We start from the raw sequence: 46981 nt of genomic DNA, 5'->3' as shown, positions 1-46981 counted from the left end.
CGTGCCCGCCCCATATACTCCGCCGTCCCTTGGCAGCCTGGGATTTCGCTGTGTCACGCCAGCTCATCCGAACGGCTTAGCCTCTTATGGGGTTCTTGTTCATCGGGCCGTGGTTTTGCCTCCGGCTTCCTTCGGATTCCACCTCGCGATGGACACCCTTGCCTTTGGCTAGCAGACTCGTGCTGCCTCGCCTGCAGTGGACTTTCACCACCAAGTTAACGCCCATGCCGGGCGCACACGAAAAAGCGCGGGAGAAGCACTCCCCGCTTTTTTTCTGCCTGGATATTGAGTTATCCCCACTTTCTAACCCACCCTGTTTTGGTTCTCGAACGCTGCATAAAGCAATTGACAATATTATAATAATCTAATATACTTAACTTGGGCGGGTTCACAGGAGGTGAGGGCGTTTCAATTAGTCCGGGATGAAAAGCATGTAATGAGCTATGTAACTTTGTTGTAATTTGAAAAGATGAAAGGGGTGCTGGCAATGAAAGAACGCGACAAATTCCTTTTAATGGTTGCTATTTTCCTGGCGGCTTTTTACATTCCGCTGCACAACCCGCGGGTGCAGTCGGCCATCCTGGAGGCATTTTTCATGCTCCAGGATTACGCCCAGAAGCACGTTTTGACCTGCCTGGTGCCGGCCTTTTTTATCGCCGGGGCCATTGCGGTGTTTGTTTCCCAGGCTTCGGTCTTAAAATACTTCGGGGCAGGGGCAAATAAAATTTTATCCTACGGTGTTGCCTCGGTGTCGGGTACCGTACTGGCGGTATGTTCCTGCACGGTGTTGCCGCTTTTTGCGGGGATCTACACCCGTGGTGCCGGCATCGGTCCGGCTACGGCATTTCTTTATTCCGGCCCGGCCATAAACGTTCTGGCCATTATTCTCACTGCCCGCGTGCTGGGCTTCGATCTGGGAGTGGCCCGGGCGGTGGGTGCGGTGGCCTTTTCCATCATCATCGGCCTGCTCATGCACGTGATCTTTATCAAGGAGGAAAAGGCCAGGGAAGAAGCCGCCCTTACTTTACCGCCCCCTCCGGAAGACAGGAGGTCTTTGTGGCAGTACGGAGTTTACTTCCTGACCATGGTACTGATCCTGATCTTTGCCGCCTGGGGCAAGCCGGCCCAGCCGGTGGGTTTCTTCAGTGCCGTCTACCAGGTGCACTGGTACCTCACCGTTTTCTTCCTGGTCGTGCTGGCGGTAATATTGAAGCTCTGGTTTACTAAAGACGAGCTGGGGGGTTGGGTGGAGTCCACCTGGGGCTTTGCCAAGCAGATCTTCCCGCTCCTACTGGGCGGCGTGCTGGTGGCCGGCTTTCTCATGGGCAGGCCCGGGGCCGATACGGGGATCATCCCGGCCAAATATATTTCGGCACTGGTGGGAGGAAACTCCCTTGGCGCCAACTTCCTTGCTTCCATAGTCGGGGCCCTGATGTACTTTGCTACCTTGACGGAAGTTCCCATCCTGCAGGGATTGCTCGGCAGCGGGATGGGCAAGGGCCCGGCGCTGGCGCTGCTTCTGGCCGGGCCGGCCTTAAGTCTGCCGAACATGATTGTGATCAGGCAGATAATGGGAACCAAAAAGGCCGCCGTCTATATTTCACTGGTTGTGATTATGTCCACCATTGCTGGGATGATTTACGGAGCCATCTGGGGGTAGGAACCCAGCCGGGGCTGATTCTGGTATAGCTGGAGGGAAGTCGCGTGCGAGTGGCACAATTCATTAATAAACACATGATCCAGCTTTTGATGGCGGTAATTGCCCTGGGACTGCTGCTGGGCTACCTGCTGCCCGATACCGGCAAGCGGCTGCAGGTTTTCTACCCGGTAGCGCTGTTCATTATGCTGTACCCCATGATGGTGGGAATTAAAATCGGCGAAGTGGTTGGAGCGGCCAGGCGGGTGGGGTTCATGACGGTGGTGATGGTCTTTAATTACCTCATATCCCCCCTGCTGGCGGCGCTCCTGGCCAGGATGTTTTTATCCGGTTACCCGGACTTTGCAGTAGGGCTTATCCTCACCGGAGTGGTTCCCTGTGCGGGCATGATCGTGGCGTGGACGGCAATGGCCAAAGGAAATGCACCCATGACGCTGGTGATCACGGTAACCAGTTTGCTGGCCGGCATTGTGTTAATACCGCTGTGGATGAGTGCCCTGGCCGGCAAATACGTTCCCGTAGATGCCTGGAAAATGCTGCAAACGATTTTTTATACTATTGTTGTTCCCCTGGTCCTGGGTAACCTGACCAGGGTGTGGCTGGTGAAAAAATGGGGACAGAAGAAATTTGCCGATTATAAGCCCGTTTTCCCTGCCGTCTCGGCCCTGGGCATGTACCTGGTATTCTTTATCTCCATGATGTCCGAATCCGTAACTCTGGTACGCAATCCGCAATACCTGGGTGTAATCGCCCTGCCGCTGGTGATATTTTATACGCTTTTATTCGGCATTTCCATCCTGTACGCCCGGTTGACCCGTACCGGTTACCCGGATATGGTGGCCCTGGCCTACGGGGTCAGCGGTAAAAACATTTCCATCGCCCTGGCCCTGGCCGTGGTGTTTTTCTCGCCATTGACGGTCATGATCATCGCCGTCAAGCCGCTCATCCAGGTGCTCTTCATGGCGGGATTTTTCAGGCTGTCCCCTTACCTGCAGAAATACTGGGTCAAAGTGGTACCCGAGCCGGGGGCGGTCATGAAGTAGCAGCCTACTTAGACAGGATAACCTGCGTCTTGAAGCAGCCGGGTGAGCTTTTCCCGCGCTGCGTCCTGCGCGGGTTCTTGAAGCGGGGTGCAATCGGCCAGGGTGAATTCCTGTTTGATCAGCCCCGCTGCAAATGCCATGCAGTTTTTTTCTCCGCAATTCCCGCAGTTGGTGCGGGGCAGCAGCTTGTATACGTCAAGTACCTTCAATTCAGTGCCGCGGCGAAAACTGGGGACAATTTCCCTGCGCCTTGCCCATGTGTCTTCCAGCAGCTTCCGGATGAACTCCACCATGCGGTGGGCTTGCTCTTCATCCTCCAGACCGTTTATGGTAAAGTGGGAGGGGTGGAGAGTGAAGACTTTCCCCCCCTGGGCAAAACGCAAGAATGGTGCTTCCGGGTGGTAAAAGCAGTTGCCCAGTTCCGCGTTGAGATACGGAAATATTTCCCGGATATCTACATCCAGTTCCACAATTGCATTTACCCGCAGCCGGGAGGGGTGGCACTGGGGCCGCACCAATTTTAAGCTGTATTTTTTAAACATACCTCCTCAACCTCCTTTTTTAAATAGGCTTCAGAATTGAGTGAACATTTAATGGGTCTAAATGCCCGGGTCCTTTTTACCTGAATGGAGCCCGGGCATTTTCTTCCGCTAAACCGGCTTAACGATAATGTTTCTTGTACTCGGCAACCAGGGCGGCGGCGTATTTTTTCTCCGCGGAGGGCGGCACGTAATTTCTTGCCTTGAAACGGGACAGCAACTCGGCCGCCAGTTCTTCCTCATCTGTCAACAAAAGCTGGGAAACCTCTTCCAGGATCTCATCCAGACCGAGTACGCCTACCTCGCCGTCGTCCACCAGTAGCTTTTGCGGCCTGGGAGCCCTGGGGTCGCAACACCCTCTGCCCATGGAAAACCTCCCCAAGATATATAGCAATAAAATAAGCTAATGTTATTCATAACTATATAGTAATAGACTAATAAAACATTGTCAATATATCCTCAAAACTCATTTTCAAGGGTGCTTGCTTTAAACTATGTTTACCTTCAAGTATTGTTGGTAGCGTACTGTCTGTGGTATTATATATCAGTAAATTCATATATTATTATTTTGGGGAAATGCGAAGACTAACCTCCATATAAAAGTGTTCGGTTCGGGCTGGCATTTATCTTAAAAGAAGTTATATCCCAGGGACAAAGCATACACCTAGGGGTGGATTCCGGACGCCCTGTGGGGGGGTGCGATACTGCCAGTTGTTTTACTGGCAAGCAAATTGCACAAAGTTTTGATGAAAATTTTATCGTGGAAGCGCGGGCTGGGGTATGTGCCTAAATGCAACAAATGTTCTGTTTTAACACGTAAAACTATATAAAATTAGGACAGGAGGTTGTTATATGTCCCCCCAGAGACCCATTTCTGTCAATAACTTTAAAATGGGAAAACCCATTGTCATTACCCGGGACGGGAAGACCGCATTGCCTTTTGAATTCACCCAGTATGCGGGGGAAACGGGTTTTGTGGATGCCCTCTGTGTTAGAACGGAAGATGGTTTTTTAATCCTTCCCCGGGTTCCGGATGTTAAAAAATTATATGTTGAGCCAACTACAGTGTGTAATTTTGCCTGCACCACCTGCATCAGAAATTCCTGGAAAGATCCCCTTGCCCATATGGAGTGGCCCGTCTTTGAGCGCATTCTGGACAGCCTCCCCCGTCTACCCAGACTAAAGTGCGTGCATTTTGGCGGCTTCGGCGAGCCCTTCAGCCACCCCCGCCTGCTGGACATGCTTGAGCTGGTCAAGTCGCGGGGGTACAGGGTTGAGGTTATAACCAATGGTTCATTATTAAATGCAGATGTAATTAATAAGTTGATCGATATCAAACTGGACATGCTCTTCGTCTCGCTGGACGGCCCGGATGAGGAAGAATACTGCCGGATCAGGCAAGGAGCCGACTTTCAAGGTGTTATGGGGAATATCCGTTTGCTGCAGGAGATAAAAAGACAAAGGGGTGTGGGGTTTCCGGAACTCGGTATAGAGTTTGTGGCTACAAAAGACAACTATCATAAATTACCCCGGTTGGGTGAGCTTGTTGTAAAACTCAAGGCGCGCCGGATGATCGTGACCAATGTTTTGCCCTATAATGAAGCGATGAAGGAACAAATTCTTTACGACATGGAAGATACGGAGATTCCTTTTGACTACCAGTCGTTATTGCTGATGATCCAGGCCCAGCTTCCTTACATGAAGTTGCGTACCGACCGGTATTGCAAATTTATCGAGGACAAGTCCATGGTGATCAACCACAGGGGACTTGTATCCCCTTGCTATGCTTTAATGCATTCGTACCGCTGCTTTATCTACGGCCGGGCCAAAGAAATTCGTCCTTTCTACCTGGGCGATGTAAAGGAACAATACCTGGATGAAATCTGGACCGATCCAGCATATATCAACTTCAGGGTGGCTGTAAAAAACTTCAGGTTCCCCTCCTGCACGGACTGCAAGTTTCTGGAGGGTTGTACCATGGCCGACGACAATGAGATGGATTGCTGGGGCAACAGCCCGTCCTGTGCCGAATGCCTGTGGTCCAGACAAATAGTGGCCTGTCCCTGAAATGCGGTGCTCTTTCTTTTTTTGAAAAGCACCTCCCTGGTTGTGTCAATCAAAAAGTTACACGCCACAGTAATCAGGAATGGGATCACCACCCAGGCGCCCCGGTCAAATCACAGACCGGGCGTTTTTTGTTTATGCCCCATTCCCATAGAGTGCGGATAAAACAATAGGGATACCATATTAGCACAATTATAAGCAAACTTTTTTACATAAAATTGATGTATTTAAAAATTAAATGCGAGTGATAAAGGAGTTTTTTGAGACAATCGAAAATAAAAGAATGTAATATTTTCGGGAGGTGGTAATGTTTGAACAGCAAAAGGGTGCTGGTTGTTGCGGCCGGGGGTACACTGGGTCTACTGGCGGTAGTGCTGGTGGCCATGGGCAACCCGGCCAACATGGGCTACTGTGTGGCCTGTTTCCTCCGCGATATCACCGGTGGATTGGGTTTACACCGGGCTGCCCCGGTACAGTACATAAGGCCTGAAATTATTGGTCTGGTGCTGGGGGCCTTCATTTCTGCTCAGGCTGCGAGAGAATTCCGATCTATCGGCGGTTCCTCTTCTTTTACCCGCTTTGTACTGGGTTTTCTGGCCATGATCGGCATGCTGGTTTTCCTGGGCTGTCCCGTGCGTGCCGTTCTGCGGTTGGCCGGCGGTGATCTCAACGCCGGGGTGGGGTTGCTGGGTCTGGCCGCAGGGGTGGCCGTTGGAGTCCAGTTTCTTAAGTCAGGTTTCAGTCTAGGGCGGGCTGTTCCCCAGCAGAAAGGCAACGGCTATTTGTTTACGGGACTTATGGTACTGCTCCTCATTCTATTACTTGCACGTCCTTCCTTTATATTTTTCAGCGAGAAGGGCCCCGGTTCCATGCATGCTCCCGTATGGGTCGCCCTGGGAGCGGGCCTGGTGATTGGTGTGCTGGCCCAGCGTTCCAGGCTGTGCATGGTCGGCGGAATCAGGGACTTTATTATGTTCCGGGATGCCCACCTCTTGTACGGTTTTGTGGCCATATTTGTGGTCGCCCTGGTAGGAAACCTGGCGGTGGGGGCCTTCAAGATTGGGTTTGCGGGGCAGCCGGTGGCTCATTCCGACGGGCTGTGGAACTTTCTGGGGTTGGCCCTCGCCGGCTGGGCGGCAGTGCTTCTGGGTGGGTGCCCGCTGCGTCAGCTGGTTGCTGCCGCTGAAGGAAATACCGACAGCGCCTTAACCATAATGGGGATCATGTTTGGAGCTGCAGTTTCGCATAACTTCGGCCTGGCCGGCAGCCCCACCGGAGTGCCGGTAGGCGGCCAGATAGCCGTTATTTTGGGGTTAATAGCGGTGTTTATTATAGGTTATGTAAACCGTCCAGTGGCAGTAAAGCGAGGTGTGAGCATTGGTAAGGGAAGTTGACGCCAGGGGTTTGCTGTGTCCCGAGCCGGTTTTACTGACCAAACAGGCTCTGGATGCTCTCGGGGCCGGAACCGTTAAGGTGCTGGTCAGCAGCGCCGCGGCCAGGGAGAATGTGTCCCGGCTGGCTGAAAACAGGGGCTGGCAGGTTGAGGTCCTGGAACAGGGTGAGGATATATTACTGGTCTTAACAAAAAGGTAATTCAGTGGTAATTTCAAGGATTATTTAAGCTCCGCTTCCTGTTTTATGGAAACGGGGCTTTTTAATGTTAGTGGAAACTTAAAAGGCTTTGGTTTTAAGGTAAAGGCCAAGAAATTTTGAAAAGGTGTTTACAAAACGCACCGGTGGTGGTATTATTTCCATAGAGGCATTATGCATATAAGGGGGTGATTCATATGTGTTGCGGTGCCGGTCATGGCGGCAGGATGCATGCTCATGGCCATCAACACGGCTCTGGTTCCGGCCACGGCAGGGGTTGCTGCTGCCACGGGAGCGCTTTTCACCGGCGCGTCCTGACCAGGCAGGAGGAGCTGGCGCAGTTGGAGGCCTATCTCAAGGACCTGCAGGAAGAAATTAAGACAGTCGAGGAAAGGATTAAAGGGCTAAAAGGTTAGAAGATTATTTGAAGAAGGGGCCTGGTGCCCCTTCAGTATATATTGATCGCGGACACTTTGCCCGCTTGATCAAGGCCAGATGGCATGGGAGTGGTTCTGTGTTATTCAACGTCACCCTCTTTGTTTTTGCGGCAGCAGCTTTATGTATTTCTTTCCGGCGGGACCGGCAGAAGACAAAAAAGGCCCTGGCCATTGCCTGGAACTCCTTTCGCAACCTGATCCCCAGCATGCTGGGGATCATCGGGCTGATTGGCCTTATGCTGGCGCTGGTGCCCCGGGAGGTTATTGCGGGGCTCTTTGGAAATAACAGTCCTGCGGGCATTCTCCTCATTTCCCTGGCCGGCGCCGTTACCCTGATGCCCGCCTTTATCGCTTTTCCCCTGGCGGCTTCCCTTTTGCAATCCGGGGCCAGCTTGATGGCGGTGGCCTGTTTTATTACGACCCTGTTAATGGTGGGGATTATCACGGCTCCCATGGAAGTTAACTTTTTCGGTAAAAAATTTACTTTCTGGCGCAATGCCATCGGGTTTGTGCTAGCCCTGGTAATCGGGGGCGTAATGGGGGTGATTTTGCAGTGAAAGCCCAGCTCAGGAGATATGCCCTGTTTGCTTTAGTGGTGGTTGCCGATCTGCTTCTTTACTTGCAACATCCGGCCAGGGGAGAGCAAGCAATTAGAAGTGCCCTGGATTATCTGGTGGAAATGCTTTTGTTCATACCGCCGATTTTCGTCCTGGTAGGCCTGCTGGACGTATGGGTTCCCCGTCAGATTGTGGAGAAGAACGTAGGACCGGACTCTGGTGTGCGCGGTGTGATTATCTCCATTCTGGTGGCCACTGCGGCGGCCGGTCCCCTTTATGCCGGTTTTCCGGTGGCCGACGCGCTGCTCAGAAAGGGCTGTCGCCTGGCGAATGCGGTAATTTTCCTGGGCACGTGGGCGACCATTAAAATTCCCATGTTAATGATGGAAGTCAAGTTTGTCGGGTTACCCTTTGCTCTTTTGCGCCTGGCTTTAACCCTGCCGGCCATAATTGCTACGGGGTACCTCATGGAGATGATATTAAAGGTGGGGGAAACGGGAAGGTTTGCACAAGATGCCGGCGAAAATAAATGTTCAGTTAAACCGTTATGACGAGGACCCAGCACTCACTGGGATACTAGTTCTTCCTGAAACCAGATGTATTAATTAAACCTGAAACACCAGGAGCGAAAGCCATATTTTTGTGAGTGCTGGGCCGCATCCAACCGGGTTCGCTGAATATTTGCCCGCGAGAAAAATTAATAAGACGTTTGGAGGTATTGTCGCATCACCGCCCGGGGTGGGGGTTGTCCCACATAGGTTTCATCTGGTAAGCGAGGGGTGCCTGATGTGCAGAAATCACGGTCCCGGTCACCGGCACGGCGACTGCCGGTGTACCGGGGCTCCTATGGAGCGGTTTATGCAGCCGTGCCTTTTGCTTTTACTTCACCGCCGTTCAACCCACGGCTACGAGTTGATACAAAGCTTGAGGGAGTTTGGCTTCCATGACAGTGAGGCCGACCCGGGTACGGTTTACCGTAACCTGCGTCGCCTGGAAGAGGAGGGCCTGGTTTCATCCCAATGGGATACCAGCGGTGGCGGTCCGGCCAGGCGCCTGTATCGTTTAACTCCGGAAGGGGAGGAATTGCTCCATGCCTGGGCGGAAGCAATAACACACAACAAAAGGCGGCTGGAATATTTTCTGGCCAGGTACCGGGAGGAGTTTGGGCAAAGATGACACGTTCGCAGCCGGGATGCGGTTCTTCAGGTGAAGGATGGGCATCCCGGAACCGTCATGGTAACATAAAGGCCCCGGCCGGTGTCCATAAACCGGCGGGACCTTTATCCATGGCCTTATCACTGCAGCAGCAAGTAGTCTTAACGAGCCGGATGCGATTATTGACCCAGGATTTCCTTCAAGTCCTGATCGGGAGTGGTGATCAGCTTCAGGTTGTAGTTGTCCTGCAGCACCTTGAGCACGTTGGGTGTGATGAATGCCGGTGCGGACGGGCCGATGCGGATGTTCTTGATCCCCAGGTGGAACAGGGTGAGCAGGATGGCCACGGCTTTTTGTTCGAACCAGGACAGCACCAGGCTCAGGGGCAGGTCGTTCACGCTGCAGTTAAAGGCCCTGGCCAGAGCTGCGGCCACCTGGATGGCCGAGTAGGCGTTGTTGCACTGACCCATATCGATCAACCGCGGGATTCCTTCAATTTCGCCCAGATCCAGGTAGTTGAACTTGTACTTGCCGCAACCCAGGGTCAGCACCACGCAGTCTCTGGGCACTTTCTGGACAAACTCGGTGTAGTAGTTCCGGGACTTCTTCACCCCGTCGCAGCCGCCCACCAGGAAGAAGTGGCGGATCTTGCCGGCCTTGACGGCGTCGATGATTTTATCGGCCAGGGCTAAAACGGCGTTGTGGTGGAAGCCCGTCAGCAGTGTCCCGCCTTCTTTTTCCGGCAGGGGTGGCAGTGATTTGGCTTTTTCGATAACTGGCGTAAAGTCCCGGTTTTTAATATGGGTTACATCCGGCAGCCCGGCTATGCCGCAGGTAAACATGCGGTCTTTGTAGGATTCTCTGGGAATAAGCACGCAGTTGGTGGTGCCAAGAATGGCGCCGGGGAACTGTTCGAATTCAGTTTTCTGGTTTTGCCAGGCACTGCCGTAGTGACCGGCCAGGTGGGGGAATTTTTTCAGCTCCGGGTAAGCGTGGGCCGGGAGCATTTCCCCGTGGGTGTAAACGTTGATTCCAGTGCCTTCCGTTTGTTTCAGCAATTCATACAGGTCTAAAAGGTCGTGTCCGGTGATCAGGATGGCCGGGCCGGCCTTGGTGCCCGTGGAGACTCTGGTGGGTTCGGGCGAACCGAAGCGCTCCACGTGGGCCTTATCCAAAAGTTCCATGACCCGCAGGTTCATTTCGCCGCACTTGAGTACCAGTTCAATGTGCCGGTTTAAATCGAAGTCCACGTTGGTCAGGGTGGTAAACAGCGCTTCATGCATGAAGGCGTCCACCTGTTCATCCCTGGCACCCAGTTCCCGGGCGTGGTAGGCGTAAGCGGCAATCCCTTTCAAAGCGATGATTATGGTATCCTGCAAACTGGCGATGTCCTCGTTTTTGCCGCATACACCTGCTTTAGTACAACCGGTGCCGTTGGCCGTCTGTTCACACTGGTAACAAAACATGTGCTTTTCAACCCCCTTGAGAATTTTTTTGCTTGACCATCTGCTTACATTATAGGTCTGGCAAAGAAACGGGGCAGTGATTTGGCTCACAGCAAAGATGTGCTTTTAGTAATCCTCACCGGTCCGTCGATGATCCGGCCTTTCATTGAGCGGCTGCCTGTTTCATACCCGGGCAGGGAACGGCTAATAAATGTCGAAACATTCCTTTAGGGTGAATGTTGATGCTGGTTTTGCACGGAACCTGGCTTCCCGCCGGTGTGGTGGGTAAGGACAGCGGTTATTTTTTTGTGTGGGGAGAACTGGCCCCCGGGACGGAGTTCAGTGATACGGTGCTGCCCCGCCGGCGGGGGCGCCGGCCCCGGGGCTGGCACCCCGGACAGGCTGAAGTGGCCGATTTATACCACGGGATGGATTTAAAGCGGGTGCCGGATACCGTAGAGCTCTGGGTCCTGCTGCCCTCCTCCGGGGGGCGGCCGCTGCCTTCACCCCTTCTACCGGTGGCCGGCGCTGCCGATGAACCTGTTTTTCCGGATGAAGAGGTCGTCTTAAGGCCCTGGCTGGTGGGGGGGTTTTTGTTTCCTGCCGGACAGGCCGCAGAGATGTTTTTAAAGGGCCGCTTTTCTCAGGATGTGGTTATGCCGTCTGCCGGCTGGTACTACTGGCGCCGGGTAACGCTCTGGGCCATGGAGCTGATGGTCAGGCAGCGGTTTATTCCCCTGCTGGATGAAAAAAGCTATCAGGCCGTCTGGAGGCCCGCGTTCAACGCCCGGGAAGACCTCTCCCGGCTGGAGTTGCTGGCCCGGTCCATGCCCCCCGTATGCCGTGCCGTGGCCGCTTTGAAAAATGGCCCCGGCCCGCCGGAAGGGACCGCAACCATTCTGCCGGCACCCGATGCCCTGGTGATGGATTTTGTCCGCCGGGTGGTGCAGGAAAAAATATCCGGATGGCTGGCCTCATCGCCCGGAGCACGTATCAAGGGCCGTCAAAACGATCCGGCTGTTCTCTGGGTGCAGGCGCTGGGCCGTGGGGGAGGGCCGGTGGAACTGCCGGAGGACATGCTCAAGGAAATGACCGGGCAGTTAATAGCCTGGCGCTTGCCCTTGTCCCGGCGCCGGCAGGTGCCTTTTCGCACCTGTTTCCGCCTGGAACCGCCGCCCGATGGCGAAAAAACCTGGACTTTAAGTTTCTTTTTACAGGCCGTGGATGATCCCAGCCTGCTGGTGCCGGTGGAAATGGTGTGGAAGGAAAGCGGCGCCGCCCTGACCTTCCTGCACCGGCGCTTTGAAAACCCCCAGGAGCGCCTCCTGGCCGACCTGGGGCAGGCCTGCCGGCTGTTTCCGCCGCTGGAAAGGTCCCTGCAGGACCCCTGCCCCACCCGTTGTGAACTCAGCACCGCCGAGGCGTATACTTTTCTGAAACAGGCCGTGCCGTTGTTTCAAGAAAGGGGTTTGGGCGTGCTGGTGCCTTCCTGGTGGGGTGAGGGAGCTGCCGGCCCTGTCCCTGGTATGCGTTTAAGGTTAAGAAGGTACAAGGAGGGGCAGAGCGAGGGAGTTGGCCGGGGGATCCTCGGACTGGATACCCTGGTGGAGTTCAACTGGGAACTGGCCCTGGGCGGGGAAACCATCAGCAGGGAAGAATTTGAGAAACTGGTGGCCTTGAAGCTTCCTCTGGTGCAAGTGAGGGGGCAGTGGGTGGAACTGGAGTCCCGGCAGGTGGAAAAGATTCTGGAATTGCTGGCCGGCAACAGGAAAAATAACGTCATGACCCTGGGAGAAGCCATGCGCCTGGCGGCGGGGATGCCGGCCCGGGCCGGCCTGGAGCTGGATGACCTGCCGGTGCTGGACGTGACGGGAGAGGGAGAACTTTCCCCGTTGCTGGAGAAATTGAAGAATGAGGATAGACTGGACCTGCAGCCGGTACCGGTGGGATTCCGGGGGCAGTTGCGCCCGTACCAGAAAAGGGGTTTTTCCTGGCTGGCCTTTTTAGCCCGCATGGGTATGGGCGGCTGCCTGGCCGACGATATGGGACTGGGCAAGACCGTGCAGTTTATTGCTTTTTTGCTGCACCGCCTGGAAGAGGGGCAACCCCGGGGGCCGGCGCTGCTGGTCTGCCCCACTTCAGTGGTGGGCAACTGGCAGCGGGAAGTGGCCCGTTTCGCCCCGGACTTGAAGGTTCTGGTTCATCACGGGCCGCAGCGGTTGCGGGGGAAGAAGTTTGTCCGGGAGGCCGGGGCCTGCCACCTGGTTCTGACCACCTATTCCCTGGCCCAGCGGGATGAACGCCTGCTGGCGGAAGTGGAATGGGACGGGGTGGTGCTTGACGAGGCCCAGAACATCAAAAACCCGGCTGCCAAGCAGACCCGCAGCGTGAAGAAATTGAAGGCCGGCTACCGTTTTGCCCTTACCGGCACACCGGTGGAAAACCGCCTTTCGGAATTATGGTCCATCATGGACTTTTTAAACCCCGGTTTTTTAGGCCCGGCGGCCGATTTCAACCGCCGATTTGCCCTGCCCATAGAGCGGTACGGGAACCAGGAAAAGACCCGGCGGCTGCAGCAGCTGGTGAAGCCATTCATCCTGCGCCGGGTGAAAACCGACCCCCGCATTATCCAGGACCTGCCGGAAAAACAGGAAAGCCGGGTCTACTGTAATCTCACCAGGGAGCAGGCCACCCTGTATGAAGCGGTGGTCCAGGAGATGATGGAACGCATAGAAGAGGCGGAAGGCATGGAGCGCCGGGGCCTGATTCTGTCCGCCCTCACCAGGTTAAAGCAGATCTGCAACCACCCGGCGCAGTTTCTTGGTGACGGCATACTGGCGGCCCGGCGGTCCGGTAAAATGAAGCGTCTTCTGGAAATGCTGGAAGAAGTGCTGGCCAGCGGGGAGAAGGCGTTGATCTTTACCCAGTTCGCACGCATGGGGGAAATATTGAAGAACCACCTGCAGGCCCATTTTGGCCGGGAGGTGCTTTTCCTGCACGGTGGTGTGGGCCAGCGCCAGCGGGATCGCATGGTGGAGCGCTTCCAGCAGCAGTCCGGGCCGCCGTTTTTTGTGATTTCCCTGAAGGCCGGCGGGGTGGGCCTGAACCTGACGCGGGCCAACCACGTTTTCCACTTCGACCGCTGGTGGAACCCGGCAGTGGAAGACCAGGCCACCGACCGGGCCTTCCGTATAGGACAGAAGCTCAATGTTTTCGTCTACAAGTTTGTTACCAGTGGCACCCTGGAAGAGCGCATAGACCAGCTGATTGAGGAAAAAAAGACCCTGGCCGCCAGTATTGTAACCGGCGCCGAGGAGTGGCTGACGGAAATGACCACTGCAGAATTGCGGGAGTTGTTGACCCTGCGCGCTCAGGCCCTGGGTGAAGAATAGCAAGGGGGGTAAAGGCTTTTGGCTCCCAAGAGAGGTTTTGGTGCCACATGGTGGGGCAGGCGCTGGCTCGAGGTACTGGAATCCTTCGGCTGGGATACGCGGCTGCGGCGGGGGCGGGCTTACGCCCGGGCAGGCAATGTTCTGGAAATCGATATAAAACCGGGGGTGGTTTCAGCCCGGGTGCAGGGCAGCCGCCCGCGCCCCTACCGGGTAAGCATAGAGGTTAAGACCCTTTCGGACCGGGAATGGGAAAGGGTAATAGGTGTAATGGCCGGCCGGGCCGTTTTTGCCGCCCTGCTGCTGGCGGGGGAAATGCCCCGGGACATTGAAGAGGCCTTCCGCCAGGCGCGCCTGTCCCTGTTCCCCCGCTCGGCAGGGGATATCAGGACCGACTGCTCGTGTCCCGACTGGGCCAATCCCTGCAAGCATATTGCCGCCGTCTATTACCTGCTGGGGGAGAAATTTGATGAAGACCCCTTTTTCCTCTTCCTGCTCCGGGGGCGCACCCGGGAGCAGTTGATTTCCGCCCTGAGGGAAAAAAGGGCGGCCCGGGTAGAACAGGAGCAGGGGGAGGAGATTGCCCCGGCTTCCCCGGAACCAGCCGGCCCGTCCCTGGAAGGGCAGCTGGACCGCTTCTGGGATGAGGGTGAAGAGCTGGCCGGCCTGCGCTTTTTGCCGGTACCGCCGGAAGTGGAGGCCGGGCTGTTGAAAACCCTTGGACCGCCTCCATTCTGGAAGGGGAAGGAGCCGCCGGAGGTGGTCCTGGCCGGCATCTACCGGCTCATAAGCCGCCGGGCGCAGGAAGAATGGCCCGGCGATAGTGACCGGGGTGCCAGTTGATCCCCTCCGGCGGGAAAATCTGCTCTTAATTCCAGAAGGAAGCCGGTGGCAAAGAGTTAAAAAGAGCTGGTGATAATGCTGGGGAGGATAAGTATGGAAAAGCTGATCGAAGAAATTATTGCCCGGGTGGTAAATAACCACCGGGGCAAAACCGGCTACCGCACTCCCCTGGTGGGTTTTGCCCGGGCCGATGATCCCGGATTTGCTAAATTAAAGGAAGTGGTCGGTCCCGGCCATTTGCTGCCGCAGGACTTGCTGCCGGGCGCCCGCTCCGTGGTGGCCTTTTTCCTTCCTTTTACTCCGGAACTGGTTAAAATCCACCGCCGGGATCCTTACGTAAGCCGCCGGTGGGCGGAGGCCTATATTGAAACAAACCAGTTGATCGGCGAAACATGCCGTGTGCTGGCCCGGGAACTGGAAGACCGCGGGGTAAAGGCCGCCTGGTGTGAGCCCACTCATAATTTTGACCCGGTGGCCCTGGTGTCTTTCTGGTCCCACAAACATGTAGCCTGCCTTTGCGGGCTGGGTACCTTCGGGCTGCACCACATGCTCATCACCCCGTCCGGGTGTGCCGGCCGCCTGGGGAGCCTGGTGGTGGACGTGGACCTCTCCTCTAACCCGCCGGTTGCCGGGGAGAACTGCCTGTACCGGCGGGAGGGATCCTGCACGGCCTGTGTAAAGCTCTGCCCCACCGGGGCGTTGAGTGTGGAGGGACTGGACAAAAAGAAATGTTACCAGCGCCTTCTGGAGGTGGACGCTTACTACACCGACCTTGGCCTTTGCGACGTTTGCGGCAAATGCGCCACCGGCCCCTGCGCCCTAGGGGTGCCGTGACATGGGCGGTGGTTCGTTTGCAAGGGAAGCTCTTTCCTGATGGCCGGTTTATCGGTGCAGGTCACGGGCATGACCTCGTTATTTTTCATTCTTATCAAAACTCGCCGGGCTATAGAATAATTAAATAACCCATATAGAAGGATTTTATGGGCCTGTGGAGAAAAATAAAAAACGGGGAGAGCGGGGCTGGTGCCTCCCGCGGGCTGCAAACCCGTCGGCCTGCCTGCAACCCAGGTGGGAGTCCGGTTCGATTCCGACCTCTCCCCTCCAGAACAATTTTTACCGGGGTCAACGTATGGTGGGTGGCTTTCGGTCAGTCCTCTAAGGTGGCGAGCAGTTCGGCCACCCGTTTTTTTATTTCATCCCGGACGGCCCGGAATTTGGCCATGATTTCCTCTTCCGTGCCCGTGGCCCGGGCCGGGTCCTCCAGGGGCCAGTGGATGCGCTTGACCGTGGGCGGGGTGAGGGGGCAGCTTTCATAGGCGTCGCTGCACAGGGTAACCACCACATCGGCGGAATTAAGGATTTCCGGGTCGATGGCTTTGGATTTCTGTCCGGAAATGTCAACACCGGCTTCGGCCATGACTTGAACGGCCCGGGGGTTTACCCCGACGGGAGCCGTTCCGGCGCTGTAAACATCCCATTTATCCTGAGCCATGGTCCGGGCAAACCCTTCGGCCATCTGGCTGCGGCAGGAGTTGCCGGTGCAGAGGAATAGCACTTTCTTCTTCCTGGACAAAAATTTATTCCCCCCATTTTGTAACATTTTATTTATATTATAAATTACTCATAAGCCCACTACAAATTAACTTTTCGTTAAAGGTCACTGAAGTATTGCCGTTTTGTTAAAGCAACTGTGCAAACGCTGTAAATGTTCAGTAAACCCGGTTGGATGCGGCCCAGCACTCACCCAAATATGACTCTCCTCCCGGTGTTCCACGTTTATTGACACATCAGGTTTTGGGAAAAGCTGCTATCCCAGTGAGTGCTGGGTCCTCGCTCACTCCAATGCTTCGCGTAAGATGCGCACCGCAGCTCGCTTGCTGAACATTCACCTAACGCTATTACGTAACACCAGAAACTATCCGAGCTTGAAACGATGATGATGTCTTCCCTTTTTTGGCCGGCGGGATCCGGCTCATGCCCGCCTTTGCAGGAAGACGCCCGCCAGGACGGCCGCCCCTCCGATCATCTGCCAGGCCGTCAGGCTTTCGCCCAGCACCAGAAAACCCAGCACAGCCGTAGCCACCGGTTCAAAGGTACTGATAATGGCCGCCCGGGAGGCGCCGATTTCCTTTATCCCTCGCAGAAGGGCCGCCATGGCCAGGACGGTGGAAACAATGCCCAGCACCCCGATGGCCACCAGCGCTTCAGAGCTGAAGGACAGGTTCAACTGCCCCCGCATGAGAGCAAGCCCCCCCACGGCCAGGGCCAGAATGGTGGAAACATAGGCATTGTATACCGGAGTTTGTATGGTGGCCAGCAGGCGGGTGGAACCCACCAGGAAAACCGCGTAGGTTAAGGCGGCGGTCAGGGATAGCACTACTCCCCGCATATCCAGGGAATTTACCGGTTGCCCCAGAATAACGGCACAGCCGGCAAGCGTAAGCAGAAGGGCCAGACCCTTTCGCCAGGTAAAAGGTTCTTTTAAAAAGAAAAAGGCCAGGATTGTGACCACCGTGGGGTAGAAATACAGAAATAAAATGGCCATTCCGGCCGGTATGTAGCGGAAAGCCTCGAAAAGGGCCATTACGGTGAGCGTTTGAGTTCCCAGGGAAAGAGCCGTTACCGCCAGCAGCTGCCGGCGGGGTAGCCTGAAAGCATAACCTCCCGCCAGGATGAGCAGCCAGAAGATTGCGGCGGCCAGAATGTAACGCAGGGTGAGGGTGGTCATTACGGTGGCGCCGCCCCGGTAGGCGATTTTGGCCGCTACGGGCTCCACGCTAAGGCAAATGGTGGAAAATAGAACCAGTGCCACGCCCAGGCCCTGTCGCCCGGGCTTTTGTTTCTGCTTATGCATTTTTTGTTTTATCCTCCCATTATATCATAGCATGACAAGATCCCTTTCCATTTACAACAAAACGGGAATCTCCTTTTCCAGGGTAACCGCCTCCCGGGTCACCCGGCAGCGGTAGGCCAGCACCCGTACCCCGCTTGCTGCAGCCCGCTGCAGTGCCATGGCAAAAGCCGGGTCCTGCCCGTGATGGGGGGAAAAGCAGCGGGCGTCTTCCCGCTGGGCCACAAAGAGAACCGCTCCCTGCAGTCCCTCCCTGCGGGCGGCCGCCAGCTCCTCCAGGTGCTTTGTTCCTCTTGTTGATGGGGCATCGGGAAAAAGGGCCACTCCCTTTTCCACCAGGGTGACGGATTTCACTTCCAGCAAGCACCCGCCCGGCGGGCCGCTCAAATAAAAATCGAAACGGCTGTGGCCCCGGGAATATTCAGCCCGTACCGTTTCGTAAGTCGAAAAGGCCTCAAGCGCCCGTGCCTGCAGTGCCCGGCCCACCAGCCGGTTGGGCAGGGTGGCGTCCACCGATACCAGTATGCCCTCGTACTCCACCAGCAGCAGGCGGCAGGTGGTTTTATGGCCTTCGTTCCGGTGGCGGTTCACCCACACCCGGCGGCCGGTGACGAGCAATTCCGCCATGCGCCCGGAACTGGGCACGTGGGCCAGCTCTTGATTTCCCCTCACCAGCACCTCGGCGACAAAGCGGTTCAAGCGGCGGATGAAAGTGGCTTCTTCCAGTTGTGGAGGTAAGAATATACTGCAAAGCATTGAAACCATGTTCCCCGATTTCTTGTATACATTATGTGAAATTGTTCAGTAAAACCGCTACCACCGGCACCATAGCGGGATCACTGAACATTTACCATATATGTTGTTTCTGCGGATGGACCCGGTTCCCTTTCTGCTAAAGTCCGGAAAGGTTGTCCACCGCTAAGGGCCACAACGGATCATGGGGAAAATTGATGGATATGGTTGTATTTCCCCCTGAAAAATTAGTACAATTAAGAGGAAATTTACTGGCGATGCCGAACCACATCCAGTTAAAAAATTTCCCCGGGAGGGTTTAGAAGTGAACCTTTTTGCCGTCATCCCGGAGCGGTTTTTTTCGGTCCTGGCTAGCCCCTTAAAGCAAGACTACGCGGCCATCCTGTTCCGCATTTACGACCAGTACCAGCTGACCACCTTCGGGATGGAACGGGATGTGGTCATCGACCTGATTGTTGACTATATAGAGCAAAAGGACGGCTTTTTTGAACAGGCCCTGGCCGATGAGATCTGGGAGGAATCCCTGGATACGCCGGCCGGGCCCCGGGAAAGGGCTGCCTTTATCCTGCGCAAGCTGGAAGCCACAGGCTGGGTGGTCAGCGAGGTGTACAGCAATTACGTGCAGTACATCAGCCTGCCCGATTATGCCATAAAAATCCTGGATGTGCTGGACAAGATCCGCCGCCACCGGCAGGTGGAATACCAGGGATATGTTTATGCCACCTACACTTTGCTCCATTCCGAGGAGGCCGACCGCCAGGGCAACCTGGCCCTGGAAAAGGCCTATGAGCAGACCGAGCAGCTGATCAACGGTTTGAAATCCTTAAATCACAACATTAAGCGTTACATTGAGCGGGTCCTGGCGGAAAAGGAGCCCCGGGAGATTTTAAAGATTCATTTTAAAGACTACATGGAGGAAATTATCGACCGCAGCTACCACCGCCTGAAAACTTCGGACAACGTTTCCCGCTACCGTCCGAAGATTATTGCCCGTTTGAACCAGTGGTACAACGATACGGCCTGGGTGGACCGGACGGCCGGTCTGGAAGTGCAGCGGGAGCGTTTTCCGGATCTGCCCACGGCGCGGCAGGAGATTTACCGTCGTATTGACTACATCCGCCAGGCCTACATCGGCCTGGACGACCTGCTGGATGAAATCGACCGGCGCAATGCCCGCTATGCCAATGCTTCCTTCCAGCAGTTGAAGTATATCCTCAACAGCAGTAAAGACGTGGAAGGCCAGCTGATGGAAATTTTAAAGTTCCTGGCCGGGCTGCGCGCGCAGGAGGGCATGCGCCCAGACGACCTCCTTCCGGAAGAGCTGGGTCGCTTGTTCAGCCTCTTCACCCAGGGATTTCTGGACCGGGAGTCCCTTTATACCGGGAGGGAGGCGGCCAGGCAGCACCAGCCCCGGGAAGTGCAGGAGCTGGAGGAAATTGACCCGGAGCGCCGTAGAGAGCGGCTGCGCTCCTTCCGGCAGCAGCTGGAAAGGCGCATGACCCGGGAGAAAATCAACGCCTGGGTGATGGAAAAGCTGGCCGGGCGAAAGGAGATTTGCGCCCGGGAGCTAGGCATCGAGGATGTGGAGGAATTTATCAAACTGATCTATGCTACGGCTTACGGGCGTTCGCGCCAGGTAGGTTACCGGGTGCACCGGGAAGGGAGGCCCCGGGTGTCCTGTGCCGGCGGCCGCTTTGAATTTAGAGATTTGCGTTTTGAAAGAAAATAAGGAAGGGCGAGCCGGATGGAACTGCTGGAACAGTGGAATCGCCTGCTTCCGGCGGAGCGGGAAGAATTTACACGGGTGGTGAACAGGCTTCTCTCCTGCACATTCATCACCCGCAAGAACGAAGAAAACCGCCGGGATTACTACTTTATTGAACGGCACGAAGACCTCCTGCGGGCCTATTTGAAGCTGGGAGGCTGGAGCCTGGAAGGAGATCGGGCCTATGGGGTCTACCGTGTTTTCAGCGATTTCGCTTATAACCGGCTGCGCCTGAAACTGGAAGAAAGCATTATCATCCTCATCCTGCGCCTCTGCTACGAAGAAAAACGCCGCCAAATCAACGTTACGGAAAACATAATGATTACCGTGCGGGAGATCCAGGACAAGTATGCGGCCCTGAGAATACGCAACCGGCCCATTGATAAAAAGACCCTGCGGGAAACCATGGGCCTGCTCAAGCGTTTCAACATCCTGCGGGTGCTGGACGGGGAGGTTACCGATCCCGACTGCCGCCTGGAGGTGTTTCCCACCATTCTCTTCGCCCTGCGGGTGGAGGACATCCGGCAGGTGTACGAGAAGCTGGATACCTACCGCCGGGCCGGGGCGGAGGAAGGGCGGGAAAAGGAAAACGGTGCTGAGGAGCTGGTGTAATTGAAAGAATTAACCGGCATCAGGTTGATCAACTGGCACTATTTTACCAACGAAACCATACGCATCCGGGGCAGCACCCTGATCACCGGGGACAACGGCAGCGGTAAATCCACCATTCTGGACGCCATCCAGTACGTGCTGGTGGCCGACCTGCGGCGGGTTAAATTTAACATTTCCGCCTTTGACGAGACCAGGCGGGATTTGCTGGGTTACGTGCGCTGCAAGACCGGGCGGGACAGCGAGAGCGGCCGCAAGTACGAGCGCCAGGGCGACGTTACTTCCTATGTGGTTCTGGAATTCTACGATACCTCCAGGAAGAACTATTTCCTTTTGGGGGCGGTCATTGATTCCTACGCCGATGACGTGACCTATGAAAGCCGTTTTTTCAAAATCGAGGACTGCCGCCTGGACGACAGCCTTTTTTTAGCGGGCAAGCACCCCCGCAATATCCGGGAGTTCCGGGCCGCGGTGAGGGATCGCAGGGCCACCATTTATCCCACGGTGGAAAAATACCAGGCCGATTTGCTCCACAAGCTGGGTTCCCTGGGGGACCGGTTCTTTACCCTTTTCGTAAAGGCCATCTCCTTTAAGCCGATAACGGACATCCGCCAGTTTGTTTACTCCTACGTGCTGGAAGAGAAGCAAATAAATATTGATATCATGCGGGAGAACCTCCAGCGCTACAAGGAGTACAGCGACCTGGCGGCCCAGACCAGGGAGAAAATAGCCGCTCTGGAAAATATCCAGGAAAAATACCGGGAGATCCAGCGGGACCGGGAAAGGGCCCTGATCCAGGATTACGTGATCCTGCGGGCCAACCGGGACGGGGTGGCGGCCAGCTTGCAGGCCAATCTGGAACAGGCCCGGGCCCTGGAAGAAGAGCTGGCCCGGTTGAGCCAGGCTCTGGACGGGGCCAGGGAACGGTTGAAACGCTGCCGGGAGGAGGAGCGGTCCTACCGGGACGCCCTGGCGGCCAATACCACCTGGCAACTGGTGGAGCGTTTGAAAGGTGAGATCCGCACCCTCAAGGAACGGGTGAAGGAACTGTCCCACGCTTGCAGCCTGGTAGCTGAAACCGCCCGGGAAGAATGCCGGGTGCTGGCGCAACTCCTGGACGAGGCGGGGGAAGATTTGCTTTTACCGGCTGAGCGCAGTATGCTCGCGGAGCTGGTGGACGGGCTCCAGGGGCTGGCCGCGGCCGGTGACGGGCAGGTTGGGGACGGGCAGCCCCTGCCGCCCGGTGACGGGGAATCCCTCGATGCCCTGGGCCGGTTGATTGACCGGGGCCGGGAAACCCTGGGGAGAGTGCGGGAAAGGGTGCAGGAACAGGCCTGGGAAATCCGGCGCAAGCTGAAGGAGCTGGATCAGGAGGAGCAGACCCTGCAGCAGGAACTGGCCAGCCTGCGCAACAAGAAGCATATTTACGACCGCAAGGTGACCGACCTGCGGGATCTGATCCGGGAGAAGTTCCGCGCCGTGAAAGGCATTGACGTGGAGCCCAGGGTGCTCTGCGAGCTTCTGGAAGTTCCCGACGAGAAGTGGCAGGACGCGGTGGAGGGCTGGCTCAACACCCGGCGCTTCGACCTGATTGTGGAGCCGGAACATTTTGATTATGCCCTTTCCGTATATGAAAAACACAAAAAGGAACGGCGCATCTCAGGGGTAGGCCTGGTCAATACCGGCCGGGTGTTGAAGTACTTGAACCGCATTGAACCCAACTCCCTGGCCTGCGAGGTGCGATCCCAAAACCGCTATGCCCTGGCCTACGTCCACCAGCTTATGGGCGACCTGATCAAGTGTGAAAATGAACAGGAACTGAAAAATTACCGCCGGGCCATTACCCCGACCTGCATGACCTACAGCAATCATACCGCCCGGCAGATTAAATTTGAAGTTTACGAAACTCCCTTTATCGGTGAACGGGCCTATGCCCGCCAGATTGCCCGCAAAGAAGCCCGCCTGCAGGAGATTGCCGCGGCGCGGAAGGAATTGCTCCCCCGGTTGGAGAGGCTGGAAAGGCTGAGCCAGACAACAAGCGGCCGGGACGAACACTACATCTTCCTGAAAGAGCGCCGGGGGACGTGGCTGGAGCTGGCCGCGTTACGGCGGGATCTGTCCGCCAGGGAACAGGAACTGGCCGGGGTGGATACTTCAGGCATTGACGCCCTGCAGCAAAAGCTGGATCAACTGGAACTGGAAATGGACGCCTTGAACGGCCGGATTGAGAAATATAACCAGCGGCAGGGAGAATTATTGACCACCCTGGAACAGAAGAGAACGGAACGGGTGACCCTGGAAGACGAGCATGCCCGGCTGGAAGAGGAGTTCCGGCTGTTTTGCTCCTTGAACCCCCGTATTGTGCCCGAGGGGGAAAGGCGTTACGCCCGGGAGATCCGGCGCCATTCGCCCCAGGAGGTGGCGGCCAACTTCGCCCACAACCGCAAGAGCGTGGAAACGCTTATTCTTAACAAGGAAAAGGCCCTGGAACTCCTCAAGGCCGAATATAACAATAAGTACCAGTTCGGCGGGCGAATAGAAGCGGATGAGAATGACGAGTGGGTACAGGAGTATAAGAAACTGGTGGATAGCGAGCTGCCCACATATGAGGAAAAAATTAACCAGGCCAAAAGGGAAGCTGAGGAGGAGTTCAAGGAGCACTTCATCTACAAGCTGCGGGAGAACATTCAAAACGCCCGCAATGAATTTGACTTCTTAAACGAAGCTTTAAAGGATATTTCCTTTGGCGGAGATAAATACCGTTTTCTGGTATACCCTTCCGAAAGGCACCGCAAGTTCTACCAGATGCTGGAGGATACGGAAATGGTGGAGGGAGGCGTCTCCCTTTTTGACAGTGTTTTTCAGCAGCGGCACCGGGAGGCCTTGGACGAGCTGTTTGATAAAATCATCAACCTGCCGCCCAGGTACCTGCCCGAAAGCATTGCGGAATACACCGATTACCGCAGTTTTCTGGATTATGATATCAAAATTACCCATGCCAACGGTGAAACCTCTACCTTCAGCAAGGTCTGCCGGGAAAAGTCGGGTGGCGAGACCCAGACTCCCTATTACGTGGCCATTGTGGCTTCTTTTGCCCAGCTCTACCGGGCCAAGACCAACCGGGACAGCATCCGGTTGATGCTCTTTGACGAGGCCTTCAACCGGATGGATATCGACCGTATGGAAAATTCCCTGCGCTTTATCAATGAGATGGGGATGCAGGCCATCATCGCCGCCCCTACCGACAAGTGCGAGTTTATCAGCCCCCATGTACCCACCACCCTCCTGGTGATGCGCGACGGGAAAACCAGCTGGATAGAGGATTACAAGCAGTTTAAGGAAGCGGTTGGCGAAAGCCGGATTGAGGCGGCGGAAAGGGCGGCGGGTTAAATTTTTGTGGCTTTGGTGATGGCAATGGACTACGAACGCTATATTCTGGAGACTCTGCTGGACAAGTATGAGCGCAGCGCCCTGGCCAGGGGCAAAGGGGGCAACCGGCGCATCTGGTTTCATTTCGAACCCCGGACCATGCCCCGCTATTTTGACGATACCACCGTCCGGTATAAGGAAGAGATCAATGGGGCCGCCCTGGCTTTGGAGCGCCGGGGGTTAATTGAGATTCGCTGGGTCAAGTTTGAGGAAAATAATCTCATCGAGAAAGTGGCCTTAAATACTGATCACCTGAACGAGGCCTACGCCCGGCTGAAACGGCGTCCCAGGGCGGAGCAATTCCAGGAACTGGCCCGCCTGGCCAGGCACTATGCCCGGGGGGCGGCCCCCTGGGCGCAGGAATTCTTCCATACTGTTGCCCGGCGGCTGGAAGAAGGGGAAAGCCAGCCCTACCTGAGTCCCGCGGACCGGGAGCATTCGGAGCAGCTTTTCATGGTTATTCGTGAGATTAGCCTTTTGCAGGAAGAGATACCCAGGCGGGTTTTCAGTCTGCGGGTGCTGGGCAACAGCAAGGCTTTTAACAATCTGGCTCCAACTGTGGCGCGAATTGTCCGGGATTTCCACCCGGACTGGGGGAAAGACGGCGGGGGAAAAGAGACCACCCTTACTGCCGCAGAGGTCAATCAGGTTCTGGCCGAAGTGGGGGTTGTGGACAACCCCCAGCACATTTTCATCAGCGGCGGCCTGGAATTTGCAGTTGAAGGCCGTACCCTGCAAGTGGGAGATTTTTCCCCAGACCTGGGGTTGCCGGCGGAGATGGTGGACCGGCTGACGGTCAAAAATGTTGCCGCCGATTATATTATCACCATTGAAAACCTGACCCCCTTTTACCAGTTCGTTAAGACCTGCCGGGACAAATTTCTGGCCATATACCTGGGGGGTTATCATAACACGGTCCGCCGGCGGTTTTTAAGTAAACTGCGGGAATATCTGGCCGGTACCGGCCGGGCGGTGCCGTTTTATCACTGGGGCGACATTGACTATGGGGGTTTTTCCATCTTTGTCCACCTGCATAAGCGCTGCCTGCCCGGGCTGAAGCCCCTGTACATGGATGTGCCCACCCTGGAACAATACCGCCGGTTTACTTCGCCCTTTACCCCAGCATACGGCCGGCGCCTCCGTTCTCTGCTGGAAGATCCGGATTACCGCCTCTTCCACCCCGTGATTCAAAAAATGCTCCAGGAGGGCCTGCGCTTGGAACAGGAGTGTGTGGAGCCGCCGTCCACCCTCTATGAACCGGGGGAGCGAAAGGTATAAAATTGCCCGGTTGGAAGGAAACTTTAGCTAAGGAGTCGAATAGGTTAAAAAGTTTAAGGTATAAATTATAAAGAGGTGAAAATTTTGGACGTACAAAAAACGCTGGAGAACTTTAACCAGGGTGTGGGCAAGCTGGCCAAAGAGCTGCCCCGGGTGATGAAGGGATTCCGGGATTTGCACGAAGCCGTCATCAGCGACGGAGCCCTCAGCGCCAAACAGAAGGAGTTGGTCGCCATAGGCATTGGCGTGGCCATAAGGTGCCACTACTGCATCGCCGTCCATGTGGCCAAGGCTTTGGAGCTGGGCGCCACCCGGGAAGAAATTGTGGAAGCCGTTGGCGTGGCCGTATTGATGGGGGGCGGACCGGCGGCTGCCTACGCCACGGAAGCCCTGCAGGTACTGGACTCCCTGGCGGGAAAAAGTTAGGGATGTTCCCTGCCCTGTTTGCAGGCAGCATACTTGTTCTTGACAGGATTAATTTGTTAATATATGTAAGTTTCTTTCCTGGCATGGTTACTGCCCGTCTTCTTAAGGACGGCAGTTTTTTTGTGCCCCAAAAAGCTCCTGAAAAACGGTAAAAAGAATTGATGATTAATATGTTAACTTTGTATTTGCTGCCTTTTTGACATTGCCACAAAAGGAGGGGGAGGAGTAAGATTAACTTTAATGATGTTGCCGTCAGATTAAAGCCCTGCGAAGGGCGGTTGTGCTAAATGGGGGTGGAATATTTGTCCGTATCAAAAATGGAAGCAACAAGTAGCGCAGTGCCGGCGGGAAAGGCGGCAAAACAGCGAAGGCCGATTGCGGGTGTGCTCTTGCTCTTATCCTGGGGCCACCTGGTCACCGACATGGCCCAGGGAGCCTTACCCGCTTTGCTGCCGGTATTAAAACAGGCCTTTGCCCTTACCTATGCCCAGACCAGTCTTTTAGTGCTTGTGTCCAACGTGGCTTCATCGGTTATCCAGCCTGTTTTCGGTTATTTTGCCGACCGGCGTCCGGCCCGCTGGCTTTTGCCGCTGGGTTGCCTGGTGGCCGGCGTGGGCTTGGCCGCTACCGGCCGTTTACCCTGGTTTTCCCTTCTCCTGCTGGCGGTGGCCGTCTCCAGCCTGGGCGTGGCGGCCTACCACCCGGAAGGTTCCCGCGCGGCCAACCTGGCCAGCGGTGTGCGCAAGGGAAGCGGCATGGCCGTATTTTCCGTAGGCGGAAACCTGGGTTTTGGCCTGGGTTCCCTGTTCATGGCCTGGCTTTTGACCCTGGGTGGACCGAAGGCCACGGTTTATTTCGTTTTGCCTGGCCTGGTTACCGCCGGCCTGCTGATGTTTTGCTGGCCGCGCCTTAATTCCCTGCAAGAAGAAGGGGTAAGGCAGGCTTTTAGAGGCCCTGCAGATGGAAAAGAAAGAAGCGGGACACCCCTTTCAGGGAAGAACCGGACTTCTACGCAAACTGCCGGTGTGGAATGGAACAAGGGAACCCTGGTTGCCTTTACCCTGCTCCTCATTTATATCATTTTCCGTTCCTGGCTGCACGCGGGGCTTTCTACCTACGTGCCCCTTTATTACACCGACTATTTGCACGGCGATGCCCACCTGGCCGGGTATTTTGTTTCCGTCTTCCTGCTGGCCGGGGCCTTCGGCACCCTTTTAGGGGGCCCTTTGACCGATGTTCTGGGAGCCCCCCGGGTGATGGCCGGTTCCATGGCCCTGCTCATCCCCCTGATCTATTTATTCCTCCATGCCGGTGGCGGTTTAGCTGCCCTGATGCTGCTGGCCTTTATAGGCGCAGCCCTGATCAGCACCTTTTCGACCACCATCGTCCTCGGGCAGCAGCTTATGCCCCACCGCAAGGGGCTGGCCAGCGGTTTCACCATTGGCTTTGGCGTGGGTACGGGCGGCGTGGGAGTAACCCTGCTGGGGGTACTGGCCGACCACCTGGGCGTACCGGCGGTATTTCAGGCTCTCAACCTCCTGGCGGTGGCAGGGCTCGTGCTAGCTTTGTTCCTCATCCGGCGCTTCCCGTGGGCCGCTAAAACCGGGGAGTAGATGAGAAGAGTTGGGACAGTACCGTTTTGCCGCTCGAAGCCCTGATTCCGGCCCGGCCGGGCTTTTCATAAATATAGTTGATAAGGTTGTTGAGGTTCACCTCTTTGTCCGGATACCGTTGACAGGATGGAACCAGAAACCGTATAATTTTCAAGAGAAATTGGTTCCAGGTATGAAACATTTCTTGGGAAAATTAAATTAAAAAAGACAAGGGGTTTGGAAATGCTAAACGAAAGTAAAAAGAACAGGTCAGAGGTTCCGGCCGTAGAAACGGCCATTAAAATCCTAGAATACCTGAGCCGTTACAAACATCGTTTAAGTACATTATCCGAAATTTCAAGGGATCTTTCAATTAACAAGAGCACCTGCTACCGCATTTTAAAAGTGCTCAATGAATACCGTTTAGTTTCCTATGATGAAGATTCCAAACATTATAGCCTTGGTTCGTATCTGATTGTCCTGGGAGCGAGAGCGGCGGAATTTATTGACTACCTTAAAACGGCCAGGCCACATCTGAAATGGTTGGCCGAACAAACCGGGCAGACGAGCGTTCTTGTCGAACCTATATCGGGCAACCGGTTAATGTACGTGGCTAAGGAAGAACCCAACCGGCCGGTTCGCGTCACAGTGAGTATTGGGCAATATTTCCCTATTACCAGCGCTTCCTTTGGCAAGTGCTTTTTAGCTTTTTTAGATGAACAAGAGGCAGAGGAAGTTATTAGAAAAGTGGGGATCAAGCGGTTTACAAACAAGACCATAACAAATGTAGATCAATTCAAGGAACACCTAAAGCAAATCCGCGTTAAGGGTTATGCCGAGAGTTATGAGGAGCATACGCCGGGGATTTGCGGTGTAAGTGCTCCGATCTTCGACTTGTATGGCAATGTTAATATGGTCATTGCATGTATCGGACTGGCTGCGCAGATGAACCCAGAAGTAATGCCTTTTTATGCGGAAAAAGTAAAAGAGGCCGCCAGGAGAATAACTGACGCCTTTAGCGGAAAAGAACCATATGCACCGACAGGCCAGGATGCCCTGATTAGGGAAGCCTTATCTTGAGTTCATGTTCCGAAAACGCTGGGCAAGAGCTGTTCGCAGGGTCTGGTACTCCGTTTCCATGGGTTTGACCTCTACCACCCCCCTCAGAATGCCGGGCTGGCGTCCGGACTGATCCTCAATATTTTCACATCCTTTTGGCAGGAAAGGTTGGGGATGTTTAATTTCCTGTGTTTGTGGTATAGGCACGCCTTTTAAGCGAATTCCTTCACGGAAATAAATGAATAAAATTTCATTTTGAGCGTACCTCCTCTTCATATTATTTGGATCAAATGGAGATTTCGGGGTATGCTCTTTTTTATTTTATTTATTACTTAAACAAAAAATAGAATTGTAAATGAATTCTTATTAACAAAATATTTTTAAATTATCTTGACATGCTCGGTTAGTTGTTGTAATATGGTTTCGTGATGGGGACACTGTACCATATGTGGAACGCACAAGGATTGCCATATTTTTACTTTTGTGGCTTCTGTGAGGAGGATTACCCGTCGTGTTGTTTACTTTAATTAATTAAATATGTAAAGGGGGTGCAGAGGAAACAGTTAAGTAGTAAATGAAATGCGGAAAAACAAAACTAATTTTATTGGGGGGGTAAAAAGGTGAGCATAGCCGATACTATTAGTGCTTTCGTTCAGAAGACTACACTGGAGGACATTCCAAGTAATACAATCGAGTTTACAAAACAATTAGCCCTAAAGACAATGGCAGGAATGGTAGCGGGATCTGCAACAGATTCAGGAAGGAGAATGGCCGCGTATACGAGGGAAGTTCAAGGAGCAGTGGAGGCAGGAGTAATCGGCTGTGGCTTTCGCACATCAGTGGAATATGCCGTTCTTGCAAATGGTCATTTTGCCCATGCAGCTGAGTTGGAGGATGACCAGTTTCCCTCTGCAACTAGCGACATAACTGTTTTCCCTGTTATTTTCCCGCTTGCCGAGAAGCTAAATCTTTCAGGAAGAAAAGTAGTTGAAGCCTCTGCTATCGCTTTGGAAGTAATGAACAGAGTGGGAATGTTTACTCTGACATCTAAGGGCATAACGGATCTACCATTCTATGGAGTAATTGGTGCTGCAGTGGTAGCGGCAAAAGCGCTTGATCTTGATGCTAAGGCCATAAGGTCTGCTATAGGTATCGCTATCGGAAGGGCGAGCGGGTTTATCGCTAACTTCGGCACAGATGCGCACTACCTAGAGTCTGCTATAGCCTGTAGGGACGGCTACCTGGCTGCTGTTTTGGCTCAGAAAGGTATGACAGGCACTGCTAATATAGAGGGATGGCTGACGTCTCTTCACGGTCGAATCGATCTGCCCATGGCTGACATTGTTAAAGACCTGGGTAAGCCGAGATGGCATGTTCATAATATTTGGGTAAAGAAGTATCCTTGTTGCTTTCTGACACACAGACAAATTGATATGCTGATGGTAATGAAGAAAGAACATGGGTTAAATCACGAAAACGTCGAAAGTATAGAGCTTGATGTGGGGCCTATAGACGCAACGTGTGACCGTCCGTCGCCGGTAGATGTCGAGGACAGCCGGTTTAGTTTTCAACATATTTTAGCTGGTGTTCTTATCGATGGTGATGTAAATTACGGTACTTTTACGGAACAAAAAATTAACGATCCTTTGTACAAAAAAGTCCGCGAAAAAATTAAAGTTAATGTTCATCGTAATTGGCCCGCGGAGTTCAACTCAGGTACTGCACGTGTGGTAGTAACGCTAAAAGGAGGCCAGCAGGTTGTAGATAGTGCCGAACAGCCGCTAGGAGGTCCGGATTGTCCTTTGAGCCGCGAAAAATTTATAGAACTATATGAGAAATATACACATAATTATTTAGGTGGGCAACGTATTAAGGAAACAGCCGAATTTATTCTTAACTTAGAAAAGGAAACTGATGTTAGAAAACTTATGAGCATGGTTACAAATATTAGGTAAATGTTTGATTGCATAGTTTAAGTATGGTACTTAGTAAGTTTAATTTACGAAGTAAAATAATAGGTATAATTATGCCAGTCATGGTTTAATACGTACATTACTGTAAATTGGAGGGAAGTTAAAGTGTTTAAGGATCTTGATGATGTCTTAAAAAATGCGAAATCTTTAAAAGATCTTTTAGCAGCTAGGGATGAGCTTACACAAAAAACAGGTACTTACTACGGTATTCAAGAGTTAAAATTAAAAGAAGAAGATCCTTTAAAGTTCGAACAGTTTTATGCTGAGCTTCACAGCGTAGTTTTGAGGGCGAGGGAGCATTCACGGCTGATAACCGCCTCTCCTGGTGGGCGCGAAATGGGCGAGTCGTTATGGTCTTTATGTACCCCCGACGGAGATACTTTAGCTAATAGCCTTGGATTTTCTACTCATATGGTAGCGTATAGGAAGGCTATTCGATTCATGATTGAAAATGGGTACGAAGAAAATCCTGGTATAAATGAAGGGGATATATTTTCTACAGATGATGGAAATACAGCCGGTGCCCCTCACCCTGGCGACACGTATACTTATCTGCCGATCTTTTTTGACGGAGAGATGGTTGGCTGGGCAGCAGCTGTAAATCACATTATGGAGGCTGGAGCGCCAGTTGCTGGTAGCTGGCCAGGTTTCGCTGTTGATACTACTATGGACGGGCTTGTATTCCCACCTATGAAAGTTGGGGAAAACTATACTCCAGCGCGTTGGTGGGAGGAGCTTTGGAAGGCAAGGACAAGAGCCCCTGTTTTTAACATCTTGGATGATAAGATGAGGTTAACAGGATGCATGTATATTGAGCAGGGCGTTAAAGAGATAATTAAAAAATATGGGTTAGATTATTATAAGAGAGCCATTCGCGAGGTTATTGAGGAGACACGACGTGCTATAGTAGAAAATATTAAAACACTCTGCGTACCGGGTGTGTACGAGGGTACAAGCTTTAGAGTTGTAAAGTATAAGGGTTTGAGCCAAGTGTGGCCTCATGCAGATAAAGATTTTATGTTGCATACTAGAATGACAGTGCGTATTTCGCCAGAACCAAAAATTTTAGGAGATTTAACAGGTACCTCAAAATGGGATTATTGTGCCTTTAATGGATATCCCGGAGGAGCTGACATTGCTTTTTATCTTCCCGTAACGGGTAATTTCTTGAATAATACAAAGATGACTTCAGGTCTATTTTATGACATTCGTTCTTACTACCCCGAAGGTTGCACATATAACCCGGACACACCTTATGCTGCTTTCTCTAATATTTGGGCGCAGTCTATGTCTATGGGTGCACTGCATTGGAATGCGCTTACGCGTGCATTTTATGCAAGAGGATTTCTAGAGGAATGTATATCTTGTGAAGGGGATTGGGCCGGCATTCAAGGTGCAGGCACTTTAGCCAATGGCCAGCAGTACGGTTTTACAAATTTTGAGCAGGTTGGTGGTGTGGCGCAAGGCGCTTATCCTTTCAGGGATGGGATACCGGTTGCTTGGGCAATGTGGACACAGCTCTGTAATATTGGCAATCAAGAAGAATGGGAGTACCTAATTCCACCTTTCTTCTACTTAGGTAGAAGGTTGGTTAAAGATTTTTGCGGACACGGAAAATATCGGGGTGGTTTAGGGCTTTCATCTGTACACTGGATTGTACAACCGGGTAGGGACCTTTATATAAGTAGAGGCGGTGCCGGAATGGCACAAACACCTTTTGTTGCGATTGGTCAATGTGGTGGTTACCCCGCGCCTAACTCGTGGTATGTGGCTCTTCGGAATTCTAATCTTAATGAGAAGATTAAGGAAGGGTTGCCCTACCCCAGAAGTGCAGATGAGATTTTGGAATATGTTAATGAAGGGAAAATTGAAGCTAAAGATTTGCAGATTTTCAAAGCTGATCCCCCTCAGTTAAGGATGGAAGATGGGGATGTCTTTTCAGATGCTTCTGGAGCTGCAGGAGGATGGGGCGACCCATTGGAAAGAGATCCATATATGGTAATAAATGACTTAAATAATGAATGGATCAGTGAAAAAATTGCATATACTTGCTATGGTGTTGTCGCCAAAAAATCATCTATTGACGGTAAGGTACGTTACGAACTTGATGTTGAGTCTACAGAAAAAACGAGAGAGGAAAGGAAAAAAGCAAGATTATCTTGCCAAAGCGTCAAGGATTGGTGGATGAAAGAACGCAAAAGGGTAATAAATAAAGATTTTATTGAGCCTGTTAGGTATACCTATAAGAGTTCATTCTCAACTAAAGATGGTGAAAAGTTTAGGCAATATTATGTGGGTTTTTGGCAATTAGATAAAGATTTTGAACTATAGCTTTATATAAAGAAGGTGCAGCAATTCCCGGAGGTACTCTTAGTATGAACTTCCGGGAATTGCTAAATAGAATAATTACCACTTTCATTATAAGATTTGTTCCTAGGAGGGGTAAAATATGTACGGGAATTGTTGAGAATATTTACCGCTTTACATTACAATATTTATTATTTAGGAGGGGTAAAATATGGAAAAGATAGAAGTTTCAAAGGAAATGATTAAAAAATTAATGGATGGTGTTTTAAGTGACCAAGAAGTTTTAATGCTACAGAACTCATATAAAGATCACGATCGCTTCCTTAAGTATTTGGAGGTTTTACAAGAAAGGGTCCCCTGGGATGATAAGATTTTAATGCGTTTATCAGAACATGTATATATTGTTCAGAAAAAAGACACAGGAGAGCGAATTAGTAAATGCACATGCGGTTATGAATTTGGTGATTATAGAGTCAACTGGAAACTCAATTGCCTTATTAATGTGAGAAAGACAATTGAAGAGATGAGTGAAGTATACCACCCAGTACCGGCATGCCCTGAACCGGAATGGCAAGAAATTAGGGAGTTCTTCTGTCCTGGTTGCGGCACGCAACTTGCCGTTGAGGTTGTTCCACCGGGTTACCCTATCCTCTTTGAGTTTTTGCCTGACCTAGACTCATTTTACAAGGAATGGCTTCATTCACCATTGCCGGATCATGGTAAGTATAGGTTCGAAGATAAGTCATTAACATTGATTGAAAAATGGTCTAAGGAGGTTTAAATTATGCAAGGACAAGTAAAAGACTCGTATATTATAGCTATTGACGCTGGCGGCACAATGACAGATGCGGTGATTATTAGAAGCGATGGTACTTTTCATATAGGCAAGTATCGGACATACCGCATAGATGAATCTGAAAGTTACATGGGAGCTGTAAAAGCAGTTGCTGATAAGATCGGTGTAAGCACTGAGGAAATCCATAAAAATTGCGATGTAGCGATTTATGCAGGTACTGCCATGACCAATACCCTTATTACTATGGATGGATTAAAAGTAGGACTAATTACTACCAGAGGCATGGAGCACATGTCAATTATTGAAAACGGATTAACATACATCGGACAATCACAAAAGGAAATTTTGCATCAACAATTAAGGAGACATACTGCACCTCTTGTTAAGAAAGAAAATATTATTGGTGTTACTGAAAGGGTTACTGGGGGATCTTATTTTGGAGATGTTCACCTGCCAGCAGGGACAGTTCTAGTTCCACTTAATGAAAAGGAAGTTGAAGATGCCGCAGAAGAATTGATAAAGAATGATGTAGAAGTAATTGGTATCATGTTTTTAAATTCCCATGTTTTCCCTGATCATGAAATTCGTGCTGCAGAAATAGTTAAAAAAGTTATTGAAAAGCACGGAAAAGATATTAAAGTTGTAGCGTCACATGAAATCGCCCCCGTAGGAAAGGACTGTTTCAGGCTTAAAAGTCTTCTTGTGCAATGCTTTGCCGCAGAAAAAGCTCGCAAGCAGCTAGAATATGTTGAAAATGCTGCCAGAAAAGATGGATATGACAAACAGCTTCTAACTCTATTGTCGTTTGGTGGAGCGGTCAGCATAAAGTACCCGAGACTATATGAAACAATCGTTTCAGGTCCAATTGGAGGGCTTACAGCCAGTAAAGAAATTGCAACACTTTTGGATATAAGTCATCTCGCTGTTGGAGATGTAGGCGGAACAAGTTTTGATGTTGGATTAGTTGTAGACAAAAGGATCGAATTAAGGCCTGACTCAGATTTCGCAAAACACAGACTAGTGCTACCAATGGTTGAGCTGAACTCAGCACCCTTGGGTATGGGAACTGAAGTAAAAGTTAATGACTTGGGCAACTTAGAAATAGGACCTGAAAGTGCAGGTTGGCGCGTAGGTGTTTGCCTTGATCATGATAGACTCACTATTACCGATATACACGTAGCGCTTGGCTATATTGCCGAAGATAGTTTTCTTGGTGGGAAAATAATACTTGACAGGGATAAAGCTTGTAAAGAATTAGAAAGAGTTGGTAAATTTATCGGTATACCGGATCTATATCAAGCAGGTGAAGGTATTCTTGAGCTTTTCTTTACCAACCTGCGTGAATTCGCTAGAACACAAATTGAGGCAAAAGGTTTTAATTTAAAGCAATTTGTCTTCCTCGCGTGTGGGGGTGGTGGAGAAACATGCGTGCACGGAATTGCTAAAGGAAAAGCATTTAAGGAGATTATTACAACACCATTCGCATCTGTTTTCTCTGCATATGGTGTCGGATGTTCAGATATTGTTCATAGATACAATAAAGGTATTGTTGGTATTATTAGACATGGAATTAGTGTTAATGAAAAGTCTCAGCTTGTCCATGAGCTTATAACTGAGTGGAAGTCTTTGGAGGAAAAAGCATTTGAGGAGTTTATGTTAGAAGGCGTTCGCAAGGAGGATGTAAAAATTTTAAGAGGTGTGTTCATGCGCTATATTGGGCAATTAGAGAGCTTTGAAACAAAACTTGATTTTGAAGTGGTCAGAGCAGATGATCTTGATAGAATAATTAGGGCTTTTGAAAAAATGTACGAAATAAAATATCCAAGTGCTGCTAAGTTCCCAGAAGCAGGGTATGCTCTTACTCAAGTATTTATTGAGGCAGTAGCTCCAAAAGTTAAGCCTGTCCTTCCTGAATGCGAACTAGCTAGTAAAACACCACCAGACAGTGCATATGCGGGTACAAGGAGGGTATACTACAGGGGTAAATGGACAGACTTTAAGTTATTCCGTATTGAAGAAATAAAAGCTGGAAATGAAATAACAGGGCCGGCAATTCTATTTGACGATATCAGTACTCTGGTTATCGGGGCAGATGATGTGGTTAACTTTGATAAGTATCGTATAATTCACTTTAATTAGTCTTGCTTGTTGTAAATATTTAATTGGTTAAAAGCGGTGCTGTCCTTGCTTAATGCGGTGCTTTACGCCGACAGCACCGCATCCTTTATGTCTTTTTGTACTTTTACCGGATGAAATGTCCCATACTTTTTATAGTTTCTTACCCAGCGACCGACGAGGGTGGGTCAAATTTCATGCCTGCAGGCTACAATAGAGGCGTTGCCCGTTGCAAAGACTTCTTTTACCTGCATTTTCAGTTCTGGCGAGTACTTGCTTCTAGTCATCTAAGATTAGCTCCTTACCAATAATGTAACGAGGACATTTCCCTTGTTTACACTCCTGGGGTGGCCCGTTTATTCCAGACACTGGCCCAAAACCCCGGGCGGCCTTCCACTTGACCATGAAGTGTAACTGACATCCTTCCAAAATCATCATTGAGCCTGTAGCACGGGCAAAAAATGTGGTTCTATTCTGAGCAGGCGACAATAGGTATTGTTAAACTTCATTTTCACGACATATGTTCTGGCGTCAATCAAAAGTTAATGATTAGCAAGTATGCTTTTCTCTTGACACAAAATAATGACTGTTAGTATAATTGTTCCACAAAAGAAAACGCATTCCCCATGCGGAACATAACAATGTGTAGCTGTTCATTGATAGGCCATGGCTGGAGACAACAGCAATCAAAAATGCGTATGGGCGTAAGGGAGGGGGTCTTATGGGTCCGCTGGAAGGTATCCGGGTTTTAGAACTGTCGAGAACGTTGGCCGGTCCTTTCTGCAGCATGTTGCTGGCTGACATGGGTGCCCAGGTGATTAAGGTGGAGCAACCCGGTGTCGGTGATGAGACCAGGGGCTATAAACCGCCCGAATGGGGTGGAGAAAGTTGCTATTATCTTAGCCTGAACCGTAATAAGAAAGGGATCACGTTAAATCTGAAGACCGAAGAAGGCAGGCAAATTGTTAAACAACTGGTTAGCCAGGTGGACGTTTTAATTGAAAACTTCCGTACCGGGACTATGGAGAAATTCGGGTTGGGTTACGACGTTCTGAAAGAAATCAACCCGCGCCTGGTCTATTGCGCCGTAAGCGGTTTTGGCCGTACCGGACCTATGAAGGATGAGCCGGCTTACGATTTGTTGATGCAGGCCTTTGGAGGGCTTATGAGTGTGACCGGTGAACCGGGCCGGCCTCCCGTGAAAGTCGGCTTTTCAGTGGTTGATTTGACCACCGGGCTCTATGCAGCCCTGGGTGTACTGCTGGCGTTGCTGGCCAGGGAAAAAACGGGCCGGGGCCAGTATGTAGAAGCTTCCCTGCTGCAGGCCATAGTGTCGCTGCAAACCTACCTGGCCCAGGGGGTGCTGGCCACCGGCAAGATTCCCGGTCGTTTGGGTTCGGCCCACCCCAACGTGGCACCTTATCAGGTATTTGAAACGCAGGACGGGTACATAATCATTGCCGTACCCAACGACTGGTTATGGAAGAAAATGTGCGATGCACTGGGTCTCGACCACTTAAAAGAACACCCGAAATTCGCGATTAATGCAGACAGGGTAAAGAACCGGGAAGAACTGGTTGCCCTGATGACTGATTACACCAGGACCAAAACTTCCGCGGAAATCCTGGCCAAATTAAAGGAAGCAGGTGTTCCTTCCGGTCCGATTTACAACATTGCCGAGGTATTATCCCACCCGCAAGTGGTTCACCTGGGTATGATTCAGGAAGTGCCACATCCAACCATCGGTATGATGAAAGTGCTGGGGATTCCCATTATAATGTCGGAAACACCGGGTTCAGTGCGCATGGCCCCGCCGTTGCTCGGACAGCATACCGTGGAAGTGCTTTCCGGCCTGGGATACAGTGAGGAAGACATAAACGAGCTGAAAGAAAAGGGAGTAATTTAAGTTGCCGGTCCAAATAAAAAGCCGTGGGAGGAGTAATGATGGATTTTAATATTAACGACGAATTAAGACTGATGGTGGAAACGGTAAGGGATTTTGTGGACAATGAAGTAGATCCCGTCAGCCAGCGTATTGACGAAGAGGATCGCATTCCGGAAGAGATCATCGAAAAGGCAAAAGAAATGGGCCTGTTTGGTCTCAGCATACCCGAAGAATACGGCGGCGTGGGTAGCATCGGCATGCTGGGAAAGTGCCTCATTTATGAACAACTGGGACGCACCTGCAACGGTTTTACCACTCTTATCGGTGCTCACACAGGAATAGGTACGGTGGGTATAGTGGAGTTGGGCACTGAAGAGCAAAAGAAAAAGTATCTTCCGGATCTCGCCTCCGGTGATCGCCTGGGTGCCTTCGCCCTCACCGAACCAGATGCCGGCTCGGATGCGGCAAACATCAAGACAACGGCGGTTCGCAAGGGAGATAAATACATCCTCAACGGCACTAAGCACTTTATTACCAACGCTCCCGAGGCGGACATTTTTACCGTAATGGCTGTTACCGACAAGTCCAAGGGACCCAAAGGAATCACCTCTTTTATTGTAGAGAAAGACTTCCCGGGCTTCCGGATCGGCACCATCGAACGCAAGATGGGCCTGCGGGGATCCCATACCGCGGAGGTCATTTTGGAGGACTGCGAGGTGCCTGTGGAAAATGTGCTGGGCCAGGAAGGCCAGGGGTATGTCAATGCCTTAAAAATATTGGCCAACGGACGGGCCGGTTTGGCCGCGCGCAACCTGGGCTCCATGCAAAAACTGCTGGAACTGTGTGTTCAATATGCCCAGCAAAGGGTACAGTTTGGCAAGCCCATCGCATCCTTCCAGGCGGTGCAACATATGCTGGCAGATATGGCTGTCGATATTGAAACTACCAGGTGGTTCACATATCGAGTTGCCTGGATGGTTGACCAGGGCATGAAAGTGATCAAGGAAGCCGCGGCTGTAAAATATTTTGCTTCCGAGGCCTACTGCCGGGTGGCCGACAAGGCCGTGCAGATTTTTGGCGGGATGGGATACATGAAGGATTTCCCCATCGAGCGGTACTACCGTGACGCCAGAATTACCAGAATCTACGAGGGTACCTCGGAGATCCAAAAGAACATTATCGCAAGCCAGCTGTTGAAGGAATATGCACTGGCCTAGACCGGCCAGACAATCAGCATGTTTAGAGAGATTATTTCCGGGGAGGAGAACAATAATGATAGTTCGAAAGGTTGCCGTGATCGGTGCCGGTACCATGGGAAGGGGAATAGCCCATGTCTGTGCTCTGGGCGGCTTTCAGGTTAACATGCAGGATGTAAGCAGCGAGTATCTGGAAAAGTCATTGAAGATCATTGAGGACAACATGCAAAAAGGGGTGGAACGGGGCAAGGTCAAGCCGGAAGATAAAGAGGCCGCCCTGGCCCGCATCAGCTGTTTTACCGATTTGAAAGAAGCGGCTCAGGATGTGGATCTGGTTATTGAGGCCGTCCCGGAAGATATGAAATTGAAGCAGGACGTTTTCGCCAAGCTTGATGAATACTGCCCCACTCATACCATCCTTGCGACCAATACTTCCTCCATGAGCATTACCGAGATTGCCGCTGCCACAAAAAGACCGGAAAAAGTGATTGGCCTGCATTTCTTCAATCCCGTACACATAATGAAACTGGTCGAAATTATTTGCGGGCTGGAAACATCGGAGGAGACCTACGCAATCTCCGCAGAAGCCTGTAAACAAATGGGCAAGGAGACCGTGAAAATCAACGAGTTTCCGGGCTTTGTGACCACCCGGATCAATGCGCTCATTGGGAACGAGGCCTTTTTAATGCTTCAAGAAGGTCTGGGTACACCGGAGGACATTGACAAAGCCCTCAAGCTTGGTCTGAACCATCCCATGGGCCCCTTTGAGATGGTCGATCTGGTAGGGCTGGATACCAGGTTAAAAATACTGGAATACCTGCATAAAACTCTGGGCGAGAAGTACCGCCCCGCCCCGCTGCTGGTTAAGTACGTTCAGGCGGGCAGACTGGGACGCAAGGTAGGTAAAGGCGTTTATGATTATACCGGGAAGTAGGTGGAGGACATAATGGGTTTCAAAAACCTTATCCTGGAAAAGGAAGAAGGCATTGCCGTGGCCACGGTCAACCGCCCGGAGGTTCGCAATGCCTTAAACCGGGAAACCTGGCAGGAGATCAACTCGTTGATTGACCAGGTGGAAAAAGATGAGGAAATACAGGTACTGATTTTCACCGGGGCGGGGGATAAAGCCTTTGTGGCCGGTGCAGATGTGGCTTCCCTGAAAGAAAGAACCATGCTGGAAACCTTTGTAAACGAGAACCAGGCCACTTTAAACCGCCTGGCCAACATGGAGAAGGTTACCATTGCAGCCATTAATGGCTACGCCTTGGGAGGCGGCTGTGAACTGGCCCTGGCCTGTGACCTGCGCGTGGCCGCTGAAAACGCCAGGCTCGGCCAGCCGGAACTGAACCTGGGCATTTTGCCCGGAGCAGGCGGCACCCAGCGCTTGGCCCGGCTGGTAGGTATTGGTAATGCCAAGGAATTGATTCTAACCGGTGAAATCATTGATGCCGCCGAAGCCTACCGGATTGGGCTGGTTAACAAAGTAGTGCCCGCCGGTGAGGCAGTGCGGGCAGCCAAGGAAATGGCCCAGAAGATAATGGCGAAAGGACCTCTCGCCGTTCGTTTTGCCAAGGCAGTGATCAACTGGGGCAGCAATGTCAGCCTTGAATCCGGCTTAATCATGGAAAGGCTGGCTCAAACAATACTGTTTGGAACAGAGGATCGTTTGGAAGGGTTGACTGCTTTTTTGGAAAAGAGACGCCCGGTTTATAAAGGAAGGTAAAAACAGGTGGCAATTCCTTAAAGCGGGGGAATGAGCGATGAGAAGAGTGGCCATTGTCGGCGCCGGGCAGACGCCTTACGGCGAATTCCCCACCCTGGGGGTGAAGGAACTTTTTGCCTGGGCCTTTAAAGACATGCTACATAGTGTGGACAAGGGAATAGATCCCAGAGAAATTCAACTGGCCTATATCGGGTCCCTGAGCGCAGGGAGCGGGTTTCAACTGGGACAACTTGCCGCTCTTTTGATGGGGCATGTGGGGTTGCCTCACGTTCCGGCCATCAGGGTGGAAAATGCCTGTGCGTCCGGTGGTTTTGCCCTGTACAGCGCCATTTGCGCGGTGGCTTCCGGCAAGTGTGATATCGCACTGGCCGGAGGGATAGAAAAGATGCGGGATGTTTCCTCCACCAAGACGAAATACTGGTTGGGTATTTCCGGAGACACCGAATTTGAAAGGCTGGCCGGGTTGACCTTTGCCGGCATCTATGCCCTGGTGGCCAGCAGGTACATGCATGAGTTTGGCTTAACCCGGGAGCAGCTGGCCAAGGTGGCCGTGAAAAACCACAGACACGGGGCCATGAACCCCAAGGCGCAGTTCCGGCGGGAAATTACCCTGGAAATGGCCGTGGCAGGGGCACCGGTGGCCTATCCCCTGAATATCTGGGATTGTTGTCCCACCACTGACGGGGCTGCGGTGGTCCTGCTGTGCAGCGAGGAGCGGGCAAGGGAATTCACCGATCATCCCGTTTATATTATTGGCTATGGTGCCGGTACCGACTACCTGGCCGTGCAGGACAGGGATTGCATCACCAGTTTCAAGGCCGCCCGCATGGCCGCCCAGGAGGCATACAAACAGGCCGGGGTAAAACCGGAGGACATTGACTTTGCGGAAGTGCACGACTGCTTCACCATCGCGGAAGTGGTGGCCTACTATGACCTGGGATTCTGCGAGAAGGGAGAAGCCGGCCGTCTTCTTGATGAAGAGGCTACTTCCCTGGGCGGACGTATCCCCGTTAATGTGAGCGGCGGGTTGAAGAGTAAAGGCCACCCTATTGGGGCTACCGGTTGCGGGCAGGCCTATGAAGTATTTAACCAGTTGCGCGGGCAGGCTAAAAACCCGGAGCGGCAGATAAAGAACGCCGAAATTGGCCTTTCCCACAACGTGGGCGGGTCTGGTGGGACGGCGACGGTATTCATTTACAGGCGGGAGGGGTAGCAAGATGGCAGTGGGGATAGTCGGTTATGGCGCATACCTGCCCCGGTTAAGAATAACCAAAAAGGAATACCAGCAAGCCTGGGGTAACTGTGCCGCCGGCATTAAGGAAAAAACCGTCATGGATTTTGACGAAGACGCGTTAACCATGGGCGTTGAGGCGGCCAAAGAAGCCCTGAAATGCGGCATAAACCCCGAAGAGATTGAAATACTATGCTGGGCTTCCACTAATCCTCCCTACCAGGAAAAGATGGTATCGGGAGCCGCTGCGGTTATGCTCGGCCTGAGGGAGGATGTAATAGCTACCGAACACGGCCAGTCCATCAGGGCGGGCAGTGAGGCTTTATTGACGGCCTGGGCTTTTCTCAGTGCCGGCAGCGGCCGGAACGCCCTGGTGATTGCCGCCGATGCGCCGCGGGCTTGCCCGCGGGAAAGCATTGAACATGGTCTTGGTGCCGGTGGTGTAGCCTATATTTTAGGTACGGAAAATCTCATTGCTGAGATAGACGGCTTCAATTCTTTCGTCAATGAAATGCTGGGGGAGCGCTTCCGCCCTGCAGGCGACAACAACCTCAGAGATATAGGTGTACGGGCTTTTACGTTCGCATCCTACAACCAGCTGGTCACCCGGGCGCTCCAAAGCCTGATGGAGAAGCTGGGTAGGAAGCCTTCTGATTACAATTATCTGGTTATTCAAGAGATCGATGGCCGCAGTGCGAAGAGTGTGGCCAAAAAACTGGGGTTTGACGAGGAGCAACTGGCTCCCGGCCTGCTTTACGAGCAAACCGGCGACACGGGTGCTTCCTCTGCCCTGTTGAGCTTGGCGGCTGTCCTGGACCAGTCCAAACCCGGGGAAAAAATTTTACTGGCGGCATATGGATCCGGTGCGGGAAGCATGGCCGTTAGCTTAACGGTTACCGGTGCACCTTTAAAGGAAGGAAGAAACACGGTCAAAAAGCAGCTGGATGAAAATATAACTTACCTTGGCTACGCCCAGTACCTGCAGGTTAAAAGATACATCTAGCGAGGTGATTTACCAGTGGGAGCCCATATATCCATACCCATGTACCAGCGGGCAGTCAAGCAGCGCTACCGCCTGGTGGGCCTGAAGTGTCTGAAGTGCGGCAAAATAAATTTCCCGCCCAAAGCAGGATGCAAGTATTGCGGTAATTTCGATCAATTTGAAGAAGCACAGCTAAGCGGCAAGGGCAAGGTTTATTCATATACCATTATTGCCGGTGCCGGGGCGCCACCGGAATTCAGTGAAGAGGCGGCCTACCGCCGGTTCTACCCGGTGGTGCTGGTGGAACTGGATGAAGGGCCCCGCATTGTGGCCCAGCTGGTGGATGTGGAAAAGGATCAAGTAGAAATTGGCATGCCGGTGGAACTGGTCATCAGAAGAATATACACGGAAGAAGATGTGATCAGGTATGGTTACAAATTCCGGCCCAAAAAAGATTAATTCATGAAGAAAAGGCAGAGATGTTGAATGCCATACCTTATGCATAACGACCTAAAAATTTACTACCAGGAGACAACGGGCCGAGAGCCGCTGATAATATTTGTTCATGGTGCGGGAGGTTCCGGCCGGCGATGGTCCGCTCAGCTGGAAGCCATCAAGGGTTTATACCGGGCGGTAGCCCTGGATTTACCCGGGCACGGACAATCCGGCGGGAGACCTCTTGCCTCCATTACCGAGTACGCCGAGTTAGTTGCTGGTTTTGTCGATACCTTACCCAGCAGGAAATTCGTTCTGGCCGGGCACTCCATGGGCGGCGCCATTGCCCTGGAGTTTGCCCTGCGCCATGCGGAAAAATTGCAGGGGCTCATACTGGTAGGCACGGGAGCACGACTGAGGGTGAATCCGCAGGTTCTGGATACCCTGGCCGGGGGTGAATTGCCGCTGCACAATATAAACAATCTCTTTGGTTCTGCCGTTCCAGAGAGCGTGTTGCAAAGCTTTAGGCGAGAAATGGAAGGGCTTCCCTCTGCGCTATATCTCGCGGATTATCTGGCCTGTGACAGTTTTGACCGGATGAGTGACATTCAGAAAATCAAAGTTCCCACCCTGATCATTGTTGGGGATGAAGACAAAATGACGCCGGTTAAGTATGCCCACTACTTAAACAATCAAATAGCAAACTCCCGGCTAAAGATTATTTACGGTGCCGGGCATATGACTATGCTGGAAAAACCCGGTGAAGTAAACAAAGCAATAATTGACTTTTTAAATATGATACGGGCAAACTGAGTGGCGGTAATCAACCCGGAAGGCGTCAGCCTGATCATGAACCTTTACGATGAATTTGCCGTGGAAGAAGCCCTGCGCATCAAGGAAAAAACCAAAGGGGAAGTAACCGTGGTCAGCATGGGCGGGCCAAAAGCCCAGGACGTCCTGCGCCAGGCCCTGGCCATGGGCAATGCTTCTGGATAGCACGGACATTTTGGCCTGGGAGAGGCCACCTGGATGAAGAATGACATTAATCGCCAGGAAGATATTTGGGCCCTTGGCTATGCCTGGGGTTACCGGACCGCATCTGAGAGGGAACTGAGATTTTTTATGACTAATGTCCTGACTGCACCAGTACCAACTGGAAGAAATTATACGACCAGCAGAGTTCGATCCAGTGCTGGTTTGTGCTGCTAAAAACCAAAAATTATACCAAAACCAAATTTTGATTACCGCAACAATAAAATGTATTTCTGCTCATCATAAGGAAATTCTGCAAATAAAGGTAACTCTGGAGTGATCAAGCGGTGGAGTACAGAACGATAATAGTGGAACGTGAAGAAAGCGTTTGTAGAGTATTCCTCAACAAACCTGAATCTTTAAATGCCCTCGACCTGGAGATGCGGGCCGAATTAAGCGATATTATTGAGGCTGTGCGTAGCGATCCTAAAATTAAGGCCATGATTATTAGTGGCAAAGGGCGTGCTTTCTGCGCAGGGGGAGACATCAAAAGCATGCAGCAGCCTTTTAAACCGCTGGACGGCAGGAAAAGATTAAAGGAGTTGCATCGCTGGTTAACTAATTTAATTCATTTGCCCATTCCTGTAATTGCTGCTGTAAATGGTATTGCTGCCGGAGCGGGATGCAATCTCGCACTTGCCTCCGATATTATTATCGCCTCGGTAGATGCCAAGTTTGCTCAATCCTTTGTTAAAGTTGGATTAATTCCCGATACGGGAGGTCTCTATTTCCTACCACGATTAATTGGGCTCAACCGGGCAAAAGAACTCATGTTTACGGGTAGAATGATAGATGCACAGGAAGCGAAAGAAATTGGTCTTGTTAATAAAGTAGTGGAAGCAGATAAACTTCTTCCCATGGCAAGTCAGTTAGCCTTTGAGTTGGCGAATGGAGCTACAAATGCTATTGCGCTGACAAAGAGGATTTTAAACTTAAGCCTTAATTCTGACCTGGAATCTGTTTTGGAATTTGAAGCTCTGGCACAGGATATCTGCTTCGGGACAGAGCATTTTATCGAGGGAAGAAATGCTTTTTTGGAAAAAAGGAAACCTGTTTTCAAGTAGAACGGACTTTTTATATTTGATGTACTTAAGTATTAATCCCCGTGAATTAAAGAGGGGGATTTTATATGGAGTGGCGCACTTATTACCGGAACCGGACATTGAGCCCTGAAAAGGTCGTAAAGATGATAAAACCTGGGAATGCGGTCGGATTGGGTGAAATGGCTGGTGAGCCCCGCACAATTATAAAAGCCATGGCTAATCATCCTGGCAATTTACAGGATGTTAAAGTTTTTCAGGGACTATCCATTGGTCCGGGTGAGTTGGTTACAACTGAAGGGATTAAGATTTATACATATAATGTAGGACCTGCGTTTCGTAAAGCAGTTTTAACAGGCAAGGTATGTTATCTTCCTCTTCGTTACTCACAAATTGAAAGATTTTTAGACATGAAAAAATGTTTGGATTTTGCTTTCCTTCAGGTTTCACCTCCTGATAATGCAGGGTATTGTAGTTTTGGGCTTGTTGTTGGGGCTGCCAGGGCCTTTATGAGGAACGCACGGTGTGTGATAGCAGAAGTTAATGAACAAATGCCCCGCACAAATGGTGATACTCTGGTACATGTAACTGAATTCGATTGGTTCATAGAAACTACTTACCCTCCATTAACCCCAAAAAATGCTCAAGGTGGTGGTGTAGCGCGAAAGATTGGGGCTTTTGTTGCTGAATTGGTGCCCGATGGTTCTACGTTGCAATTGGGCATTGGAACCCTCATGGATACCCTGTTGGATTGTTTAAGTGATAAGCACGATCTGGGAATCCATTCTGGCATACTGGGTGATGGTATTGTTCCTCTTATAGAAAAAGGTGTCGTTAATGGTCGGTTCAAAAGTGTTTATCCCAATAAGGTAGTCACCGCAAGCGTATTGGGTACTGAAAAACTATATGAGTTTGTACATTTACATCCCTTAATCGAATTTCGTCCTTATTCTGTTACTCATTCTTCTAGTGTCTTAAGCCAGATAAAAAATTTTATCGCTATAAACTCAGCTGTCGAGGTGGACCTGACTGGTCAAGTAAACGCAGAATCGCTTGGCAGGTCGCATATCAGTGGCATTGGAGGTCAGGCCGATTTTGTAAATGGTGCCTTAAATGCCCCTGGAGGCAGGTCTATTATCGTTCTACCCTCTACCGCCCGGGGGGGAAACACTTCTAGGATAGTTCCGTTTCTTGCGGAGGGTGCTACTGTTAGTTCTTTGCGGAGCGATGTGCATTTTATCGTTACTGAGTATGGAGTGGCTGAATTATGGGGCAAAGATATAAATCAGCGGGCACAGTTGCTCATAAACATAGCACATCCAAATTTTAGAAATTATTTGCGCCAGCAATTTACTCACTGGACTAATTGACATGAAGCAAGATTGTTGTTCCTTCCGTTGTCCGGTTCTTCGTGGTGGAAGATTACTAAGGGAAGGTGTTATTTAAATGAAGGTAGTAGTATTCACCAAGCAAACCTTTGACACGGAAGCCAAAATCACCCTCGACGCGCAGGGCAAAATCAACCCGGAAGGCGTCAGCCTGATCATGAACCCCTACGATGAATTTGCCGTGGAAGAAGCCCTGCGCATCAGGGAGAAAACCAAAGGGGAAGTAACCGTGGTCAGCATGGGCGGGCCAAAGGCCCAGGACGTCCTGCGCCAGGCCCTGGCCATGGGCGCCGACCGGGCTGTGCTCATCACCCCCGAATTGGAAGAAATAGACGAATACACCACGGCCACCATCCTGGCCAAAGCCGTATCCCGCATGGAATACGACCTCATTTTG

At 51.9% G+C, this 46981-nt stretch carries 40 protein-coding genes, 1 tRNA gene and 1 pseudogene; 36 read left to right on the top strand and 6 right to left on the bottom strand.

The features are described 5' to 3' along the window. Positions 1 to 487: 487 nt before the first annotated feature. The gene (locus BUA65_RS11820; protein WP_072869911.1) at positions 488 to 1660 is read left to right on the top strand and encodes a permease; all 1173 of its coding nucleotides are present in this window, start codon (positions 488 to 490) and stop codon (positions 1658 to 1660) included. A gap of 44 nt (positions 1661 to 1704) precedes the next feature. After that, positions 1705 to 2700 carry an arsenic resistance protein gene (locus BUA65_RS11815; protein WP_072869910.1) on the top strand — a complete coding sequence of 332 codons (996 nt, stop codon included), beginning with the start codon at positions 1705 to 1707 and terminating at the stop codon, positions 2698 to 2700. 8 nt (positions 2701 to 2708) lie between these two features. Here BUA65_RS11815 and BUA65_RS11810 read toward each other — a convergent pair whose 3' ends face one another. Beyond that, positions 2709 to 3242, bottom strand: a complete 534-nt coding sequence (locus BUA65_RS11810; RefSeq protein ID WP_072869908.1) for a (Fe-S)-binding protein — start codon at positions 3240 to 3242, stop codon at positions 2709 to 2711. A 118-nt stretch (positions 3243 to 3360) separates the two neighbouring features. Continuing rightward, on the bottom strand, positions 3361 to 3606 hold the full coding sequence (locus BUA65_RS11805; protein WP_072869906.1) for a hypothetical protein: 246 nt from the start codon (positions 3604 to 3606) through the stop codon (positions 3361 to 3363). A 485-nt stretch (positions 3607 to 4091) separates the two neighbouring features. On the opposite strand from BUA65_RS11805, the gene BUA65_RS11800 reads away from it, so the two are divergent. From BUA65_RS11800 to BUA65_RS11770, 7 genes are all read left to right on the top strand, one after another. After that, on the top strand, positions 4092 to 5306 hold the full coding sequence (locus BUA65_RS11800) for a tungsten cofactor oxidoreductase radical SAM maturase (protein WP_072869905.1): 1215 nt from the start codon (positions 4092 to 4094) through the stop codon (positions 5304 to 5306). Between the two features lie 308 nt (positions 5307 to 5614). After that, the gene (yedE, locus tag BUA65_RS11795) at positions 5615 to 6697 is read left to right on the top strand and encodes a YedE family putative selenium transporter (protein ID WP_072869901.1); all 1083 of its coding nucleotides are present in this window, start codon (positions 5615 to 5617) and stop codon (positions 6695 to 6697) included. After that, entirely contained in the window at positions 6681 to 6896 is a 216-nt protein-coding gene (locus BUA65_RS11790; RefSeq protein ID WP_072869899.1) for a sulfurtransferase TusA family protein, read from the top strand. Before yedE ends, BUA65_RS11790 begins: the two co-directional genes overlap by 17 nt. Before the next feature lie 194 nt (positions 6897 to 7090). Further along, positions 7091 to 7309 (top strand): DUF5320 family protein, encoded by a 219-nt coding sequence (locus BUA65_RS11785; RefSeq protein ID WP_072869897.1) that lies wholly within the window; start codon positions 7091 to 7093, stop codon positions 7307 to 7309. Positions 7310 to 7407: 98 nt separating this feature from the next. Then, complete coding sequence (locus tag BUA65_RS11780; protein ID WP_072869895.1) at positions 7408 to 7887, top strand: permease; 480 nt, start codon at positions 7408 to 7410, stop codon at positions 7885 to 7887. Then, positions 7884 to 8438, top strand: coding sequence for a permease (locus BUA65_RS11775; protein WP_072869894.1), 555 nt, complete (start codon positions 7884 to 7886; stop codon positions 8436 to 8438). The genes BUA65_RS11780 and BUA65_RS11775 overlap by 4 nt, the downstream gene beginning before the upstream one ends. 235 nt (positions 8439 to 8673) lie before the next feature. Further along, complete coding sequence (locus tag BUA65_RS11770; RefSeq protein ID WP_072869892.1) at positions 8674 to 9063, top strand: helix-turn-helix transcriptional regulator; 390 nt, start codon at positions 8674 to 8676, stop codon at positions 9061 to 9063. A gap of 158 nt (positions 9064 to 9221) precedes the next feature. Here BUA65_RS11770 and hcp read toward each other — a convergent pair whose 3' ends face one another. Then, on the bottom strand, positions 9222 to 10508 hold the full coding sequence (hcp, locus tag BUA65_RS11765) for a hydroxylamine reductase (RefSeq protein WP_072869890.1): 1287 nt from the start codon (positions 10506 to 10508) through the stop codon (positions 9222 to 9224). 221 nt (positions 10509 to 10729) lie between these two features. Here hcp and BUA65_RS11760 point away from each other — a divergent pair, with 221 nt between their 5' ends. From BUA65_RS11760 to BUA65_RS18295, 4 genes are all read left to right on the top strand, one after another. Then, positions 10730 to 13879, top strand: a complete 3150-nt coding sequence (locus BUA65_RS11760) for a DEAD/DEAH box helicase (protein ID WP_072869888.1) — start codon at positions 10730 to 10732, stop codon at positions 13877 to 13879. A gap of 18 nt (positions 13880 to 13897) precedes the next feature. Beyond that, on the top strand, positions 13898 to 14719 hold the full coding sequence (locus BUA65_RS11755; protein ID WP_072869886.1) for an SWIM zinc finger family protein: 822 nt from the start codon (positions 13898 to 13900) through the stop codon (positions 14717 to 14719). A 93-nt stretch (positions 14720 to 14812) separates the two neighbouring features. After that, positions 14813 to 15553 carry an epoxyqueuosine reductase gene (locus BUA65_RS11750; protein WP_072869884.1) on the top strand — a complete coding sequence of 247 codons (741 nt, stop codon included), beginning with the start codon at positions 14813 to 14815 and terminating at the stop codon, positions 15551 to 15553. Between the two features lie 173 nt (positions 15554 to 15726). Then, positions 15727 to 15823, top strand: a tRNA-OTHER gene (locus BUA65_RS18295). 43 nt (positions 15824 to 15866) lie between these two features. On the opposite strand, the gene arsC is transcribed toward BUA65_RS18295, so the two are convergent. The 3 genes from arsC to sfsA form a co-directional block, all read right to left on the bottom strand. Next, entirely contained in the window at positions 15867 to 16292 is a 426-nt protein-coding gene (gene arsC / locus BUA65_RS11745; RefSeq protein ID WP_114281493.1) for an arsenate reductase (thioredoxin), read from the bottom strand. Between the two features lie 399 nt (positions 16293 to 16691). Beyond that, positions 16692 to 17573 carry a DMT family transporter gene (locus BUA65_RS11740; RefSeq protein WP_072869881.1) on the bottom strand — a complete coding sequence of 294 codons (882 nt, stop codon included), beginning with the start codon at positions 17571 to 17573 and terminating at the stop codon, positions 16692 to 16694. A 51-nt stretch (positions 17574 to 17624) separates the two neighbouring features. Beyond that, complete coding sequence (gene sfsA, locus BUA65_RS11735) at positions 17625 to 18326, bottom strand: DNA/RNA nuclease SfsA (RefSeq protein WP_072869880.1); 702 nt, start codon at positions 18324 to 18326, stop codon at positions 17625 to 17627. A gap of 301 nt (positions 18327 to 18627) precedes the next feature. On the opposite strand from sfsA, the gene BUA65_RS11730 reads away from it, so the two are divergent. The 23 genes and pseudogenes from BUA65_RS11730 to BUA65_RS11615 form a co-directional block, all read left to right on the top strand. Beyond that, a complete protein-coding gene (locus BUA65_RS11730) occupies positions 18628 to 20052 on the top strand; it encodes a Wadjet anti-phage system protein JetA family protein (protein WP_072869878.1) in 1425 nt (474 codons plus the stop codon). A 15-nt stretch (positions 20053 to 20067) separates the two neighbouring features. Then, entirely contained in the window at positions 20068 to 20700 is a 633-nt protein-coding gene (locus tag BUA65_RS11725) for a DUF4194 domain-containing protein (RefSeq protein ID WP_072869876.1), read from the top strand. Further along, positions 20701 to 24087, top strand: a complete 3387-nt coding sequence (locus BUA65_RS11720) for an ATP-binding protein (RefSeq protein WP_072869874.1) — start codon at positions 20701 to 20703, stop codon at positions 24085 to 24087. 6 nt (positions 24088 to 24093) lie between these two features. Next, entirely contained in the window at positions 24094 to 25404 is a 1311-nt protein-coding gene (locus BUA65_RS11715; protein WP_072869873.1) for a Wadjet anti-phage system protein JetD domain-containing protein, read from the top strand. 84 nt (positions 25405 to 25488) lie between these two features. Continuing rightward, positions 25489 to 25830 carry a carboxymuconolactone decarboxylase family protein gene (locus BUA65_RS11710; protein ID WP_072869871.1) on the top strand — a complete coding sequence of 114 codons (342 nt, stop codon included), beginning with the start codon at positions 25489 to 25491 and terminating at the stop codon, positions 25828 to 25830. 302 nt (positions 25831 to 26132) lie between these two features. Then, positions 26133 to 27443: an MFS transporter gene (locus tag BUA65_RS11705; RefSeq protein WP_084062342.1), complete on the top strand. Its 1311-nt coding sequence runs from the start codon at positions 26133 to 26135 to the stop codon at positions 27441 to 27443. Positions 27444 to 27665: 222 nt separating this feature from the next. Then, positions 27666 to 28502 (top strand): IclR family transcriptional regulator, encoded by an 837-nt coding sequence (locus BUA65_RS11700; RefSeq protein WP_072869870.1) that lies wholly within the window; start codon positions 27666 to 27668, stop codon positions 28500 to 28502. Between the two features lie 599 nt (positions 28503 to 29101). Further along, on the top strand, positions 29102 to 30436 hold the full coding sequence (locus BUA65_RS11690) for an MmgE/PrpD family protein (RefSeq protein WP_072869866.1): 1335 nt from the start codon (positions 29102 to 29104) through the stop codon (positions 30434 to 30436). Between the two features lie 123 nt (positions 30437 to 30559). Continuing rightward, the gene (locus BUA65_RS11685; RefSeq protein ID WP_072869865.1) at positions 30560 to 32785 is read left to right on the top strand and encodes a hydantoinase B/oxoprolinase family protein; all 2226 of its coding nucleotides are present in this window, start codon (positions 30560 to 30562) and stop codon (positions 32783 to 32785) included. A 187-nt stretch (positions 32786 to 32972) separates the two neighbouring features. Then, positions 32973 to 33542, top strand: coding sequence for an acetone carboxylase subunit gamma (locus BUA65_RS11680; RefSeq protein ID WP_072869863.1), 570 nt, complete (start codon positions 32973 to 32975; stop codon positions 33540 to 33542). A 3-nt stretch (positions 33543 to 33545) separates the two neighbouring features. Further along, positions 33546 to 35696 carry a hydantoinase/oxoprolinase family protein gene (locus BUA65_RS11675; protein ID WP_072869861.1) on the top strand — a complete coding sequence of 717 codons (2151 nt, stop codon included), beginning with the start codon at positions 33546 to 33548 and terminating at the stop codon, positions 35694 to 35696. 697 nt (positions 35697 to 36393) lie between these two features. Continuing rightward, the gene (locus tag BUA65_RS11670; protein WP_072869859.1) at positions 36394 to 37578 is read left to right on the top strand and encodes a CaiB/BaiF CoA transferase family protein; all 1185 of its coding nucleotides are present in this window, start codon (positions 36394 to 36396) and stop codon (positions 37576 to 37578) included. A 38-nt stretch (positions 37579 to 37616) separates the two neighbouring features. Beyond that, the gene (locus tag BUA65_RS11665; protein WP_072869857.1) at positions 37617 to 38774 is read left to right on the top strand and encodes an acyl-CoA dehydrogenase family protein; all 1158 of its coding nucleotides are present in this window, start codon (positions 37617 to 37619) and stop codon (positions 38772 to 38774) included. A gap of 55 nt (positions 38775 to 38829) precedes the next feature. Beyond that, complete coding sequence (locus BUA65_RS11660) at positions 38830 to 39687, top strand: 3-hydroxyacyl-CoA dehydrogenase (protein WP_207543895.1); 858 nt, start codon at positions 38830 to 38832, stop codon at positions 39685 to 39687. 12 nt (positions 39688 to 39699) lie between these two features. Next, entirely contained in the window at positions 39700 to 40476 is a 777-nt protein-coding gene (locus tag BUA65_RS11655; protein ID WP_072869855.1) for an enoyl-CoA hydratase/isomerase family protein, read from the top strand. Positions 40477 to 40513: 37 nt separating this feature from the next. Continuing rightward, positions 40514 to 41689 (top strand): thiolase domain-containing protein, encoded by a 1176-nt coding sequence (locus tag BUA65_RS11650; RefSeq protein WP_072869854.1) that lies wholly within the window; start codon positions 40514 to 40516, stop codon positions 41687 to 41689. A 4-nt stretch (positions 41690 to 41693) separates the two neighbouring features. Further along, complete coding sequence (locus tag BUA65_RS11645) at positions 41694 to 42710, top strand: hydroxymethylglutaryl-CoA synthase (protein ID WP_072869852.1); 1017 nt, start codon at positions 41694 to 41696, stop codon at positions 42708 to 42710. A 15-nt stretch (positions 42711 to 42725) separates the two neighbouring features. After that, on the top strand, positions 42726 to 43148 hold the full coding sequence (locus tag BUA65_RS11640) for a Zn-ribbon domain-containing OB-fold protein (protein ID WP_072869850.1): 423 nt from the start codon (positions 42726 to 42728) through the stop codon (positions 43146 to 43148). A 27-nt stretch (positions 43149 to 43175) separates the two neighbouring features. Continuing rightward, on the top strand, positions 43176 to 43937 hold the full coding sequence (locus BUA65_RS11635; protein ID WP_072869849.1) for an alpha/beta fold hydrolase: 762 nt from the start codon (positions 43176 to 43178) through the stop codon (positions 43935 to 43937). After that, a pseudogene (locus BUA65_RS11630) lies at positions 43938 to 44105 on the top strand (electron transfer flavoprotein subunit beta); the annotation flags it as partial. Positions 44106 to 44464: 359 nt separating this feature from the next. Then, positions 44465 to 45220 (top strand): enoyl-CoA hydratase/isomerase family protein, encoded by a 756-nt coding sequence (locus BUA65_RS11625; protein WP_165613245.1) that lies wholly within the window; start codon positions 44465 to 44467, stop codon positions 45218 to 45220. A 65-nt stretch (positions 45221 to 45285) separates the two neighbouring features. Beyond that, positions 45286 to 46566, top strand: coding sequence for an acetyl-CoA hydrolase/transferase family protein (locus tag BUA65_RS11620; RefSeq protein WP_072869846.1), 1281 nt, complete (start codon positions 45286 to 45288; stop codon positions 46564 to 46566). A gap of 76 nt (positions 46567 to 46642) precedes the next feature. After that, positions 46643 to 46981: electron transfer flavoprotein subunit beta/FixA family protein (locus tag BUA65_RS11615; RefSeq protein WP_439328942.1), on the top strand; the 339-nt coding region annotated here is incomplete at its 3' end.

This window comes from Desulfofundulus thermosubterraneus DSM 16057, assembly GCF_900142025.1.
GTDB classification, from domain to species: domain Bacteria; phylum Bacillota; class Desulfotomaculia; order Desulfotomaculales; family Desulfovirgulaceae; genus Desulfofundulus; species Desulfofundulus thermosubterraneus.
This window is presented reverse-complemented; position numbering and strand designations above follow the sequence as displayed.

Bases quoted from the DNA above. Each gene is read 5' to 3' on its own strand.
- BUA65_RS11660 (WP_207543895.1), top strand. From the start codon at position 38,830: ATGATAGTTCGAAAGGTTGCCGTGATCGGTGCCGGTACCATGGGAAGG.
- BUA65_RS11665 (WP_072869857.1), top strand. From the start codon at position 37,617: ATGGATTTTAATATTAACGACGAATTAAGACTGATGGTGGAAACGGTA.
- BUA65_RS11785 (WP_072869897.1), top strand. From the start codon at position 7,091: ATGTGTTGCGGTGCCGGTCATGGCGGCAGGATGCATGCTCATGGCCAT.
- BUA65_RS11770 (WP_072869892.1), top strand. From the start codon at position 8,674: ATGTGCAGAAATCACGGTCCCGGTCACCGGCACGGCGACTGCCGGTGT.
- BUA65_RS11740 (WP_072869881.1), bottom strand. From the start codon at position 17,573: ATGCATAAGCAGAAACAAAAGCCCGGGCGACAGGGCCTGGGCGTGGCA.
- BUA65_RS11650 (WP_072869854.1), top strand. From the start codon at position 40,514: ATGAGAAGAGTGGCCATTGTCGGCGCCGGGCAGACGCCTTACGGCGAA.
- BUA65_RS11655 (WP_072869855.1), top strand. From the start codon at position 39,700: ATGGGTTTCAAAAACCTTATCCTGGAAAAGGAAGAAGGCATTGCCGTG.
- BUA65_RS11635 (WP_072869849.1), top strand. From the start codon at position 43,176: ATGCCATACCTTATGCATAACGACCTAAAAATTTACTACCAGGAGACA.
- BUA65_RS11760 (WP_072869888.1), top strand. From the start codon at position 10,730: ATGCTGGTTTTGCACGGAACCTGGCTTCCCGCCGGTGTGGTGGGTAAG.
- BUA65_RS11670 (WP_072869859.1), top strand. From the start codon at position 36,394: ATGGGTCCGCTGGAAGGTATCCGGGTTTTAGAACTGTCGAGAACGTTG.
- BUA65_RS11800 (WP_072869905.1), top strand. From the start codon at position 4,092: ATGTCCCCCCAGAGACCCATTTCTGTCAATAACTTTAAAATGGGAAAA.
- BUA65_RS11810 (WP_072869908.1), bottom strand. From the start codon at position 3,242: ATGTTTAAAAAATACAGCTTAAAATTGGTGCGGCCCCAGTGCCACCCC.
- BUA65_RS11680 (WP_072869863.1), top strand. From the start codon at position 32,973: ATGGAAAAGATAGAAGTTTCAAAGGAAATGATTAAAAAATTAATGGAT.
- BUA65_RS11750 (WP_072869884.1), top strand. From the start codon at position 14,813: ATGGAAAAGCTGATCGAAGAAATTATTGCCCGGGTGGTAAATAACCAC.
- BUA65_RS11645 (WP_072869852.1), top strand. From the start codon at position 41,694: ATGGCAGTGGGGATAGTCGGTTATGGCGCATACCTGCCCCGGTTAAGA.
- BUA65_RS11805 (WP_072869906.1), bottom strand. From the start codon at position 3,606: ATGGGCAGAGGGTGTTGCGACCCCAGGGCTCCCAGGCCGCAAAAGCTA.
- BUA65_RS11725 (WP_072869876.1), top strand. From the start codon at position 20,068: ATGGAACTGCTGGAACAGTGGAATCGCCTGCTTCCGGCGGAGCGGGAA.
- BUA65_RS11620 (WP_072869846.1), top strand. From the start codon at position 45,286: ATGGAGTGGCGCACTTATTACCGGAACCGGACATTGAGCCCTGAAAAG.
- BUA65_RS11820 (WP_072869911.1), top strand. From the start codon at position 488: ATGAAAGAACGCGACAAATTCCTTTTAATGGTTGCTATTTTCCTGGCG.
- BUA65_RS11675 (WP_072869861.1), top strand. From the start codon at position 33,546: ATGCAAGGACAAGTAAAAGACTCGTATATTATAGCTATTGACGCTGGC.
- hcp (WP_072869890.1), bottom strand. From the start codon at position 10,508: ATGTTTTGTTACCAGTGTGAACAGACGGCCAACGGCACCGGTTGTACT.
- BUA65_RS11700 (WP_072869870.1), top strand. From the start codon at position 27,666: ATGCTAAACGAAAGTAAAAAGAACAGGTCAGAGGTTCCGGCCGTAGAA.
- sfsA (WP_072869880.1), bottom strand. From the start codon at position 18,326: ATGCTTTGCAGTATATTCTTACCTCCACAACTGGAAGAAGCCACTTTC.